The 57671-nt window shown below is 55.6% G+C and carries 48 protein-coding genes, 1 pseudogene and 1 riboswitch (2 of these 50 running past the window's edge); of the genes and pseudogenes, 28 read left to right on the top strand and 21 right to left on the bottom strand.

The genetic code is table 11. The features are described 5' to 3' along the window. Window positions 1-371: the 5' portion of a phage antirepressor KilAC domain-containing protein gene (locus AC6I8A_RS23180; protein WP_479490966.1), read on the bottom strand. It extends 337 nt beyond the left edge of the window; the window shows 371 of its 708 coding nt (coding positions 1-371); its start codon is at window positions 369-371; its stop codon lies off the left edge, out of view. Window positions 372-705: 334 nt separating this feature from the next. On the opposite strand from AC6I8A_RS23180, the gene AC6I8A_RS23175 reads away from it, so the two are divergent. Beyond that, on the top strand, window positions 706-1689 hold the full coding sequence (locus tag AC6I8A_RS23175) for a glycosyltransferase family 32 protein (protein WP_256698481.1): 984 nt from the start codon (window positions 706-708) through the stop codon (window positions 1687-1689). Window positions 1690-1693: 4 nt separating this feature from the next. On the opposite strand, the gene AC6I8A_RS23170 is transcribed toward AC6I8A_RS23175, so the two are convergent. Further along, the gene (locus AC6I8A_RS23170; RefSeq protein ID WP_256698482.1) at window positions 1694-2548 is read right to left on the bottom strand and encodes a helix-turn-helix transcriptional regulator; all 855 of its coding nucleotides are present in this window, start codon (window positions 2546-2548) and stop codon (window positions 1694-1696) included. 115 nt (window positions 2549-2663) lie between these two features. Between AC6I8A_RS23170 and AC6I8A_RS23165 the strand changes: the two genes are divergently transcribed. Beyond that, a complete protein-coding gene (locus AC6I8A_RS23165; protein WP_436331801.1) occupies window positions 2664-4073 on the top strand; it encodes an MFS transporter in 1410 nt (469 codons plus the stop codon). 215 nt (window positions 4074-4288) lie between these two features. After that, the gene (gene bamA, locus AC6I8A_RS23160) at window positions 4289-6721 is read left to right on the top strand and encodes an outer membrane protein assembly factor BamA (RefSeq protein ID WP_497819307.1); all 2433 of its coding nucleotides are present in this window, start codon (window positions 4289-4291) and stop codon (window positions 6719-6721) included. Between the two features lie 370 nt (window positions 6722-7091). Here the strand turns inward: bamA and AC6I8A_RS23155 are convergent, their stop codons facing one another. The 9 genes from AC6I8A_RS23155 to upp form a co-directional block, all read right to left on the bottom strand. After that, window positions 7092-8177 carry an ABC transporter ATP-binding protein gene (locus AC6I8A_RS23155; RefSeq protein ID WP_497819306.1) on the bottom strand — a complete coding sequence of 362 codons (1086 nt, stop codon included), beginning with the start codon at window positions 8175-8177 and terminating at the stop codon, window positions 7092-7094. Window positions 8178-8180: 3 nt separating this feature from the next. Then, complete coding sequence (locus AC6I8A_RS23150; RefSeq protein ID WP_265302204.1) at window positions 8181-9125, bottom strand: carbohydrate kinase family protein; 945 nt, start codon at window positions 9123-9125, stop codon at window positions 8181-8183. After that, a complete protein-coding gene (locus AC6I8A_RS23145; protein WP_008108069.1) occupies window positions 9125-9964 on the bottom strand; it encodes a carbohydrate ABC transporter permease in 840 nt (279 codons plus the stop codon). The genes AC6I8A_RS23150 and AC6I8A_RS23145 overlap by 1 nt, the downstream gene beginning before the upstream one ends. Then, the gene (locus AC6I8A_RS23140) at window positions 9954-10862 is read right to left on the bottom strand and encodes a carbohydrate ABC transporter permease (protein WP_008108071.1); all 909 of its coding nucleotides are present in this window, start codon (window positions 10860-10862) and stop codon (window positions 9954-9956) included. The genes AC6I8A_RS23145 and AC6I8A_RS23140 overlap by 11 nt, the downstream gene beginning before the upstream one ends. 9 nt (window positions 10863-10871) lie before the next feature. After that, a complete protein-coding gene (locus AC6I8A_RS23135; RefSeq protein WP_497819305.1) occupies window positions 10872-12119 on the bottom strand; it encodes an extracellular solute-binding protein in 1248 nt (415 codons plus the stop codon). A gap of 376 nt (window positions 12120-12495) precedes the next feature. Then, window positions 12496-12756: a hypothetical protein gene (locus AC6I8A_RS23130; RefSeq protein ID WP_479483791.1), complete on the bottom strand. Its 261-nt coding sequence runs from the start codon at window positions 12754-12756 to the stop codon at window positions 12496-12498. A gap of 27 nt (window positions 12757-12783) precedes the next feature. Continuing rightward, a complete protein-coding gene (locus AC6I8A_RS23125) occupies window positions 12784-13485 on the bottom strand; it encodes an HAD family hydrolase (RefSeq protein WP_293792515.1) in 702 nt (233 codons plus the stop codon). A gap of 34 nt (window positions 13486-13519) precedes the next feature. Continuing rightward, window positions 13520-14425 carry an EamA family transporter gene (locus AC6I8A_RS23120; protein WP_497819304.1) on the bottom strand — a complete coding sequence of 302 codons (906 nt, stop codon included), beginning with the start codon at window positions 14423-14425 and terminating at the stop codon, window positions 13520-13522. Then, on the bottom strand, window positions 14418-15083 hold the full coding sequence (gene upp, locus AC6I8A_RS23115; RefSeq protein ID WP_293792517.1) for a uracil phosphoribosyltransferase: 666 nt from the start codon (window positions 15081-15083) through the stop codon (window positions 14418-14420). Before upp ends, AC6I8A_RS23120 begins: the two co-directional genes overlap by 8 nt. Window positions 15084-15234: 151 nt before the next feature. Here upp and AC6I8A_RS23110 point away from each other — a divergent pair, with 151 nt between their 5' ends. From AC6I8A_RS23110 to AC6I8A_RS23085, 6 genes are all read left to right on the top strand, one after another. Further along, on the top strand, window positions 15235-15720 hold the full coding sequence (locus AC6I8A_RS23110; protein WP_497819303.1) for a MarR family winged helix-turn-helix transcriptional regulator: 486 nt from the start codon (window positions 15235-15237) through the stop codon (window positions 15718-15720). Window positions 15721-15880: 160 nt separating this feature from the next. After that, window positions 15881-16504: an AMP-binding protein gene (locus AC6I8A_RS23105; RefSeq protein ID WP_497819302.1), complete on the top strand. Its 624-nt coding sequence runs from the start codon at window positions 15881-15883 to the stop codon at window positions 16502-16504. Between the two features lie 16 nt (window positions 16505-16520). Then, window positions 16521-19775 (top strand): AMP-binding protein, encoded by a 3255-nt coding sequence (locus tag AC6I8A_RS23100; protein ID WP_497819301.1) that lies wholly within the window; start codon window positions 16521-16523, stop codon window positions 19773-19775. Next, window positions 19768-20700: a pseudouridine-5'-phosphate glycosidase gene (locus AC6I8A_RS23095; protein ID WP_497819300.1), complete on the top strand. Its 933-nt coding sequence runs from the start codon at window positions 19768-19770 to the stop codon at window positions 20698-20700. The genes AC6I8A_RS23100 and AC6I8A_RS23095 overlap by 8 nt, the downstream gene beginning before the upstream one ends. Window positions 20701-20720: 20 nt before the next feature. After that, window positions 20721-20945: a tautomerase family protein gene (locus AC6I8A_RS23090; protein ID WP_256698492.1), complete on the top strand. Its 225-nt coding sequence runs from the start codon at window positions 20721-20723 to the stop codon at window positions 20943-20945. Window positions 20946-21095: 150 nt separating this feature from the next. Next, a complete protein-coding gene (locus AC6I8A_RS23085) occupies window positions 21096-22265 on the top strand; it encodes an ROK family transcriptional regulator (RefSeq protein ID WP_497819299.1) in 1170 nt (389 codons plus the stop codon). A gap of 8 nt (window positions 22266-22273) precedes the next feature. On the opposite strand, the gene AC6I8A_RS23080 is transcribed toward AC6I8A_RS23085, so the two are convergent. Further along, window positions 22274-23701 carry an amino acid permease gene (locus tag AC6I8A_RS23080; RefSeq protein ID WP_497819298.1) on the bottom strand — a complete coding sequence of 476 codons (1428 nt, stop codon included), beginning with the start codon at window positions 23699-23701 and terminating at the stop codon, window positions 22274-22276. 493 nt (window positions 23702-24194) lie between these two features. Here AC6I8A_RS23080 and AC6I8A_RS23075 point away from each other — a divergent pair, with 493 nt between their 5' ends. Further along, window positions 24195-25469: a Glu/Leu/Phe/Val family dehydrogenase gene (locus tag AC6I8A_RS23075; protein ID WP_008108085.1), complete on the top strand. Its 1275-nt coding sequence runs from the start codon at window positions 24195-24197 to the stop codon at window positions 25467-25469. Between the two features lie 75 nt (window positions 25470-25544). Here the strand turns inward: AC6I8A_RS23075 and AC6I8A_RS23070 are convergent, their stop codons facing one another. Further along, window positions 25545-25835: a hypothetical protein gene (locus AC6I8A_RS23070; RefSeq protein WP_256698495.1), complete on the bottom strand. Its 291-nt coding sequence runs from the start codon at window positions 25833-25835 to the stop codon at window positions 25545-25547. A gap of 367 nt (window positions 25836-26202) precedes the next feature. Here AC6I8A_RS23070 and AC6I8A_RS23065 point away from each other — a divergent pair, with 367 nt between their 5' ends. Beyond that, the gene (locus AC6I8A_RS23065; protein ID WP_256698496.1) at window positions 26203-26415 is read left to right on the top strand and encodes a hypothetical protein; all 213 of its coding nucleotides are present in this window, start codon (window positions 26203-26205) and stop codon (window positions 26413-26415) included. Window positions 26416-26524: 109 nt separating this feature from the next. On the opposite strand, the gene AC6I8A_RS23060 is transcribed toward AC6I8A_RS23065, so the two are convergent. Continuing rightward, window positions 26525-27424 (bottom strand): LysR substrate-binding domain-containing protein, encoded by a 900-nt coding sequence (locus AC6I8A_RS23060; protein ID WP_497819297.1) that lies wholly within the window; start codon window positions 27422-27424, stop codon window positions 26525-26527. A gap of 99 nt (window positions 27425-27523) precedes the next feature. On the opposite strand from AC6I8A_RS23060, the gene AC6I8A_RS23055 reads away from it, so the two are divergent. Both AC6I8A_RS23055 and AC6I8A_RS23050 read left to right on the top strand, forming a co-directional pair. Then, on the top strand, window positions 27524-27832 hold the full coding sequence (locus AC6I8A_RS23055; RefSeq protein ID WP_256698498.1) for a carboxymuconolactone decarboxylase family protein: 309 nt from the start codon (window positions 27524-27526) through the stop codon (window positions 27830-27832). Further along, entirely contained in the window at window positions 27832-28212 is a 381-nt protein-coding gene (locus tag AC6I8A_RS23050; protein ID WP_497819296.1) for a tautomerase family protein, read from the top strand. The genes AC6I8A_RS23055 and AC6I8A_RS23050 overlap by 1 nt, the downstream gene beginning before the upstream one ends. Before the next feature lie 68 nt (window positions 28213-28280). On the opposite strand, the gene AC6I8A_RS23045 is transcribed toward AC6I8A_RS23050, so the two are convergent. Genes AC6I8A_RS23045 through AC6I8A_RS23035 form a run of 3 tightly spaced genes read right to left on the bottom strand, consistent with a single transcriptional unit; the run spans window position 28281 to window position 32667 of the window. After that, window positions 28281-30083: an ABC transporter ATP-binding protein gene (locus AC6I8A_RS23045; RefSeq protein ID WP_497819295.1), complete on the bottom strand. Its 1803-nt coding sequence runs from the start codon at window positions 30081-30083 to the stop codon at window positions 28281-28283. Then, on the bottom strand, window positions 30080-31522 hold the full coding sequence (locus AC6I8A_RS23040; protein ID WP_497819294.1) for a M81 family metallopeptidase: 1443 nt from the start codon (window positions 31520-31522) through the stop codon (window positions 30080-30082). Before AC6I8A_RS23040 ends, AC6I8A_RS23045 begins: the two co-directional genes overlap by 4 nt. An 11-nt stretch (window positions 31523-31533) precedes the next feature. Beyond that, window positions 31534-32667, bottom strand: a complete 1134-nt coding sequence (locus tag AC6I8A_RS23035) for an ROK family protein (protein WP_497819293.1) — start codon at window positions 32665-32667, stop codon at window positions 31534-31536. A gap of 201 nt (window positions 32668-32868) precedes the next feature. On the opposite strand from AC6I8A_RS23035, the gene AC6I8A_RS23030 reads away from it, so the two are divergent. The 5 genes from AC6I8A_RS23030 (at window position 32869) to AC6I8A_RS23010 (ending at window position 38567) form a co-directional block, all read left to right on the top strand. Further along, window positions 32869-34404, top strand: a complete 1536-nt coding sequence (locus AC6I8A_RS23030; RefSeq protein WP_497819292.1) for an ABC transporter substrate-binding protein — start codon at window positions 32869-32871, stop codon at window positions 34402-34404. Window positions 34405-34422: 18 nt separating this feature from the next. Further along, window positions 34423-35343: an ABC transporter permease gene (locus tag AC6I8A_RS23025; protein WP_497819291.1), complete on the top strand. Its 921-nt coding sequence runs from the start codon at window positions 34423-34425 to the stop codon at window positions 35341-35343. Continuing rightward, window positions 35343-36209 (top strand): ABC transporter permease, encoded by an 867-nt coding sequence (locus AC6I8A_RS23020; protein ID WP_497819290.1) that lies wholly within the window; start codon window positions 35343-35345, stop codon window positions 36207-36209. Before AC6I8A_RS23025 ends, AC6I8A_RS23020 begins: the two co-directional genes overlap by 1 nt. Continuing rightward, the gene (locus tag AC6I8A_RS23015) at window positions 36206-37150 is read left to right on the top strand and encodes an ROK family protein (RefSeq protein ID WP_497819289.1); all 945 of its coding nucleotides are present in this window, start codon (window positions 36206-36208) and stop codon (window positions 37148-37150) included. The genes AC6I8A_RS23020 and AC6I8A_RS23015 overlap by 4 nt, the downstream gene beginning before the upstream one ends. A gap of 184 nt (window positions 37151-37334) precedes the next feature. After that, window positions 37335-38567: an MFS transporter gene (locus AC6I8A_RS23010; protein WP_497819288.1), complete on the top strand. Its 1233-nt coding sequence runs from the start codon at window positions 37335-37337 to the stop codon at window positions 38565-38567. A gap of 376 nt (window positions 38568-38943) precedes the next feature. Here AC6I8A_RS23010 and AC6I8A_RS23005 read toward each other — a convergent pair whose 3' ends face one another. After that, window positions 38944-39819 carry a LysR family transcriptional regulator gene (locus AC6I8A_RS23005; RefSeq protein WP_479485615.1) on the bottom strand — a complete coding sequence of 292 codons (876 nt, stop codon included), beginning with the start codon at window positions 39817-39819 and terminating at the stop codon, window positions 38944-38946. 123 nt (window positions 39820-39942) lie between these two features. Between AC6I8A_RS23005 and AC6I8A_RS23000 the strand changes: the two genes are divergently transcribed. Next, window positions 39943-40668, top strand: coding sequence for a pirin family protein (locus tag AC6I8A_RS23000; RefSeq protein ID WP_497819287.1), 726 nt, complete (start codon window positions 39943-39945; stop codon window positions 40666-40668). Between the two features lie 187 nt (window positions 40669-40855). After that, window positions 40856-42169, top strand: a pseudogene (locus tag AC6I8A_RS22995) (MFS transporter). Between the two features lie 94 nt (window positions 42170-42263). Here the strand turns inward: AC6I8A_RS22995 and AC6I8A_RS22990 are convergent. Further along, entirely contained in the window at window positions 42264-42701 is a 438-nt protein-coding gene (locus AC6I8A_RS22990) for a 6,7-dimethyl-8-ribityllumazine synthase (protein ID WP_061719087.1), read from the bottom strand. Between the two features lie 175 nt (window positions 42702-42876). After that, window positions 42877-42996, top strand: a riboswitch (TPP riboswitch). A gap of 129 nt (window positions 42997-43125) precedes the next feature. Between AC6I8A_RS22990 and AC6I8A_RS22985 the strand changes: the two genes are divergently transcribed. From AC6I8A_RS22985 to fepB, 8 genes are all read left to right on the top strand, one after another. Continuing rightward, complete coding sequence (locus tag AC6I8A_RS22985) at window positions 43126-44070, top strand: FAD-dependent oxidoreductase (protein WP_497819286.1); 945 nt, start codon at window positions 43126-43128, stop codon at window positions 44068-44070. Next, window positions 44054-44251, top strand: coding sequence for a sulfur carrier protein ThiS (thiS, locus tag AC6I8A_RS22980; protein WP_256698512.1), 198 nt, complete (start codon window positions 44054-44056; stop codon window positions 44249-44251). The genes AC6I8A_RS22985 and thiS overlap by 17 nt, the downstream gene beginning before the upstream one ends. A gap of 3 nt (window positions 44252-44254) precedes the next feature. After that, the gene (locus AC6I8A_RS22975) at window positions 44255-45013 is read left to right on the top strand and encodes a thiazole synthase (RefSeq protein ID WP_008110718.1); all 759 of its coding nucleotides are present in this window, start codon (window positions 44255-44257) and stop codon (window positions 45011-45013) included. An 11-nt stretch (window positions 45014-45024) separates the two neighbouring features. Then, on the top strand, window positions 45025-45990 hold the full coding sequence (locus tag AC6I8A_RS22970; protein WP_497819285.1) for a HesA/MoeB/ThiF family protein: 966 nt from the start codon (window positions 45025-45027) through the stop codon (window positions 45988-45990). Further along, window positions 45987-46703 (top strand): ABC transporter ATP-binding protein, encoded by a 717-nt coding sequence (locus AC6I8A_RS22965; protein WP_497819284.1) that lies wholly within the window; start codon window positions 45987-45989, stop codon window positions 46701-46703. The genes AC6I8A_RS22970 and AC6I8A_RS22965 overlap by 4 nt, the downstream gene beginning before the upstream one ends. Then, window positions 46687-47421 carry an ABC transporter permease gene (locus AC6I8A_RS22960; protein ID WP_497819283.1) on the top strand — a complete coding sequence of 245 codons (735 nt, stop codon included), beginning with the start codon at window positions 46687-46689 and terminating at the stop codon, window positions 47419-47421. The genes AC6I8A_RS22965 and AC6I8A_RS22960 overlap by 17 nt, the downstream gene beginning before the upstream one ends. A 9-nt stretch (window positions 47422-47430) precedes the next feature. Then, window positions 47431-48360 carry an ABC transporter substrate-binding protein gene (locus AC6I8A_RS22955; protein WP_293792535.1) on the top strand — a complete coding sequence of 310 codons (930 nt, stop codon included), beginning with the start codon at window positions 47431-47433 and terminating at the stop codon, window positions 48358-48360. A 191-nt stretch (window positions 48361-48551) separates the two neighbouring features. Beyond that, window positions 48552-49502, top strand: coding sequence for a Fe2+-enterobactin ABC transporter substrate-binding protein (gene fepB / locus AC6I8A_RS22950; RefSeq protein ID WP_497819282.1), 951 nt, complete (start codon window positions 48552-48554; stop codon window positions 49500-49502). Here fepB and entS read toward each other — a convergent pair. Both entS and AC6I8A_RS22940 read right to left on the bottom strand, forming a co-directional pair. Continuing rightward, window positions 49499-50761: an enterobactin transporter EntS gene (gene entS / locus AC6I8A_RS22945; RefSeq protein ID WP_497819281.1), complete on the bottom strand. Its 1263-nt coding sequence runs from the start codon at window positions 50759-50761 to the stop codon at window positions 49499-49501. The genes fepB and entS overlap by 4 nt on opposite strands. A 104-nt stretch (window positions 50762-50865) precedes the next feature. Continuing rightward, on the bottom strand, window positions 50866-57671 hold the 3' portion of the coding sequence (locus AC6I8A_RS22940) for an amino acid adenylation domain-containing protein (RefSeq protein ID WP_497819280.1). 1597 nt of this gene lie beyond the right edge of the window; 6806 of the gene's 8403 nt are visible here — the last part of the coding sequence; the start codon falls outside the window, past its right edge; the stop codon is at window positions 50866-50868.

Raw genomic sequence — 57671 nt, 5'->3', positions numbered from 1 at the left:
TCAGCCGCCCGGCGCTGCTCAAACTGCTCCGCCCAGGCGCGGGCCGCTTCCGCCGGATTGGTGAAATCAGGCAGATGAGTAAATTGTTCGCGCTGCTGCCAAAGATCGAGTAATTCCGCAGTGAAGCCAGGCGAAAGCCGGGCAACGGCAAGTAATGAATCGCGTTTGTTGAGATGAAACTCCTGACGCACTTCACCCTGATGCTCATACAGACTCACCGTCAAAGGGTGGGAAAGCCGCTGTGCGGTTTCCAGGCTTTTCACCAGGCGCTTCACTTCACCGTGTGTAATGCCCGTGACACGGGCAATTTCGCGGCTGCTCATCATCATCGATGCATTCAAAGCAGACAGACTTTCCGTTGAGATCATCATCATTATCACCTCTTGCAGACTTACTCAGCCTTGTAACTGTTGAATAAGTATACGTAACACTGTTTATATATCCAGTGTTATTTTTGACCGTTCACGTAAGATGTTCAGCTTTGCGTAACGTTTCACAAAGCCAGCTCAGTTTCACGCAATCCCTGCGTATTCTCTTAAAGTGAGGTTTTCACGGTTTATTAAATTGTCGCGATGAGGGCTGTTTGATAGTTTTGAGCCAATTTTCCGGGCTTTTATCGGCTTTCTGCAGCATTACGTGCAGGTTGATGTGTGCCTTTTTAACAGCAATAAGTAGTTAACTGGCGGCTATGCTGCTGGAGAAACGATGAAAAAGAATAAATTTAAAACCCATCTGGTCTCATTAGGTTTACTGGCGGAAAAAAAGCTGACCAAACGCCAAACGCTGCCCGATTACAATCCCGCCGCAGAGCAGGATATTAATTTGGTTGCACGCCAGACCGCACCTGCGGCCATTCCGCGTCAGATTTGGATGTATTGGGAAAGCGAAACGCTGCCGCAAGAAGTGCAGATTTTTGTCGACAAGATCGTGCGTGAAAATCCCGGTTATCTGGTAACGGTCATCAATAACCTGAACATCCAGCACTATCTGCCCGATCTGCACTTCGTACATCAGGATATGCGTCCTTCGCATAAAAGTGACGTCATCCGGCTGGAGTTGCTGCATCGCTATGGCGGAATCTGGATGGATGCCACCATCATTCTCAACCGCACAATGGACGAATTGCTGGCGGTGAATGTGGACGATCGTTATGACCTGATCGCCTTTTATCGCGACAGTTCGACGCTGGACAAAGCCTATCCGGTGATTGAGTCCTGGTTCCTGGCCGCGCCGAAAAATAACGCCTTTATTGCGCGCTGGCTGCACTTTTTCCGCCCGATTGTCGAAGTGGGCGCCGACGAATTTTTCCGTCGTTTGCTCGCGCTGCCTGATTACGAAACCATTGTTCAAGGCATCACGCCACCGGATTATCTGGTGGTGTATATCGCGCAGCAGCAAGCGTTGCGTGAGAACAATCAGTACAATTTCTACCTGCGTAAATGTGAGGCCAGCGCGTTGCTGTATCAAAGTCTGGTGGAGTGGCGTCCGGTGAAGCTGAGCCGCATGCTAATGGTAGATCGTCTGCCAGCAGTGTTGCCGCCGCTGACCAAACTGACGGGATTTGATCGCAAATATCTCGACACCAATCTGAAATATGGCGTGGTGAACAAAGACAGCTTGTTGGGTCAGATTCTGTTGACTAGTGCCCGCCCGCAGACGCCGCTTCCGGCGCTGACCAGCAAGGCATAACGCATTAAGGATTGATCAGCTGTTGCAGTGCTGCGGCGCTGGTTTCATCGTCCGGCACATACACCAGCAGGCGATCGCCGTTACGGGACGCTGACCACCAGTTATTTTGCCGCAGCGTCAGTTCACCCACTTCGTCGCGGTAAAAGCGTTTCACGCGATTCTCCACCTGGCCCAATTCATAGCGCTGCCAGGTGTGCGCAAACTCATCTGAACTGTTCATCAGGCGGGCAAGAAAGCTTTCCCAGTGCGGATCGCCAAGGTGCTCGCCCATCTGCCCGCGAAACATCGCTACCATCTGCGGCATCACTTCATCCCAGTCACTGATGGCTTTGCGCCATGCGGGATGATTGAAGGCCAGCCAGATGCAGTTGCGATCTTCCAGTGCGATCTCGGCTAAATCCACGCCCATCAGGGCACACCACGCAGCGTTGTAACCGAGGATATCAAAGCGCGGCGTCTCGATAATCGCCGGTAACTGGATAGCGTCAAGCATCTGCTGATTGTGCGCGGCAATTTTGCAGCAGGCTGCCACTACGCGCACCGAAGGCAACGCATGTCCGGCAAGCGAAAACAGGTGCTGCGTTTCCACATCGTTGCACTGCAACGCGCTGGCAATCGCCGTCAGGGTTTTCGGCGAGGCTTTGATATCACGCCCCTGTTCCAGCCACGTATACCAGGTGACGCCAACATCCGCTAACTGCGCGACTTCTTCACGGCGTAAACCTGGCGTGCGGCGATGGCGCATGCGCGGCAAACCGAGCCGATTAGGATCGAGGTTTTCGCGGCGCGTGCGCAGAAAAGTGCCAAGTAATTTGCGGTTGTTTTGTTCGGTGGTTACAGGCGCGGATGCCAAGCTCATAAGCAGATCCTTCGACAAGACGGGTAGTATTTATACCATGATAAACAAGAACTGGTACCCGTTTAACGGTTAGGTGATGCTATGCCGTACTGACAGCAAAAACAAGGTAAAACCGATGCAGACATCGCAACTTCAACGCACAGGATTGATGGTCCTGCTTGCCGGGCAACTGCTGCCCATGATTGATTTTTCTATCGTTAACGTAGCGTTAGACGCGATGGCCCACACGCTGCAGGCCACGGCGATCGAGCTGGCGCTGATCGTCGCGGTCTACGGCATCGCCTTTGCCATCTGCCTGGCGATGGGCGGGCGGCTCGGTGACAATTATGGCCGCCGCCGCGTATTCCTCGCTGGAGTAGGGATCTTCGGTATTGCATCTTTATTATGCGGCATCGCCAACAGCGTTGGCCTGTTGATGTTTGCCCGCGCGCTGCAAGGCGTGGGCGCGGCCTTTATCGTGCCGCAAATTCTCGCCACGCTGCACATTACGTTGAAGGGCAGAGCGCATGCACGCGCCATCGGTTTGTACGGCGGCATTGGCGGGCTGGCGTTTATCATCGGTCAGGTACTGGGCGGTTTTCTTATCAAAGCGGATATCGGCGGCTACGGCTGGCGCAGCGTATTCCTGATCAACCTGCCGATTTGCCTGTTTGTGCTGATCACCGCGCGCCGCTATGTGCCGGAAACGCAGAACACCCAACGCGTGCCGGTGGATGTCAGCGGCACCTTGCTGCTGGCAGGCGCGATTGGCTGCCTGATGCTGGCACTGGCGCTCGGTCCGCTGCTGCATTGGTCGTGGCCGTGCATCTTGCTGCTGGTGCTGTTTCCGCTGTTTCTGCATCGTCTGCGCCAGAGTTCGCTGCGTCTGGAAGCGGCCAACGGCGCGCCGCTGCTGCCGCCTTCACTGCTGCGTCTGCCAAGCGTGCGATTTGGCCTGACGCTGGCGGTGCTGTTCTTCTCCTGCTGGAGCGGCTTTATGTTCTCGGTCGCGCTAACGCTGCAAGCCGGTTTGGGGCTGACGGCGTTCCAGTCCGGCAATGCGTTTATCGCGCTGGGCGTGGCCTATTTTATCGGGGCGATGCAATCGACGCGCATCGTCGAGCGTTTAGGTAAGCGCGGTGCCTTGCTGATGGGCTGCGGCATTCAGATGGTGGGTTTGCTGGCGCTGATCGCCACGCTGCAACTCGCCTGGCCGCAGGTCGGCATCTTTACGCTGATCCCCGCGACGGTACTGATTGGTTTTGGTCAGTCGTTTATTGTCAGCACCTTCTACCGCATTGGCATGAGCGGCGTGCCGCATCATCAGGCGGGCGCGGGCAGCGCGGTGCTTTCAACGGTGCAGCAATCGGCGCTGGGATTAGGCCCGATGCTGCTGGGCGGCGTATTCACACAGATCTACACGCACGGTAATCATCTGGCGGCGATCACCGGTACGCTTGGCGTTGAGTTGGTGATGATGGCATTACTGGTGATTTTCACCAGCCTCAATCGCCGTACGTTTCAGCCGGTAACGGCGGAAGGGTAATTCTTGTGAGCAGATTTCAGCAGGAGCGTTCCACCTTATTGTAAAACAACCGAAAATCCGTGAGTCGCGCTGAATTTACCTTTGGCTCAGCGGTCTTTTTTCCGGAACATATCGCCGCAGTTAACGGGCTGAACCGCGTGTTCAGCCCGTTTTTTATGTGGTGCGGAAGCAGGGCGCTTGAATCAGGCACAGGAAAAACGGCAGGCTCACAACAGATGAAGAAGATGTTAACCGGGTTACTTTTTATGGTAACCACCACCGCCTTTGGTGCAGATGATTTCACCCTAAAGGATATTCACTTTGCTGGGCTCCAGCGCGTTGCACCCGGCGCGGCGCTGCTGCATATGCCGCTGCGTATTGGCGATCGCGTCAATGATGATGATATTCGCAACACCATCCGTGCGCTGTTCGCCACCGGCAATTTTGACGATGTGCAGGTGCTGCGAGATGGCGATGCGCTGCTGATTAAAGTCAAAGAGCGCCCGGCGATTGCCAGCATCTCGTTCTCCGGCAACAAAGCGATTAAAGAGGATCAGCTCAAGCAGAATCTCGATGCCTCGGGCGTGCGCGTGGGAGAAGCGCTGGATCGCACCACGCTATCGGAAATGGAAAAAGGGCTGGAAGATTTCTACTACAGCGCCGGAAAATACACTGCCAGCGTCAAGGCAGTCGTCACGCCGTTGCCGCGCAATCGCGTCGATCTGAAGTTCATTTTCACTGAAGGCGTGTCAGCAAAAATTCAGCAGATCAATATTGTAGGCAACCAGGCTTTTTCATCGGATGAACTGATTTCGCATTTCCAGCTGCGCGACGATGTGCCGTGGTGGAATATCATCGCCGACCAGAAATATCAGAAGCAGAAACTCTCGGGCGATTTAGAGACGCTGCGCAGTTATTATCTTGATCGTGGTTACGCGCGATTCAATCTTGATTCCACACAAGTCAGTTTAACGCCGGATAAAAAACATATTTACGTTACGATAAATATTCATGAAGGCGATGTTTACCATGTTAGCGGCGTAACACTGACGGGAAATATGGCTGGCTATTCCGCCGAGATTGAAAAACTGGTGCAGTTGCCAGCGGGCACCTTATACAGCGGGGCAAAAATCACTGAAAACGAAGAGGCGATTAAAAGCCTGCTCGGTCGTTACGGCTATGCGTTCCCGCAGGTGAATACCCAATCGGAAATTAACGATAGCGATAAAACCGTACAGTTACACGTGAATGTCGATGCTGGGCGACGCTTCTCGGTGCGGCAGGTGCGTTTTTCAGGCAACGACACTTCGAAAGATGCGGTGCTGCGTCGTGAAATGCGCCAGATGGAAGGCGCATGGCTGGCGAGTAATCAGGTGGAGCAGGGTAAGGCAAGGCTTAATCGTACCGGCTATTTTGAAAGCGTAGATGTGGATACACAGCGCGTGCCGGGCAGCCCGGATCAGGTGGACGTGGTGTATAAAGTGAAGGAGCGCAATACCGGCACCTTTAATGTCGGATTGGGCTACGGCACCGACAGCGGCATCAGCTATCAGCTTGGCGTCAGCCAGGATAACTGGATGGGCACCGGCAATACCGTAAGTTTTAGCGGCACCAAAAACAGCTATCAAACCTATGTCGAAATCGCCGCCACCGATCCCTATTTCACCGTGGATGGCGTCAGTCTGGGCGGCAAGCTGTTCTATAACGATTACAGTGCCGAAGATAACGATCTTTCTGAATACACGCTGAAAAGCTTCGGCGCGGGCAGCACCTTGAGCCTTCCGATCGGGGAAAACAGCAGCGTGAACAGCGGGCTGGATTACGTCTACAACCGCGTCAGCAATATGGCGCCGCAGGTGGCAATGTGGCGCTATCTGGGCTCGCAAGGCATTCATCCAAAAGTCATCACCAGTGATGACGACGATGACGATGCCACCGTTGCCGACAAATTTACCGCCAACGATTTCTTCTGGAATATTGGCTGGAGCTACAACTCACTGGATCGCGGCTTTTTCCCCACCTCGGGCGTGAGCGCCGGTTTCAATACCAAAGTGACGATTCCAGGTTCCAGTAACAGCTATTACAAAAGCACGCTGACCGCCAACGGCTATTTGCCGCTGAGCAGCGATCATCGCTGGGTGTTAATGGGTCGCAGTAAAGCCGGTTACGCCGACGGCTTAGGCGGCAAAGAAGTGCCGTTCTACGATAACTTTTATGCGGGCGGCTCTAGCTCAGTACGCGGATTCTCCTCCAACACCATCGGGCCAAAAGCCGCCTATTACCGCTGCAGCGGTAGCGAAAGCAGTTACGGGACTTGCCCGGTAGAGAAATCAGATGATGCGGTGGGCGGTAATGCGATGGCGGTGGTGAGCGCAGAGCTGATTGTGCCAACGCCGTTTATCAGCGAGCGCTATGCCGATTCGTTGCGCACCTCATTCTTCGTCGATGCCGGCACCGTGTGGGATACCAGCTGGCAGAACACCGCGGCCACCAAAGCGGCGGGGATTCCTGATTATGGCGATCCCAGCCAGATTCGCGTGTCGAGTGGCGTGGCTTTGCAATGGCAATCACCGTTGGGTCCGCTGGTGTTTTCTTATGCCTTGCCGATAAAGAAATATGAGGGCGATAAGTCGGAGCAGTTCCAGTTTAATATCGGTAAAACCTGGTAGCTGTATTTAAAGCGTTAAATGATGAGATGAGTTTTACATTATCTTTAAACGGTAAAGACAAAATAAAATAGCCAGCAGGGTAAAATAGTAGTCGTGAAATGCTTAAGGAATGAGTGTTCGCAAATATCGTTGTTATGCATATGATGAATTTTATTTCGCCACCCAATGTTGGGTGGTTTTTTTTATTTGTAAGAGAGGTCGCCATAAATGGCGACCCTACGGAATGTGCAAATACGTGCGATCGCAGCGATGAGGTCAGGAAAGGCCAGCCCGAAGAGCAAAGGGTCCGAGCCATGGATGGCGAGGCCGATCTGCATGGATGCAGGGTTTCTTTGCGATCGGGCGGGCCTTTTCTGGCCTAAGCACCAACTTAAAGCGACTCAACCAATCTTAATCCCGTTTCAGCATCAAACAGATGAATCTTCTCAGCGTTGAAGCCAAGCATAATGCTGTCGCCGCTCACCGCCGCGTGACGGCCAGAAATCTGCATATGCAGCGGCTGACCGTGCCATTCGAGATGCAGCAAAGTTGATTCGCCGGTGATCTCCACCACTTTCACCAACGCTGTGGCATTGCTGTTGGTCTCCAGCAGATCGTGCGGGCGTACGCCGAGCGTCACGGCTGCGCCTGCACGCTCGCGCGCTGCCGCTTGCCAGCGCGCGGGCAGCGGCTGCCACAGATCCTGACACTGCACGCCGGGTACGCCATCGCGGGCGATCAAGTGTGCCGGTAACAGATTCATTGGCGGTGAGCCGATAAAACGCGCGACAAAGGTATCCGCCGGACGATCGTAAATCGCCAGCGGCGCGCCTTGCTGCACGATGCGGCCATCTTTCATCACCACAATTTGATCGGCCAACGTCATCGCCTCAACCTGATCGTGCGTCACATAAACCATGGTGGTTTTGAAACGCTGATGCAGCGATTTGATCTCGGCACGCAACTCCATGCGCAACTGCGCATCAAGGTTCGACAGCGGCTCATCGAACAGAAACACTTTGGGATTTCGCACCATCGCGCGGCCCATCGCCACACGTTGACGCTGTCCGCCCGACAACGCGCGCGGATAGCGTTGCAGCAGCTTATCGATGCCGAGAATCCCGGCGATGCGCGCAATTTTAGTTTGCTGCTCCTCGCGCTTCACCTTTTTCACCTGCATGTGAAACGCCAGATTCTCCGCCACCGTTAAGTGCGGATAGAGCGCATAGCTCTGAAAGACCATGGCGATATCGCGGTCGGCGGGATCGCGATCGTTGATCTGTACTTTATCCATCAGGATCGCGCCATCCGACAGGCTCTCCAGCCCGGCCAGCAAACGCAGCAACGTCGACTTCCCGCAGCCGGATGGGCCCACCAGCACGGTAAAACTGCCGTCAGGAATGGTGAGATCGAGCGGATGCAGCACCGACTGTTTTGCGTAGCGTTTGGCCACTTTTACGAGTTCAACACTGGCCATAATTTAAAACTCCTGGGAAAGTTGCAGTTGATGCCAGTCAGGATAACGACGCGGCAAGGTGCTGATAGCCAGTGACGCCACCGAAATACCCCATTGCAAAGCTGTGGTGAGATCTTGCTGATGCAGCAGGGCGGTGAGGAATCCAGCGTTAAAACTGTCGCCCGCGCCGATGGTATCCACCACCGTGACCGGACGCGCTGGCTGACTCACTGCATGCTCGGCCTGCCAGCAACGCGCGCCCTTGGGGCCGCATTTCACCACGCAGCCGCCGCGTCCGCTCAGCTGTTGCGCCAGCATGTGCGCGCTGGCAGGCAACTCGTCTTTCGCCGCCAATCCCAGCGTTTCCACTTCATTGAGCAGCAGCCAGTCGCACAGCGGCAGCCATTGCGTGACTTGCTGGCGCACCTCGTCCGTCCAGCCCTGCGGCGGCCAGCCGGTATCGACGGCGGTGATAAAGCCGCGCTGCTGTAACTCTGAAAGCAGCGCCGGATATTCGTCATACAGATGCAGACACAAAAAGGTGCCGCACAGCAGCACGATATCGCCGTTAGCCGCTTGAGCAGGCAGCTGATCCAGCACATCCTGCGCGGTGAGTTGCACGATGTGGCCGAGATTACTCAGGAAGGATCGCTCGTGATCCGAATGCGTCACGCCAACCGTAAGTGAGGTTTCGCAGCTGTAGCGCGTCCAGTGCGCGGCGCTGTGCGGAAAATGACTCGCCAGCCAGGCACTCAGGCCATCGTTGCCCTGATTAGCCACCGCGCGATGGCGCACCTGCATCGCTTCCAGCGCCAGCGCGCAGTTGCCTGCCGATCCGCCCGGACGCAGTTCGCTGTGATTCAGCATCACTTCGGTACCGCGCTGCGGCCAGTTATCTAACGTGCCCATGATCAAATCGACATTAATATTGCCCACCACATACAGCGTGGCGGTGAGTTTATGTTCCATCATCCTTTACTCCCGCCACTGGCAAGGCCGCTGACCAGCGTCTTTTGCAGCCAGATGGCAATAAACAGCGGTGGCACCGACGCCAGAATGCCGACGGCAGCGATCAAGCCATCATCGGTGGCGCGCCCGGCGGTGAATCCGGCAATGGTGACCGGCAAGGTTTGTGCGGCGATGTTGCTGGTAAACAGCAGCGCATAGAAAAACTCGTCCCACGCCAGCAGCCAGCCAAACAGCGCGGCGGCCCCCAACACCGGCTTCGCCAGCGGCAGCGTAATGCGCAGCAGCACTTGCCAGACACGCAGCCCATCAAGGCGCGCCGCCTGTTCAATATCCTGCGGCAGCGTATCGAACTGGTTTTTCAGCATCCAGGTAAGGAACGGCAAAATCAGCGAGCAGTAGACGATGATCAATCCGGGCCGCGTGTTGAGCAGATCGAACTGCTGCAACAGGAAGTAGAGCGGCAGCACGAACGCCACCGGCGGCACCATATAGATAGCGAGTGAGGCGAATAGCCAGCCGTCGCGACCGCGATAGCGCGAGAAGCTGAACGCCGCCGGAATCGCCAGCAGCAAGCAGATGATTGTCGCGCCTGTGGCGACTAACAAACTGTTGCCGAGCGCATGCAGGAACAGCACGCCCGGCTGGCCTGGCTCCAGCGACAACAGCTTGCCGTAGCGGGTGAAATCCCACTGGCGCGGCAGCCATTCGAGCGGCACGCGGGTGAGATCGCTGGCGGCGCTGACGCTCATCAAAAACAGCCAGCCCATCGGCGCTAGCACCGAGAACGCCACCAGCAGCGCGGCGGCGTATTTGCCAACATGGCGCATTTTAACCTTCATGAGCGCTTCCTTTGCGGCGCTGCCGCCACAGTAACAACATGTATAGCGTGATCAGCACCGCGCACAGCAAGGTCATCAACATGGCGTAAGCCGCGCCGCTGCCGGCCCGCAAGTAGCTAAACGACTCCTGATAAACGTAGAAACTCAGGGTTTTGGTGCTATCGACCGGCCCGCCGCGTGTCATCACGTAGATGATGTCGAAGATTTTGAAGGCGTCGATGGTGCGCAGAACCAGCGCCACGCTGAGTGGGCCAACAATCGCCGGGAAAGTGATGGCACGAAAACGCCGCCACGCCGACGCGCCATCCAGCCGTGCGGCTTCAAACAGATCGTCGGGAATCGATTGCAGTGCCGCCAGCACCAGCAAGGTCACCAGCGGATAGTTTTTCCAGATATCGGCAAACATCACCGCGTTGAGCGCCGAATCCGGCGAACCCAGCCAGCTGCGATAGCCATCAATGATGCCTAACTGCGTGAGCAGGGCGTTGATGCTGCCGTAATCCGGGTTGAAATTGAGACGCCACATCATGGCGTTAACGATGGTTGGCAGCGCCCATGGCAGAATCACCAGCACGCGCAGCAGGTTGCGACCGGCGAATTTCTGGTTTAGCAATAGCGCCACCAACACGCCAATCACACCCTCAATCGCCACCGAAACCACGGTGAAATAGAGCGTGCGCCACAGTGAGCTGCGGAAATCCGCATCGGTGATCGCAAACAGGTAGTTTTCAAAGCCAATCCAGCCCGGCGCTTCACCGCTGCCAATCAGGGCGGCATCGGTGAAACTCAGCCAGATAGTGCGTAACAGCGGCCATGCGGTGAGCAACAGCATCACCAACAACATGGGTGCCAGCAGCACCCATGCCTGCCGTTGTTCGCGTTGACGCAAACTCAGCATTGTTGCCCCTTAGCGCAGACGCGCCGCACTCTTATCTACCGCTTGCAGCGCGGCATCTGGCGTTGCGCTGCCAACCAGCACCTGCTGCAACTGCTGCTGCAGCGTGTTGGAGAGACGCGAATAGTCGGCGGTTTCCGGACGCGACAGCATCACGTTGAGCGACTTATCCGCCGCCGCGATCAGGCTTTCTTGGTTTTTCAGCACCGCCGGATCCTGGTACGAGCTTTTCCAGATCGGCAGACTCAGCGTGGCGTATTTGTTCTGCACCGGCTGCGAGGTCATGTAGCTGATGTATTGCCATGCCTGATCCGCGTGCGTGCTGCCTTTGGTAATGCCAAGGCCCATCGAACCGTTTACGGCACCGAATTTGCCCTGCGCATCGCCTGGCGCAGGAACAATGCCCACCTGACCGGCGACCTTACTTTGCTTCGGATCGTTGGCCATGTTGTACATGTAGGTCCAGTTGAGCGCGAATGCCGCATCGCCGTTGGAGAAGGCTTTACGCACATCTTCTTCCAAATATTCGCGTGAAGCCGGATTGCTCAAGCCTTCATCCAATGAGCTTTTCATCAGCTTCACCGCTTGCAGAGAGGCCGGTGAGGAGAAATCGAGTTTGTCATTGTTATAGAATTTGCCGCCGAAACCCGACACCAGCGTGGTGTAATCGCACACCAGCGCTTCGGCCTGCGACCAACTCCATACCAGTGGATATTTCACGATGTTCTTCTGCTTGATGATGCGCGCGTCATCCATCACCTGCTGCCAGGTTTGCGGCGGGGTGGTGATACCGGCTTTCTCCAGCATCGCTTTGTTGTAATAGAGATATTTGGTGTCGAGGATCCACGGCATGCCGAGGGTTTTGCCTTTGAACTCAACGGTGTTCATTGCGCCCGGGAAAATCTGCCCCTTTTCGTCGGCGCTGATGCGGCTGCTGACGTCCTGCAACAGATCGAACTTGGTGAATTCTGCCGGCCAGATGGCATCGAACAGCACCACATCGTAGCCGTTGCCGCCCGCGCCACGCGCCGCAACAATTTTGTCGTGCAGCGCTTCGTACGATACAAACTCAAGATTAACCTGCACGTCCGGGTGCGCTTTCTGAAACTCCTGCGTCATGGCGCGGATATCATTTTCGCTATACGCCGCCTGCGTCATAAACAGCGCATTCAACGTGGTTGCTGCCGCTGCGTTGCCCACGCTGGCTAACAGAACCGCTGCAAAACATCCTTTTATGACTGGGTTGAATCGGATTTTCATGGTGTTTTCCGCCTTGATGCAAAAAGAGGGTGTTTTATTAAATCAATTTGATGGATTTAATAACGCGCACAGGTTGTCAGATTGCTGCGGCTGACATCGGTTAGCTTATGCAATTGATGTGCCAGGGCATAAATCTCATTTGCCACTGGACACTACTTTGCACGGATTTTTACCGCTGTCATGTAAACAGGTTGTAAATTGTGTGGCTGATCATAGAAGTTGCTGTGACGTCGAATTTGCATAGCAGCCAGAGATTGGGGGGCCATTTCTTTTTTAGTTGCATTATTCTGGTGCAAAACAGCGCAGCACTGCGACTTTAGCGTGCACTGCGCTGGGATTCGGTCTCTTATGGTGGCCTGCGCGGCCATCATCTTTGCTATTTGCTGAGACTGTGAGATCGATCAGAAAGTGATTTGCGATGCAGCATGCCAATTTCTCGTAACAGGAAGAGATAGAGGGCAGGCATGATTAATATCATCGCTATCACATAGCCAAATTTATATTTCGCGGAAAGGCGTCCTTTTACACCATAAAAAATATGTTTCCCAGTAATAAAAAAAAGGATAACCACATAGGCCGTGACGATATATCCCACCAGAAAATAGGCTGAAAGAAAATTTGAGATCAATGTCTGCATAATAACCTCGGTGTTGTCTATTGGTAGTCACACAAGACTGACGAGAGCATTTTGCTGTTGATGGTATTGTTGGCAAAGTTGCACCACTTGAGTAAAGTCATGTGCTAATGAATTTGGCGAAGCAGTAAGCAAGGTTTTTTCATCGTGAATACCATAGGTCACTGCAATTGATTTACATCCCAAATGGTTCGCCATGAGAATGTCATGTGTGGTATCACCCACCATAATGGCTTGTGCATTGCTGGCGTTGAAAAAATCGAGGATTTTTTCCCCGGATTCTGGATGCGGTTTTTTTTGCTGCACTTCATCCGCACAGACAACAATATCAAACAGTGAGGCAATGTGCGCCGCAGATAGTAAGGTATTGGCACTGTGAGAAAATTTATTGGTTGTCACCGATAAGCGCATTCCCAGGCGCTTAAGTGTCTCCAGTCCGTTAATCACACCGGGGAAGAGTAAAGATTGGGCAGCGGGAATAATGATGAGTTTAAATTGACGCTGATACTCTTCAACAGCTAATTCAACCAGATAATTGTTCACGGGCAGTTGCATTAGTTGGGCAAAGGCTTGTTCCAATGGTAAGCCTATCGTCTGTCTGATTAACGCTTGCGGTAATTCTTTTAAATCCAATGCGCGAAAAGCTGCATTAAATGTTAAAGGGATGGCCTGAGCGGTATCAAAAAGTGTTCCGTCGAGGTCAAACATAATAATAGTTTGAGGCGTATTCATTGATTGTCTCTCAATACAAAAAGCTAATTGAAAATTAATGGCCCAGCTTTCTTTGTGGTAAAGCGACAGGTGATTGGGATTTATCATGACGCGGACGAGCCAGATAAATAGCCGTAACAATCGCTACACATCCCACCAGCTGTAAATGGGTGAAGGTTTGGCCGAGGATCAAATAGCCCAGCACACAAGCAGATAAAGAGCTCATAAAACCCAGGAAAGAAGTGGTAACCGGCGGTAGTTTTTCAATGCCACGGAACCAGACAAAGTAGCCAAACACGCCGCCCGCCAGACTTAACCAGCCGTAGCCAATAATATTGGTTAGCGTAAGTCGAGAAGGAAACGTTTCCAGCCAAAGCGCCGCAGGCAATAACATTAAACCGCCTAGCGTCAATTGCCAGCCGGTAAATGCCAGTAAAGACATATTGGCAGGTCGTCCCCAATGCTTGGTGAGCAAAATGCCCATCGCCATGCTGGTGGTGCCAACCAATCCCACCATAATTCCCTGCGTATTAAGCTGAACGGCGCTGTTTAACACCAGTAGCCCAATGCCAGCCACACCAACCAGCGCGGAAAACACATGCATAATGCTGAGCTTATGCCGGAACACCAATGCGCCAATAACCATAACAATGATTGGCTGGCAGGACATCACCAGTGATGCCAGACCACCAGGCAAAAAATAAGCGGCGGCAAACAGGCAGTAAAAAAATAGGCCAATATTAAGAAATCCTAACGCCGCCATTTTTAGCCACCAAACGCCGTAAGGTCGCACGCGGCAAAACAGCAATAAAATAATGCCAGCTAATAACGCCCTGATGACCGAGGCCAGTAAGGGCATATTGGCCGGTAAGGTCTGCGTAGTCACAATATAGGTACTGCCCCAAATGACCGGCGCCAGCGCAGTGATCATAATGTTTATTAGCGTGGCAAACTTATTCATGATGCACGCCCGGATAAGTGCCAAAGTAGCGATCGCCAAAATCACCAATACCAGGCCGCATAAAGGCAGAATCCGTCATCCCTTTTTCAATCGATGATGTGATGATGGTCAAATCGGGCCAGGTTTCTACCAGGCGCTGAATACCCGCAGGGGAAGCAAGCACGTTGACTACGATCATATTCTCAATGGCAACGCCACTCTCTTTGAGAATATCAATCGCTTTCAGCAGCGAACCGCCGGTAGCCAGCATCGGCTCGAAAAGCATGACGCTCATGCCAGCAATACCTGCAGGTAAATGTGAATAAAGATAGTGCGGAAGTTTCGACTCTTTATCGCGCTGAATAAGGATCTTACCGATAGGTTGATGCGGAAACATGGCGCGGAACTCACTCTCCATACTTTCACCCGCTCTAATCACGGATACCCCACAGACATCACGGACAAGTGCCTTACCCGTAAAAGGATCACCTATTGGCGTGGTCACTGTCTCATCAGAGTAGGGCAAGTGCTGTGCGGCGCTTTGCAGCAGCAAACGTATCACCTGATTTGCATGGTGTGTGAAGGTGTTCAGGTTGGCCGAACGATTACGCATCCTGAGATGTAAATGGGATAGCCAGGCAGAATCGGGTAACACGTGAACGTTGGGCAGTGTTGACATAGGTCAGTCCTATTGATCCTTGAGAAACAGTAATAGAGTGATAAGATGAATATATCTTTCACGATAGTATCTTTTCAAAAAGATACTCATTAAAAAGATAAACACAACTATAATTCATTTTCAAGTCTCTTTTTCTTTTATGAGGAACACCATGCAGTATGACCATGTAGACAGATTACTCGTCCAGTGGCTGCAACAACGCCCCGATTTGGACTGTTCACCCATGGGCGTGCTTGGCCGCATCAGCCGCATGAGCAGAATTGTTGATAAAAAGCTCGATAAAACATTTAAAAACAACGATCTGAGCGCTATCGAGTTTGATATTCTGGCGGCGCTCAGGCGGTTCAATTCGCTGACGACACCTACAGAACTCTACCAAACATTGATGTTGTCCTCTGGGGCGATGAGTACAAGGGTTGAGCAGTTGGTTCAGCGTGATTTAATTGAAAGGATTTACAGCGAAGAAGATCGCCGGAGCTGTAACTTGAGCCTGACAAAAAAAGGAAAGTCATTGATAGATAAAGCTATATCAGAACATGTCGTCAATGAAGATGAGATTCTGAATCCGTTAAGTCAAGAGCAGCGAGAACAATTGGCATCGCTGTTACGTAGCTGGTTATTAGCTAACGAAAAGTAGTTCCGATACCGGCCTGACTCCAGGCCGGTTAATCCCTTCATTGACCTTTTTCCCGGCATAATTCCTCTTTAAGAAATATCTTTCCAAAAAGATACTTGACTTTGCTAACTGCAAAAGTATCTTTTGTGTGAACTATAACTGCTGGGAATATTACATTATCATGACGGTCAAAGCCCCAATATCGCCTGCTGTTTCAGAATCCTTTTCAGAACGTAGTCATAGCAGTCACTCAGTAAGTTTATTCGCCATGCTTGAAACCCATGCGCGCCATTTCCCTGAGCAAATTGCGGTCAAGGATGCGCAAAACTCATTGAGTTATCGTCATTTTTTTCAGCAGATTTGGAGCAATGGAAAGAAACTCAACGCGTTGATTGATACCGAATTGCAGTACATCGGACTTTATTGTGAACCTTCGGTTGAGATGATTTGCGGCGCATGGAGCATTCTCGCGGCTGAGCGCGCCTACCTGCCGCTGGCACCGGATTATCCTGCCGATCGTCTGCGCTATATGATCGAGGATTCGGGCATCAAGATGGTACTTACCCAGCCGCATCTTAAGGCGCAACTCGCTACGATGGTGACAGAAGAGATTACTATCATCACGCTGGATGACCTTCAGGCCAGTGCCGCAGCCACTGTTCCTCGCCACCCGTGCCACCACCGGGAGCGGCTAGCCTATATGATCTATACATCGGGTAGCACCGGTAAACCAAAAGGCGTGATGGTGAGCTATGCGAATATTTCTCACCAGATGGCCTGGCTAAAAAGGTCAGTTTGGTTTTGACCACAATGACCGCATTTTGCAGAAAACCCCGGCCAGTTTTGATGCCGCACAGTGGGAAATTCTGGCACCGGCCTTTGGTAGCCAGGTGATTATGGGTCCAAAGGATTGCTATCGGGATCCGGATGCATTGATCAACACCCTCATTAGCGAGCAGGTGACAGTGTTGCAATCTGTACCCACGTTGTTGCAGGCACTGGTCGAACACCCCCTTTTCCAGGACTGCTGTGCGTTAAAGCACGTATTTAGTGGCGGTGAGATTCTGACTCGCAATCTGGCGCAGGCGTTTTTCCAGCGTTTACCGCACGCTGCATTGACCAATTTGTATGGTCCAACCGAATGCACCATCAACGCGTCGAGTTTTACGCTGGATCCTGAGTTGATCGCTGCTTATCCCGATGCCATCGCCATTGGTAAACCTGCGGCCAATACGCTTTATCATGTGCTTAATCCCGCGGGTGAACCTGTCGTGCCGGGTGAAACGGGTGAACTCTATATTTCTGGTTTGCAGGTCGCTAAAGGCTACTATCAGCGACCTGAACTCACCGATGAAAAATTCCTGCCGAATCCCAGAAAAATAATGGCAGGTCACGATCGCTTATACAAAACTGGCGATTTAGTTCGTCAGGATCCGAATGGTAATACCCACTTTGTGGCGCGCGTGGATAATCAGATCAAGCTACGCGGTTATCGGGTAGAACTGGATGAGATTCGCCTGGCAATTGAAAATCATCACTGGGTAAAAACAGCGGCGGTTGTGGTTCAACAAGATCCGCGCTCGGGTTATCAGACGTTGGTCGCCTGTGTTGAGCTGGACAAACGCCAGGCGGCGCTGATGGATCAAGGCAATCACGATCGTCACCATCTCTCTAAATCGAGTAAGTTGCAGGTGAAAGCGCAGTTGTCCAATGCGGGTTGCCGAATGTTATCAACGGCCCAATTATCCAGTAGCATCACGCTGCCTTATATCGCTTCAGACCATCAACAGCGCACGACGGCGTTTGGTCGTAAAACCTATCGTTTTTTTGACGGCGAACCGTCGCTGACGCGCCAGGATTTAATCGATCTTTTACAACGTCAGCCCATAGAGAGCTGCACAGATGAAAATCTCGCGACGCTCACGCTGGATAAACTGGGCAAGCTGTTACGCAATTTTGGGCAATTTGTCAGTGATGAACGGTTATTACCCAAATACGCCTATGCATCGCCGGGCGCACTCTACGCCACACAACTCTACCTGGAATTAAAGGGTTGTGCCGGATTACTCCCCGCGATCTATTACTACCATCCTGTTCATCACTGCTTGCTGCCTATTGCCTCATTGCAACCGACAAAGGATCCCGTTTTCCGGCTGCATTTTGTCGGTAATCGACAGGCGATTGAGCCGGTTTATAAAAATAATCTGCGTGAAGTACTGGAGATGGAAACTGGTCACATGCTCGGTCTTTTTGACGAGTTGCTGCCCGAATTGGGGCTTCATGTACATCAGGCCGCACTGTTACGCGGCGCATTACCTGAGTGGTATCAAGGCAGCCACGATGACGATTATCTGGGTTGCTACGTCGTTGATCATCAACCGGTTGCAGCGAGCCGCGTGCAACCTGAACTCTATTTACAAATGCAGCAGCCGCTCCCGGACTTAGATGCCGGACTTTATCAGTACCAGGCAGGTGAATTGCATTTCCTTTCGACCAGCATGTTGCAGAAAAGGGATGTCATCGCGATTAATCAAAGGGTGTTTGACCGTGCGCAGTTCGGAATTAGTGTGGTGTGTAATGGCGGCGATCGTGAAGAACATTACATCCTTGCGGGTCGTGAAATGCATCGTTTACAAGCGAATACACAACGGTTGGGCCTGATGTCATCCGGTTACAGCTCGAAAAGTAATAACGACTTGCCTGCCGCGATAAGCATGCGTGCAATTTTGGCGGAACAGCAACTGCCTATGGAGAGCCTCTATTTTTGCGTGGGAGGGCCAATCAGCCAGGCGCAGTTTCTGCATCGGGGAATGAATGAGGATCGCATTCATATGCAGGGTCCAGTTGAACTACTCAAGGAAGACCTGGCGGCACAGCTGCCAAAATATATGATCCCGAATAAAGTGATCATCCTGGATAATCTCCCGCAGACGGCCAATGGCAAAGTTGACCATCAGGCACTGAAAGCGCTTCCAGAATTAACGCATACAGACGATGGGCAAGAGAGGGTGCCGCTTAAATCCGCGACCGAAAAGAAAATTGCCGAAATTTGGTGCGCGGTAATGAAATGGGAAGCGGTATTTGCCACGGACGATTTCTTTACCGGTGGCGGCAACTCGTTAACTGCGGTTGGGCTGGTTAATCGCATCAATAAAACCTTCAATATTAAACTTCCGCTGCAGGTGATATTTCATACGCCTCATATCGCAGGTTTAGCGACTGCGGTAGAAAATTGTATTCAATCCGACGTTGAATATTCCCGTCTGATCAAACTGAATGATTTTGCGGAAAAACCGATTTTCTGCTGGCCAGGTTTGGGAGGATATCCGTTAAATCTCAAATTACTGGCGCAGCATATTCCTGATCAGCGTGCATTTTATGGCATTCAGGCGAGAGGTATAAATGAAGGTGAAATACCACTTCCAACCATTCAGCAAATGGCACTGGAAGATATTCGCCAGATAAAAGCGATACAGCCAACCGGTCCTTACACACTTTGGGGATACTCTTTTGGCGCGCGCGTGGCTTTTGAAACCGCAGCGCAACTCGAAGCGCAAGGTGATGTTGTTGAGTCACTGTCTCTATTAGCGCCGGGCGCGCCCATCACGCAAATGGAGCGAGAACAACGATACGAGCATAAAGCCGCTTTTGATAATCCGGTATTTCTGGCCATTCTGTTCTCGGTATTTGCCCATCAGGTTGAGGGGCCGTTACTGGATCGCTGCCTGAGTAGTTGCAAAACTAAAGCAGAGTTTATTGGCTTTATTTGCCAGCGGTTTCCGTTGTTACAACGTGAAATGGTTGAGCGCATTATTTACATCGTCGAAACCACTTATGCGTTTAGTTATCAATTCACGGAGTTGCAAAATCGCCAACTCAACGCGTCTGTTACCATTGTAAAAGCGCAAGGCGACCATTACTCATTTTTAGAGCATGCGCCAGCATTTAGTCGACAACCGCCAACCATTATTGAGTTATCAGTCGATCACTATGCGGTGCTTAAACAGCACGGCATCCATGAATTAATTCACACCTTATTTACTACTCAACCGTGTAAGGAACAGGCGCATGCGTAACAGCGAATTTAAACTCGACTTTCAACCCGAAGTGAAGCAAGCACTTGAATCAGGACATCCCGTTGTTGCGCTGGAATCCAATGTGATTACCCACGGGCTTAATTATCCCGATAATATTGAAACGGCATTAAAGGTCGAGGCGGCTGTGCGGATAAGCGGCGCGATTCCTGCCACTATTGGTATCGATAACGGTAAAATTTTGGTGGGTATGGATTACCAACAAATTGAACGATTCGCCACTCAAAAAAATATAGCTAAAGTCTCCAGTCGCGAGTTGCCGTTTATTCTGGCGACCGGTGCGATGGGAGCCACCAGCGTAGCGTCGTCGTTGGTGATTGCTGAATTAGCGGGCATTCCTTTCTTCTCCTCTGCCGGATTGGGGGGTGTTCATCGTGGTGCGGAAACATCAATGGATATTTCCGCCGATCTCATCCAGTTAACGCGTTCAAAAGTGACGGTAATCTGTGCCGGCGTTAAAAACATCCTTGATGTGGGTCTCACGTTGGAGTATCTCGAAACCCATTGTGTACCGCTTGTCAGCTGGCAAACCGATGAGTTTCCGGCGTTCTATTGCCGTAACAGCGGCTTTAAAAGTCCAGTGCGCCTGGATTCAGCACCGCAACTTGCGCGTGCGATTGAAATCAACCGGGCGCTGCCAGGGGCCGCCGGAATGGTGATTGCTACCCCAACCCGTGAAGAGGATGCCATCAACAGCGAGGAGGTTCAGCAAGCCATTGACAACGCTATCTCCCAGGCGAAGCTGCAGGGTATTAACGGTAATGGTGTAACGAAATTCATTATGAAAGCCGTGGAAGAGATGACGGCGGGGCGTTCAGCAGAAGCCAACAAAGCGGTACTAATCAATACGGCACGCGTGGCTGGAGAGATTGCCATGGCGCATTACACCTATTGCCGTAATCACTGACTTTAAGGAGAACCCAAACGATGCCGCATCTCAATGTGAGCTTTCATCAAGGTCCAGAAGAGAGTCTCGATCTCGACGCGCTATCTCAGGCGCTGACTGAAATTATCACCGAAAAATTGGGTGTGAAAAGTCAGTATGTTTCGATGACGATTCAACCAGTCGCCAAACAACATTGGTCAGAACAGGTGTTGGAAAAATATATTAACCAACCCGGCTATCAGGTGATTAAGCCGGTGAGCTATTAAGCTGATTTAGCGCTCGCGCGAGCCTGGCGCAGTGATTCATGCGCCAGGCCAATCCTCTTTCCCTTCCCGAAAGGGTTGTAAAATGTGTGGCCGATCATAGATATTGATGCGGCTATCCGCAGCGCGTGGAATTAAAGGGAAGGGAGCAAGGTGAAAACGTCGGGAACCAATCTTGAACATGCACGGGCGCACAATCGCCGCGTGATCATCGAAGCCATTCGCCTGCATGGTGAACTGACCCGCGCCGAGCTGGCTCGTCTCACCGCGCTGACGCCGCAAACCGTGTCGAATATTGTGGCGGAGTTGGAGCAGGCCGAACTGCTCACCAGCCGTGCGCCGCGAAAGCAAGGACGCGGGCAACCGGCGATTCCGGTGACGCTTAATCCCGCCAGCGCCTTTTCGATCGGCATCCATCTTGATCACCAAACGCTGCTGATTGTGCTGGTGGATCTTACCGGTGAAATTCACTTCCGCCGCCTTATTCTGGTACAAAAGCCGCAACCGGATGCCACGTTAGCGCGCATCGCCGAGGTGCTCAGCGAGATCAAAACGCAGCTGGGCGATCGCTGGCAGAAAGTGCTGGGCATTGGTGTGGTGATGCCTGGCCCATTCGGTGTTGAGGGCATCTCGTCGATGGGGCCAACCACGCTGCACGGCTGGGAACAGGTGAATATCGAAGCCAAACTTGCTGCGATGAGCGGCGTGCCAGTAACGCTGGAAAACGATGCCACGGTGGCGGCAATTGGCGAACGTTTTCATGGCGTGGCGCGTCAGCTCAACTCGTTTGTCTATCTCTACATCGGCACCGGTTTGGGCGCGGGCATTATCATGGATGGCCATGTGTATAGCGGGCATGCGCATAACGCCGGTGAAGTGGGTCATGTGGTGGTGGAGCCGGGCGGACGCGAATGTTACTGCGGTAATCAGGGTTGTTTAGAACGCTATGTTTCATTGCAGGCGGCGTACGAGTTTTGCGGGCTCGATCCGATGACCGCTTTGCCGGAAGATTTGCTGGAAGTCGATCCGGCGCTGTTTGATAAATGGATCGATACCGTGTTAACGCCACTGCGTCAGGCGATTAACCTGCTGGAGTGCATCTTCGATGCTGAAAGCGTGATCATCGGCGGCATGATGCCGGCGGTGCTGCTGGATAAAATCATTCGTCGCCTGCCGCCGCTCTATCAATCGGTGCGCGGCCGCTACCTCACCGGAACACGCGTTAAAGTAGGTATGACCGGCAGCGATACTGCCGCGTTAGGTGCCGCCGCGCTGCCGATTTTCGACGAGTTTAATCCGCAGTTTCAGGTGCTGATGAAGTAACGGCCCGATCAGGCCGCTACCTTCACTGCCGTTTTCCGCTTCTCCTTCATCTTCCAACACAGCCACAGCGCAATAAACCACGCCGGTGAAGCAGCTAATGCAGCGAGCGTGTCGGGATCAAATATCATGATCACCACCGAGAACAGGAAGAACATCAGCGTTCCCCAGGCCGTCACTCTGCCGCCGGGCATCTTGAATTTGGATTTCTGATGCAGATCCGGACGTTGTCTGCGGTATACAAGATATGAGACCAGAATCATGCCCCAACAATAGATCACCAGAATCGCGGCCAGCGTTGAAACGATGGTGAACAGCGTTGTCACATTCGGCACCAGGAACAGCAGCAAGGTGCCGCTTAGCATGCAGAAGCAGGAGAACAGCAGGCTGCGCAGCGGAATACGTGTGGTGCGCGACAAAATACGGAACTGCCAGTGCGCATGCTTCTCGACGGACAAGCCATATAACATGCGGGTGCTGGAGTAGACGCCGCTGTTGGCGGAAGACATTGCCGAGGTGAGCGCCACGAAGTTGATGATCGCCGCCGCCGCGGGCAATCCGGCTTTGGCAAACAGCGTCACGAATGGGCTGGTATCCGGCGACACGCCTTGCCATGACGTCACCGCGATGATCACCATCATCGAGAGCATGTAGAAAATCACAATCCGCAGCGGCAGAGAGTTAATTGCACGCGGCAGAATTTTCTCGGGATCGCGGGTTTCTGCCGTCATGGTGCCGAGCAGCTCAATGCCGGTGTAAGAGAAAATCGCGATTTGGAAACCAGCAAGAAAACCGGTGATGCCATGCGGCATAAACACGGCGGGATCGGTGAGGTTATGCACTGAAGCTTTAACGCCATCCGGCGAGGTCCAGCCGCTAAACACCATCCATCCGCCGGTGATAATCAGCGCGATGATGGTAATCACTTTGATCAGCGCAAACCAGAATTCAGCTTCACCAAAAGCCTTCACCGACAACATGTTAAACAGACACAGAATGCCGAGGGTGAACAACGCGGGTATCCACGCTGACATTTCCGGGAACCAATATTGCATATACGCGCCACACACCACCACATCTGCAATACAGGTCACCACCCAACTTAGCCAGTACGACCATCCCAGAAAGAAGCTGGCTTTCGGCCCAAGATAATCACCAACAAAATCGGCAAATGAGCGATAGTCGAGCCGGCTAAGCAGCACTTCGCCCATCGCCCGCATCACCATATAGCTGAAGAAGCCGACCAGAATATAGATGATTAATATCGAGGTTCCGGCCACCGCAATATTACGTCCCGCGCCCATAAACAGCCCGGTACCGATCGATCCGCCCAGCGCGATCATCTGAATATGACGTTCGCTCAGTCCTCGCTGCAGTTTTTGCGAGGCGTCGTGAGTCCGAGCAGGCTGAATCTGCTCTTGTGTAGGTTTGTTAGACACACTGATTCCTTCAGTCTGGCAAAAAGACAAATGACGATGCCTGCCCGCAAGCATCAATGGCAAATAAGGAGTTGAACCTTAAAGAGACACGCTTAAATAGATGAAAGAAAAACGAAATTAATGAAACGCTAATTCATGATGGAGGTTTCCGGCTAGGTTTTACTCATCGTGGTGGCGTGAGTTAACAAAGTCAATGCGGAAAAATAACAGTTTATTCACTTTTTGATAGCCATCAAAGAACTGAAAAATAGGAATAAAATCCAATTTTATGCAATTTAGTGAATAGTATTCGCATAAATATGCGTCATATGAGGGGCTTTTTTAATGCTTAGTTATTCACTCTTTCACGAATTTTTGTATCTAAAAAGTTAAATCCTCCTTATTCAACGCAACCCGCTTTTCTTAAAAGGTGTTAAATTACTTTCCGTCTAGTGCAATGCATCACCTTTCCACGTCTTTTCAATATAAATAACTCTGAACCTACAGGCTTCTCATGGAAAAGTTATCTTACGCTTCTGAAAGCAGTACATCTCCCTGGACTACCTACCTGAGCCAAATTGACCGCGTTGCGCCTCATCTTGGTGAATTGTCTCGCTGGATCGAAACCCTGCGTCATCCCAAAAGAGCGCTGATTGTCGACATCCCGGTGCAGATGGATGACGGCTCGATTCGCCACTTTGAGGGCTATCGCGTACAGCACAATCTCTCGCGCGGACCGGGCAAAGGGGGCGTACGTTACCATCCTGCAGTTGACCTGAATGAAGTGATGGCGCTGTCAGCCTGGATGACCATCAAATGTGCGGCGGTTAACCTGCCTTATGGCGGCGCAAAAGGCGGTATTCGCGTCGATCCGCACTCGCTGTCTGAAGGTGAACTGGAGCGCTTAACCCGCCGCTACACCAGTGAAATCGGCTTGATTATTGGTCCGCAGAAAGATATTCCCGCACCCGACGTCGGCACCAATGGCAAAGTCATGGCCTGGATGATGGATACCTACTCGATGAACCACGGCACCACCATTACCGGCGTTGTCACCGGTAAACCGATTCATCTTGGCGGCTCGTTAGGCCGTGAGAAAGCCACGGGCCGTGGCGTATTTATAACCGGTCGTGAAGTGGCAAAACGCTCCAACATTACCATTGAAGGCGCACGCGTGGCGTTGCAAGGCTTTGGTAATGTAGGTAGCGAAGCAGCGCGGCTGTTCGCCGAAGCCGGTGCGCGCGTGGTCGTGATTCAGGATCACACCGCAACCTTACTCAACGAAGGCGGCATCGATTTAGCCGCGCTGACTGCGTGGCAAATCGAACATAAACAGATTGCCGGTTTCCCAGGTGCGCGTGAGATCGACAGAGAGCAGTTCTGGACCACCGCCATGGATATCCTGATCCCGGCTGCGCTGGAAGGGCAAATTACCCGCGAGCGCGCCGAAATCATCAGTGCCAAACTGGTGCTGGAAGGGGCTAACGGTCCAACGTATCCGGATGCGGATGACATGCTGGCGAGTCGCGGTGTACAGGTGGTGCCAGACGTAATCTGCAACGCAGGCGGGGTAACGGTAAGTTACTTCGAATGGGTTCAGGATATGGCGAGCTTCTTTTGGAGTGAAGATGAGATTAACCAGCGTATGGATCGCATCATGACGGAAGCGATGGTGCACGTTTGGGATAAGGCCGCTGAAAAGCGCTGCTCATTGCGTACTGCTGCTTATATTGTTGCCTGCGAGCGCATTCTGCTGGCACGTAAAGATCGCGGTATTTATCCGGGCTAATTAATTAAATTTTAAGTTTGTTTAAATCGTTTGATAAACGCCGTCTTTGCCATGAGAGGGCGTTTATCTTATCTTTCATGCGAGGTTTACGCCACGCAGCCCTGACCAGCACCTCGCGGCTGATTGGGTAATCATCACCGAAGGATTTTCGCTAAATTCACTCACCAAAGTGACAATTCTGTCAGTTAAACTCCTTATATTCTCGCTACCTACATAAACGTATTCATTGGTGGGTAACACATACGCATAACCTTTCTCACAGACTAAACTGCGCGCAAAACCATTCTCAAGCATCGCATACAGCAGTTCTATTTGCGTGCCAGCGGTGGGGTCTTTTAATTCGACACGGATAGTGTAACTGAACATAGTATTATCTCCGGTGTTTAAATTTAAGTTTACTTAAGTTTAAATGATCGAAAATGGAGATCTTTTTTTTAAGATAAATCTTAGTTAATATTTATAAATAATCATCGCCATTAACAGTAAATGTTGGCCCTGTTAAGCGTAACGACAAAGGGGGAATTGAAATATAATTATTTAAATTTCAATTTTATTGCGCTCTGGTTAAATAATCTCTTTTTATTTTATTAAAGACAGCTGGTTTCTCGCAGGCTATAATTAATTTCAGCTCACTGTGAGCTGGTTGCTAAAAAGTTAAAAATTAGTATCCGCAACGGGCGATTTTAAAGATTTTTATTCATTAATATTTATCTCTGCCCACGAGGTGTCGCGGATGAAATTACCTACAACGGATTTTTACGTCTTTGCTCAGGCAGATAGCGAGGGTTGCTGCGACTTGCACCGTGAAAGCTGTCGTATGGCGCCGGCCTACGATAATCGTGTTTTTATGGGATCTTTTTATTCACCGGAACACGCCTGGCAATATTTCCACACTCATCATCCTAATAGCCGAGCGGTATTTTGTCTGTTGTGTATGAAAGAATAATGCGGGAAACATTTTACCTGTAAAATAGCAGCGGAAGGTTTGATTTAACTGAAGCGTGCCGGGCGGAAACTAGCAGGAATGGGCCGCACCTCTCCGCTTTATTCCAGTTTCACGTTAATGTCGGTTTGATAAGCGGAAGATATCCCGCCACCCCATGTCGCGTAAGCTGCGCCAGCATTTGCTGGGCGGCATCGTTAGCATTATGTTGCCACAGTGCGATACCCATACTTCCCACGGCGGGCAGTTGAGCGTTCAGGGCATGCAATCCAGCAGGTAAACCGATCTGGCTGCGCAAGGTGATCCCTAATCCAGCCCGCACCGCTGCCCAGACGCCGCTCAAACTGTGGCTGGTAAACACAACACGCCAGTCGAGCCCAGCCTGTTCCAGCACGTTCAGCGCACGTGTACGCATCAAGCATGGCGCTTCAAACATCACCAGCGGTATAGCTTCACCACGCGCGAGCAAGCAGCGAATATCGAACTCTTGCGCTCCGATCCACGCCAGCGGCGTCTGGCCCAGCAACTCACTTTGCGCGGGTAAATTATCACCTTGCCACAGTAGCGCCATATCGAGACTTTGCTCGGCCATCGCCTGCAACAGCGGTTGGTTGCGATCGACGCGCGCGCTGATACGCACACTCGGATGCTGGCGGCTAAACGGGCCAAGAATGCCAGGCATCAGCGACTCACCGAAATCTTCCTGCATGCCGATACGCACATCACCTTGCAACAACTCGCCGCGCACCGCGCGCCAGGCTTCATCATTCAGGCTGAGCAGACGGCGCGCATAGCTCAGCAAGATTTCGCCGCCGGGCGTGAGCGCCAGATGACGACCGCGTTTGGTCACCAGCGCCATACCGCATTGCTGTTCCAACTTTTTTAACTGGGCGCTAACCGCTGACGTCGAGCGGCACAGCTGCTGCGCCGCCAGCGCGAAGCTGCCGCACTCGATTCCCAACACAAAACTGCGCAGCGCATCGCTATCAAGCGAGACCGGAATCTTCTCCATAACCATTCTTCAAAGCGGGACTATGTGTCCTGAATAATATGATTTTCAGGATTGTAGCAGCGCGCCACAATCGCTGCCTATTCAATGCCGGAGAAAATCATGAGTAAGCCACTGGATCGCGATTCGTTACAGCAGGTCGCACCGAAGTTAGCCGAGTTAACCCAGCAGGTGTTGTTTGGTGATATCTGGCAGCGCCCGGTGCTGTCGCCGCGTGAGCGCAGTTTGATCACGCTCGCCACGCTCAGCGCCCTGGGCCGCGAGCAGCAACTGCCGTGGCATCTTGAATTTGCGCAGCAGAATGGACTGAGTCGTGAAGAGCTGGTGGAGTTATTTACTCATCAGGCGTTCTACGCCGGATGGCCCGTTGCGGTCACCGCACTGGCTTTGCTGCAACAGGAGAACAACTGATGCCATTGACCCGAATCACCGTGCGCGACGGTTGGAGCGATGCCGATCTGCAAATCTTATCGGACACGTTGCATGAGGTGCTGGTCTCCGAGTTCAACGTACCGCCCGACGATCGTTTCCAGGTAATTGAATCGCTGGCGGCGCCGCGTTTTATTTATGATCGCCACTATCTCAGCGGCGGTCGCAGCGATCGCTATGTGTTGATGAATATCGTGGCAGGTAAACCGCGCAGCGCGGAACAGAAGCGGGCAACCTATAGGATGTTGAGTGAACGGCTGCAGCAGCGGCTTAATCTTGATCCCCATGATTTGATGATCATTATTCAGCAAACCCAGCTCGGAGACTGGAGTTTTAGCGGCGGGAAAATGTTTGAGTTGTAAGCGCGTAGGGTCGCCATTCATGGCGACCTTCTACCAGGTGCGCATGAATGCGCACCCTACAAAAGCGCTTATTCCATAACCCAATGCCCGTCACTCACTTCGCGATAACGCCGCGCTTCAGGCACAAATCCCAACGCACGCACCGGGCTTTTCAGTTCGCTGATGTCAATCTGGCGCTTCACATGGCGGCGCGCCGGATCGGGCACCGGCACCGACGACAACAGTTTGCGCGTGTAATCATGCTGCGGATTTTCAAAAATTGCCGCGCGCGGGCCGATCTCGACGATCTCACCGAGCAGCATCACCGCCACGCGATGGCTGATGCGCTCGACCACCGCCATATCGTGTGAAATAAACAGATATGACAAGCCGAGGCTCTGCTGCAGGTCGAGCAGCAGATTGATGATTTGCGCTTTTACCGTGACATCCAGCGCCGACACCGATTCATCGGCGATGATCATTTTCGGATCGAGCATCAACGCACGGGCGATGCAGATACGCTGGCGCTGTCCGCCGGAAAACTCATGCGGATAGCGTTTCATCATGCTGGCGGATAATCCGACGCGCTCCATCAGTGAAGCGGCTTTCGCACGCGCCTCGGCTTTGCTGCCTAAACGGTGTTGCAGAAAAGGTTCGGTGAGCGCTTCAAGCACCGACATGCGCGGATTAAGGCTGGCAAACGGATCCTGAAAAATCATCTGCATGGCGCGGCGCAAGGTGCGCAGCTCGTGAGCTGAGAGATTCAGCACGTCGTAACCATCAAAAGTCACTTCGCCCGCGTCGGGCGTTACCAGACGCGTCAGCGAACGTCCGGTGGTGGATTTTCCGCAGCCGGATTCACCGACCAGCGACAAGGTTTCGCCCGGCATCAAATCAAATGAGATGTTTTCCACCGCATGTACCGCGCCGGTTTTACGGCTGAACACGCCTTCGTGGATGCTGAAGCGGGTGCTGAGATTTTTCACCGACAGCAGCGGCTGCTGCGATATGGATACGCGGCTAGCATCAGGCGCGTCGTGCTCATCAAAGGAAAACTTACGCGGCCCAGCAATGCCGCGCATTGCGCCAAGCTGCGGCACGGTGGCAATCAGCGTGCGGGTGTAATCGGCGGCGGGCGCGGAGAAGATTGCGGCAGTGGTGCCGGTTTCCATCACATCACCTTGATACATCACCAGCGTGCGATCTGACACTTCCGCTACCACGCCCATATCGTGGGTAATAAACAGCACTGCCGTGCCTTCCTCTTTCTGCAAGGTCTTAATCAGGTCAAGAATTTGCCCCTGAATGGTGACGTCCAGTGCGGTGGTCGGTTCATCGGCAATCAGCAGTTTGGGACGCAGCGCCAGCGCCATCGCTATCATCACGCGCTGGCGCATGCCGCCGGAAAAATGGTGCGGATAATCATTAAAGCGTTTCGCCGCATTGGGAATGCGCACTTTCTCCAGCAGTCGAATGGTCTCTTCACGCGCGGCGCGTTTGCTGATTTTGCGGTGATTGATCAACGCCTCAGCAATTTGATTGCCGATGGTGAACGACGGATTCAGGCTAGTCATCGGTTCCTGAAAAATCATCGCCACCGCATTGCCGCGAATATCACGCATGGCGGATTCGCTCAGCGTCAGCAGATCAACGCCGTTCAGCAACACTTTGCCGCTGACGCGCGCGTGGCGCATGTTGAGTAAGCGCATGATCGCCATTGAGGTAACGCTTTTCCCCGAACCGGATTCACCCACAATCGCCAGCGTTTCACCGGCGTTAACGGTTAAGGACAGGTTTTTCACCACTTCGCGCCATTGATCGTCGACGCGGAAGGCGACGGTCAGATTTTCGATGCGCAGCACCGGTGCGACTGCTGAGGCTGACATATTCATTTTGCTTTCACAAAGCGTGCAGACAAACTGCTCACCGGCAGGAAGCTGAAATCCGTATCAAACGGATAGGCGGGCTGCAATTTGCGTTTGCGGGTTAGGCGTTCCACATATTGATCGACCACGCCTTCCGACAGCGCCATCAGGTTTGGATTCGCCAGCGGAGCCAGTTCCGGCGACAGATAACCCGACTTCACCACCACAATTTTAGCGGTGGCAGGATCGAGGCCGAGCAGGGCGAAATCCGCCAGGTTGTGATATGGACGGCGACGATCGGCGACCACCAACGTAATGCCGCCGGTTTGCAGCAGCGCCTGTTTCGCCAGCGAACGCGGATCATCGCTAAGATGCTTCACCACAAATTCGGCCTGCACTTTGCCACCGGCCGGATCGAGCGACGCGCCAACGGTCAGCGTTAAGGTTGCGCCTTCACCGGCAGCAAATGCTGCATCAGTGGCCGGTTTATCGGTAATACCAGCGACGATAACCTCCTGCGCATCCCGGCGAATCAGCTCCGCCAACACATCCGCGCGATCGCCAACGCCGCCGCCGGTCGGATTATCACCGGAATCGGCCAGAATCACCGGCGCGGTTTCGCTGGCGATAGCCATGCTGACGCACTCTTCAATGCTGCCGGTGACGCAGCCAAAGCTGAATTCATCGCGCGCCTGCCAGTAAGCCAGCGCCAGTTTTGCCGCCTGTTCCGCCAGCACATCGGCATCGGTGCCGGTCATGATCGCAGCGGCGGTGGCGCGCGGTTCATCGGCCCAGACGTAGCCGACCATCAGCGAGGCATCCCAGATATGCTCCAGCTGGTTTATCGCGGGCAAACGGGCGTACAAACTTTTAGCCGGTTCATCTTCGGTACTGGTGCGCTCGCCAGGTAATACCACCGGAATCGGTGCCCACACCACGCCGGGTTTGATGCCGGTTTGCAGGCTTTTGACCAGCATCGATACCGAGCGGCGCATGGTTTCTTCGACATCAATGTGTGGCGCGGTGCGGTAAGTCGAGAACATATCGATGGCATCAATGATGCGCTGCGTGACATTGCCGTGCAGATCGTAGCTGACGGTGATCGGGCAATCCGCGCCAACCAACTCGCGCGTGGCGCTGATCCAGTCGCCTTCGGCATCTTCCATGCCTTCAACATAGACCGCGCCGTGCATGGCGAGATAGACGCCATCCACCGGCAAATGTGCTGCGAGGCGCGTCAGGAATTCCTGCTTAAAATCGTCGTAGGTGATGCGCGCTACCGGACCCCCGGCGATGGCGCGCGCGTGGAAGGTCGGCAGAAACTGGGCATCATAATCCTGCAGAAAGGCGAAGTAAGGGTTGGTGGTGAGTTCATCCCCGCGCACGATGCGGAAGTCGTCGGCATAATTCAGCACCGGATTATAAGTACTGCACTCAGTATGAATTCCACCAAAAGCAATGCGCATAGCAGCCTCCGCTAGTCGGGTAAGTGAATGATAAAACGATACGCCGCCACACTGGCTGCGGCTCTGGCCCAGCTCTCTTCGTTGATTACCATGCTGGCGATCGGCGTTTTGCCGATGATCGACGGCAGCACATGGCTGTCGATTGCCTGCATCACCACGGTTTTCAGCAAGCCATCAAACGAATCGGGCTGATGTGCAATGACAATTAATTCGGGGTCGTTCATCTGGATGATATTGGCGATCGACAAGCCCAGCGCATGACCGGCCTGATGCAAGATGGCAATCGCCGCACTGTTGCCTTTTACCGCCAGCGCTTCCAGCTCGGCGATCGATTCACTCTCCAGCGCTTTGTCACGCACGCTTTCGCGGATGGCGGTTAACGAGGCCAGCGTATCGAGGCAGCCGCGTTTGCCACAGCGGCACGGACGTCCGCCGGGTTCGATGGTGCAGTGGGCGATTTCACCGGCAGCGCCGTGTGCGCCTCGGTGCAACTGGCCCTGAAAGAAGTGTGCCGATCCAATGCCGTCACCGTGGGAAATCAGGGTGAAGTTGCGCGCCTTTTTCGCCACGCCGAAAATCTTCTCGCTCACCGCTAACGCCTTGGCATCGTTTTCTAACGACACTTCCAGCCCGGTTTGCTGTTTCAACAGTTCCGCCAGCGGCACGTTTTTCCAGCCCAGCAGCGCCGACTGCACGCAAATGGCCTGATTTTCATCGACAAATCCGGACAGCGTCACGCCCAACCCGATCAGCTGATCTTGCGAAATCGATTTCTGAGCAATCAGATCGGGAATCGCCGCCGCAATCATTTTTGCCAGCTGCTGCGGGTCGAGATTCAACGACATTTGCGTGGCGGCCAGCGTGCGGCCGTGCATATCAATCAGCACTAACACCACACGCTCGCCAAGCAGCGAGGCACCAAGAAAATAGGCGCTATCGGCACGCATTTTTAATAACACCGATGGACGACCCTGACCGCTGGATTCCGGAACGCTCTCTTCCAGCAATCCAGCCTGCAGCATCTCTTTCACCAGCGGGCTAATTGCGGCTTTGCTTAATTTCATTTTTTCCGCAAGCGCGGTGCGGCTCATGCCATGCGACGCAATAAGTAAGCGCAGAATTTGTTGCTGGTGGGCATTGAGCATTGAGGTTCTCACGGCGTTAGCACTATGCGCTGACAATAATAAGGACAGAAAACAAATACAACGATATTTAGTTAAATTTCTGAATGCAGATCTGATTATAAGTAAATTATATGAACCAACCTATTGGCTTTTGTTTAGCGAGTGTGGCTTATATAGCGTGGATATTTCACTGATCGTTTCAATGATTCATTGAGGGTCTTCATGGAAAGCAAACACAAGCATTTCAAGGTACTGACGCTGGCCGGTTGTTTAATTGCGTCGATGGCAAGCGCCTCCGTATTTGCCAGCCAACTGGTGATCATGCAAAACGAACCACCGCGCAGCATGGACCCCGGCAACCAAACCGCGACCTTCACCGGCACGGTGCTGGACCCGATGTACGAAGGCCTGACGCGTCTCGGTGATGACGGCAAAATCATTCCGGCGCTGGCATTATCCTGGACATCCGATGACAGCGGACTTAACTGGACCTTTACCCTGCGGCCAAATGTGAAATTCCACGACGGCACGCCATTTAATGCCGATGCGGTGATAGAAAACTTCCAGCGTCATTTAAATTCGCAGCGCGGTTTAGCCGGTAGCGGGAAAATTCGTACCTTTATTCAGGACGTGAAGAAAAAAGACGATCTCACTGTCACGTTTCAGCTAAAAAAAATTAACCCGGCCTTTTTAACTGTTTTAGCCTCCGGTCCGGGATTAATGGTGAGTCCAACGGCGGATAAAGCGGGCAGTATTAACAATAAAGCCGACGGCACCGGTCCTTATAAACTGGTGCAGTACAAATCCGGCGAATATGTGCTTGAACAAAAGAATCCCGACTATTGGGGGAAATCTTCCGGTCCGGATGAAATTAAATGGACGTGGAGCAGCGAGCCTTCAGTGATGAATATGGCGTTGCAATCGGGGCAGGTTGATATTATTAACCCGGTGCCGCCGCAGTTTGCCGGCATGTTGAAAAACAACCCCAACGTTAATCTCAAACAGTCGCCGGGTGCGGCGGTGTTCTGGGTCGATCTCAACACCCAAAGCAAAGCGCTGAGTGATGTGCGCGTACGTCAGGCGCTGAATCTCGCCACCGACCAGCAGGCGCTGGTGAAAGCCATCATGTTTGGTTATGCACAACCGGCGAACTCCGCGCTAGCACCGGTCGATCCGAACTACGACAAAGCGCTGCATGACTATCCGTATGATCTGCAAAAAGCCAAAGATCTGCTGAAAGCAGCGGGCTACGCCGACGGTTTCCCAATGTCGATCGCGGTGCAGGCTCCAGATGCGCGTACCGCACAAGTGCTGCAGGGCATGTGGAGCAAAATCGGCGTGAAACTCAACGTGCGCCAGATGGAGAGCGGCGTGTGGACCAAAGCGGCGTTTGCCGATGGCAAAGAGAAAGCTGCGCAGAGCACCGATGCGGTGCTGGCGTCCTGGTCTTCTGGTTTGTATGGTTCGGATCTGCAGCTGCGTCCGCTCTATCACACCAGTAGCTTTGCGCCGGGCGGGGCCAATCTCGGCTTCTTTAGCGACAAGCAAACCGATGATCTGATCGACACCGCTGCATCGACGCTCGACGATGCCAAACGCAAAGATCTCTATTTCCAGGCGCAAAAACAGATCAGCGGATTAGCGCCGCAGGTGCTGCTGTTCTATCAGGACGATCTCTATGCCGCACGTAAAAATATCAGCGGCGTGGTGATGCAGCCAGGCGGACAAATCGTCGTACGCGACGCGGTGAAGCAATAACCCAATGGTTGATGTGATATGAAAGCGTACGTCGCAAAAAAGGTGCTTTCGCTGCCGTTAATCATTTTCGGCGTGTCGATTATCGTGTTTATCGCCATCCGCGCGCTGCCGGGCGATCCGGCGCGGCTGATGGCGGGACCAGAAGCGCCGCAGGAAGCGGTGGACCATATGCGCGTGCGGCTGGGGCTGGATCGGCCGCTGCCGCTGCAATATGTCAAATTCGCGGCGGAAGCGCTGCACGGCAACCTTGGCTTGTCGTTGCAGTCGCAGCGTCCGGTGATGACCGAGATCAGAGAGCGGTTGCCGTACACCTTATCGCTGGCGGCGCTGGCGTATCTGTTGGCGATTGCGATTGGTGTGCCGGCGGGCATGACCGGCGCCATCTATCGCCAGCGCATTCCCGATCAAATTGTGATGGTGTTGACCATTGCCGGTGCGTCGATTGCCAACTTCTGGCTGGCGCTGCTGGCGATGAATTACTTCGCCGTCGAGCTGGGCTGGTTACCGCTGTTAGGTGCTGATTCGTGGAAAAACTACATCATGCCGACTGTCACGCTGGCGATTTTGCCGATGGCGATGATTGCGCGCATGACGCGTTCCAGCATGCTGGATGTGCTGAGCCAGGATTACATCCGCACCGCCAAAGCCAAGGGATTATCCTCTGCCAGCATTAACTGGAAGCACGCGCTGCGTAATGCGCTGATCCCGATTGTGACCATCGTGGCGCTCAACTTCGGCAGCCTGATTGGCGGCGCGGTGGTGACCGAATCGGTGTTCAACTGGCCTGGCATTGGCCGCTTGTTGGTGGATTCGGTGCGCTACCGCGATTATCCGGTGATTCAGGGCGTGACGCTGGTGGCGGTTACCGGCGTGGTGCTGATGAATCTGGTCGGCGAAATCCTGATTGGCCTGCTCAATCCAAAAATAAGGTTCGACTGATGAACAGCATTGAAACTTCTGTGCTGCCGCCGCGTTCGCGCAGCCGACACCTGCTCAGCATCCTGATAGCCAATCCATCCATTGCCATCGGCGGTGCGTTAGTGCTGCTGGTGGTGCTCGCCGCCGCGCTGGCTCCGCTGATTACGCATTGGGATCCGGTGGAGCAGGATCTGCTCAACACTTTGCAAGCGCCATCGGCCACGCACTGGTTTGGTACCGACGATTATGGCCGCGACATTTTTTCGCGCGTGATTTACGGCGCGCGTATCACACTGTTTGAAGTGAGCCTCAGCGTCGCCATCTCAATGGTGATCGGTATTCCGCTCGGCATCATTTCCGGTTTAGCCGGACGCAAAATTGATGCGCTGATCATGTGGATGATGGATATCATCTTCGCCTTTCCCGGCATCGTGCTGGCGATTTTGATTGTTAGCGTGCTCGGCGAAGGACTGACCAATATGCTAATCGCCATCTCGCTGTTCTCGATTCCTGTCTATGCGCGTTTGAGCCGTAACCTGACGCTGGGCCTGAAGAACATGGAGTACATCGAAGCGGCGCACATGCTCGGCGTGCGCTATCCGCGCATCATTACCCACTACATTCTGCGTAATTCAATTGGTCCGCTGATTGTGCAATCGACGCTGACGGCGGGCGCGGTGGTGTTGTCTGCCGCCAGCCTGTCATTCCTCGGTTTAGGCGTGCAGCCACCGATGCCGGAGTGGGGCACCATGATGAGCGATGGGCGCAACTTCCTCGGCCTGAATATTTATGTGTCACTCTTCCCCGGATTGGCGATTTTGATTACCGTGCTGGGCTTCAATGTGCTGGGCGACGGTTTGCGCGATGTGATGGATAAACGTTTATGAGTAAACAATCTGCGGTGATTTGCCTCGATCTGGGTGGTTCTTTCATTAAGTTAGGCGTGATGAACGCGCAGGGTGAATTAACCCTGCTCGATCAGCAAAAAATCCCGGCGGCAAGCTGGGACGAGTTCACCGCGCTGGTGGGCCGAATGATTGCCCAACATCACCTGCATTTTACTACCAGCAGTCCGGTGGCGATCTCTACCGCCGGCATTGTGGCACCCGATTCCGGCGAGATGTTTGCCAGCAATATTCCCGCGTTTCATCAGCGCAGTTTGACAAAAGAGCTTGGCGCGAACCTGCAACGCGAGGTGATTGTGCATAACGATGCCGACTGTTTCACGCTGGCGGAAGCGCTGGCGGGCGCGGGCAAAGGACACAAAGTGGTATTTGGCGCGATTCTCGGTTCGGGCGTTGGCGGCGGATTGGTGGCGGATGGCCGCATCATCACCGGGCAGAACGGTTTGACCGGCGAATGGGGACATGGGCCGATTACGCTAACCGAAGTGGAGATCGATGGCGTCACGCGGCGACTGCCGCGCAAGGCCTGTCCGTGCGGCCAAAAAGGCTGTCTCGACAGCTACGGTGGCGCACGCGGGCTGGAAAATCTGCATCAAACGCTGCATGACCGCACGGCAAGCAGCGTAGAAATCATTGAACGCTGGCAGCGGCAGGAGGCGCAGGCGCAGCAAACCATTCAGGCATGGCTGCAAATTGTCGGGCAGCCGCTGGCTTACAGCATCAACATCACCGGCGCGTCAGTCGTGGCGGTTGGCGGCGGATTGGCATCGGTGGCTCCGTTGATCGCGGCATTAGATGAGGTGGTGCAGGGCTACGTGCTGCGCCGCACCGCGCATCGCTTAGTGGTGCCAGGCGAGTTCGCGCATCACGGCGGCATGATGGGCGCGGCCCTGTTGGCGCGTGATTTAACCAGGCGCGCATAAACGCGCCAATCCTTGTAGGGTCGCCATTCATGGCGACCTCTGCCAAAGCGCTGCCGCACCGTAACGCCAACCCTTCACCCATATTTGCGCTATCATATGCCGCTCACTCTTCTCAGTCCTGACGATGATTGTTTCAGGCAATCACGATCCTGACTGAGTTCTTCACTTGCGGTTCGGAAAACTCATGTCATCAGTACAACCCCAACTTACTCAGCTGCCGGATGAGGCATCGCTGCCGCGTCAGAGCGTGCTAAAAGCCTTGTTCGCGCTCGGCACCGGCGGCTTTGCCATTGGTACCGGCGAATTCGTCATCATGGGCCTGCTGCCCGATGCAGCCAAAGGCCTCAACGTTTCGATCCCCTCAGCCGGGCATCTCATCAGTATCTATGCGCTTGGCGTGGTGATTGGTGCGCCGCTGCTGGCAGTGCTGGGCGCACGCGCCTCACGCCGTAATTTCCTGATGACGCTGATGGGCCTGTTTGCTGCGGGCAACCTGCTGAGCGCCATTGCGCCGGGTTACTACTCAATGCTGCTGGCGCGTTTCCTCGCCGGTTTCCCGCACGGCACTTTCTTTGGCGTGGCGGCTTTAGTCGCAGCGGGTTTGGTGGAACGGCGCAAACGCGCGCAAGCGGTATCGATGGTGCTGTTTGGCCTGACCATCGCCAACTTACTCGGCGTGCCCGCCGTGACGGCGATCGGCCAATGGTTTGGCTGGCGCGATGCCTTCGCCATTGTCGGCGGTCTGGCGTTGGTGACCTTACTGCTGATTTGGTTGTGGGTGCCAAACGTGGCGGGCGACAAAAATGCCAGCCCGCTGCGCGAATTGTCGGCGCTGACGCGCAAACAGGTATTGCTGACGCTGGCGATTGGCGCGGTAGGCAGCGGCGGTTTGTTCTCGGTGTTTAGCTACGTGAAACCGACCATGACCGAACTGGCGCAGATGCCGGTAAGCTGGATTCCGGCGGTGCTGGCGCTGTTTGGTTTGGGTATGGTCATCGGCAACATCGCCGGTGGTCGTCTGGCCGATCGCGGCATTGAAAAGACCATTCGCATTTTGCTGATTTGGTCATTTCTGGTGCTCAGCGCCTTCGTGTTTGCCGCGCACTATGCGCTGGCAGGCGCCATCAACGTGATGCTGGTGGGCACCATGGTGGCGCTGGCAGCGGTGCTGCAGATCCGTTTGATGGATGTCGCCGGTGATGCGCAAACCATGGCGGCGGCGATGAACCATTCGGCGTTTAACCTCGCCAACGCACTGGGTGCGTGGCTGGGCGGCGTGACCATTTCAGCGGGTTTAGGATGGCAATCCACCGGTTGGGTAGGCGCGATTCTGGCGGTGTTGGGTCTGCTGATTCATGCGGTGGCGATGCGCGATGCACGCCGTAAATCGATTACCTTTGCGCACGAAAGCCATTAACACGTCTCGGTCGCCATTAATGGCGTAATACCGATCAGCGCAGAGCGACTTTCGTTCGCCATGTAATGAGGCAGTTGCAGTACCTCCATGCGGCGACCGAGCAGAGGGCGTCTGGCCACGCCCTCTGCACTCCCGGGCCTTGCGCCAGCCCAACCCGCCGCTACGCGGTACCTTCACTCGTTCACGATTCCTGACGGACCGGTGTCGATTCGCTCCTGCTCAGCGCCACCTCTCGCCGCATCCATGCGGCTCGCCCTGGAATCCTTCATTCGCTCAGCGGGTTAGGATGTCGCCTCAACACCCGCGCTGCAGCGACAATGCATCAACCTGACTCACAATCGCTTAAAATCCCGTAGGGTTGCCATTTATGGCGACCTCAAGCCAACTTCTGCTGCAAAAACGCCATAAACACCCGATTGATCTCACTGCGTTGGCGATGCTGCGGATAGAGCGCATTGAGATGCAGCGAGGTCGGTTGCCACTCTTCTAACACCGTCACCAGCTCACCGCTTGCCAGCGCCGGTGCCACGATAAACTCCGGCAACAGAATCAGCCCCAATCCGGCCACCGCCGCGTCACGTAACATTTCCCCGTTATTACTCACCATCGGCCCATGCACGCTAATCACTTTGCGCTGGTCGCCGTTAAACAGTTCCCAGCCGGTTTGGCTTTCGCGTCCGTAGCGTAAACACAAATGCTCGCTCAGCGCCTCCGGCGTACGCGGCGCGCCTGCGCCTTGCAGGTATGATGGGCTGCCGCAGATCACGCGGCGAAACTCGCCCAGCCGCTTAGCGATCAGGCTCGAATCGGGCAGCGTACCGATGCGGATCGCCATATCAAATCCTTCGCCGACCATATCGACATGCCGATCCGCCAGCTCAACCTGAAACTGCAAGCCCGGATGCAGGCTAAGAAACTCGGCGATAAACGGCGACAGATGGCTGATACCAAACGACATCGGCACGCTCAGGCGAAAGCTGCCTTGTAGTACCTGACGACGGCCCGAAACCGCCAGCTCGGCTTCCTGCACATCATCCAGAATGCGCTGCGCGTGCTGCGCAAACAGCTGACCGTTATCGGTCACCGACAATTTACGCGTGTTGCGATTCAGCAGCCGCGCGCCGAGCGACTCCTCCAGCGCGGCGATGCGGCGACTGACATACTGCTTCGACAGCATCAGCTGTTCAGCGGCGGCGGTGAAGTTACCGGCTTTGATCACGGCTACATAAATGCGAAGATCTTCAATCTGCATATTGTCCACTTATCGGTGACAGTCATTGTCATTATGACGCATTGTTAGGCAAATCAGTTTACGTATACTTATCTGCAACGGGAAGGGCAATCGCCCCCCAACAGCAAATTTGAGGAGCAGACCATGATTGAACAACGCCTGTCAGAACAACGCGGAGTGGGTGACCACGGTTGGTTGAATTCGCATCATACGTTCTCTTTCGCCAATTATTGGGATCCAAAACAAACCGGCTTCTCAGACTTGCTGGTGATCAATGATGACCGCGTTGCACCGGGTCGCGGCTTTGGTGCGCATCCGCACAACAACATGGAGATCATCTCCTATGTGCTGGAAGGCGCGCTGGAGCATAAAGATTCCATGGGCACCGGTTCGGTGATTGTGCCGGGTGATGTGCAGCTGATGAGCGCCGGTAGCGGCGTTACGCACAGCGAGTTTAACCACTCGAAAACCGACAATGTGCACTTCCTGCAGATCTGGATCGTGCCTGGCGAACGCAATTCGCCTCCGGGTTATCAGCAGATTTCGGTGGCGGAAAGTGACAAACGCGGTCAGCTGCGTCTGATTATTTCGCCGGAAGGGGAAAACGGATCGCTTAGCGTGCGTCAGGATATCCGCATTTATGCCGGACTGTTCGACGGTGTTGAGCAGCAAACCCTCGCGCTGGATGCCGATCGTTACGCCTATATTCACGTGGCACGCGGCAGCATCGAAGTGAACGGCGTGAAGTTTAAAGAGGGCGACGGCGCACGTGTACGCAACGAAAGCGCGCTGGAGTTTGCTAACGGCGAAGATGCGGAAGTGCTGGTGTTTGATTTGCGTCCGCTGGAAGTGAATCATCCGCAGCGTTAATGATTAAAAAGCGGTCAAAGAGCAGTGCGAGCCATCGCGCTGCTTTTTTTTATGCGCGATCACAGCGGTTGTAACACTTTTTCTTAACATTAATTGCAGTGATTAAGATCGCAATAATTATTTCCATACTCTCTTTAATAGTTAGCCAATGAACCTAAGCATCACGGCTTAACATGAAGAGGGCAGCATGCAAGAAAAAATCCCCGGAACGCGCTGGTATCGCGTCATCGCCCCGATTCTCATCACCTGCATTGTCTCATTCATGGATCGCGTCAATATCAGCTTTGCGCTGCCTGGCGGTATGGATCAGGATTTGGCGATCACCAGCCAAATGGCTGGCGTAGTAAGCGGTATCTTCTTTATTGGTTATCTGTTTTTACAGGTGCCGGGCGGACGTATCGCGGTGAATGGCAGCGGCAAACGCTTTATCGCCTGGTCGTTGGTAGCGTGGATGGTGGTGTCGATCGCCACCGGTTTTGTCACCAATCACTATCAGCTGCTGGCGCTGCGTTTTGTGCTGGGGATTTCCGAAGGCGGCATGCTGCCGGTGGTGTTAACCATGGTCAGCAACTGGTTCCCGGAAAAAGAGCTGGGTCGCGCCAACGCCTTTGTCATGATGTTCGCGCCGTTAGGTGGCATGTTTACTGCGCCGATATCGGGTTACATCATCAATGTGCTGGACTGGCGCTGGCTGTTCATAATCGAAGGCCTGCTTTCAGCGGTGGTGCTGCTGGTGTGGTGGCTGGTGATCGCCGATCGTCCTGAAGAGGCGCGCTGGTTACCGGCGCGAGAAAAGGAGTATTTGCTGCGCGAACTGGCGCGCGAAAAGGCTCAGCATCTGCAAAAGGAACCGGTCAGCAAAGCGCCGTTGAAAGCGGTGTTTCGCAACTCGGGCCTGATGAAGTTAGTGGCGCTCAACTTCTTCTATTAAACCGGCGATTACGGTTACACGCTGTGGCTGCCGAGTATCCTGAAAAATCTCACCGGTACCAACATGGCGGGCGTTGGTCTGCTGGCGGCGATTCCTTTTGTCGCGACGGTACTCGGCATCTACGCTATTTCGTGGTTAAGCGATCGCACCGGCAAGCGCCGTTTGTGGGTGATGGTGTCGCTGTTCTGTTTTGCCGCTGCCTTGCTGGCATCGGTGGTGCTGCATAATAACGTCGTCGCCGCCTATATCGCGCTGGTGGTGTGCGGCTTCTTCCTCAAAGCGGCAACCAGCCCGTTCTGGTCGATTCCCGGACGTATCGCTGCGCCGGAAGTGGCGGGTAGCGCGCGTGGCGTGATCAATGGCTTGGGTAATCTGGGTGGATTCTGCGGACCGTACTTAGTAGGGATCATGACACTGCTGTATAGCCAAAACGTGGCGATCTGCTGGCTGGCGGGTTCACTGGTGATTGCGGGAATCTTTACGCTGTTACTGCCGAAAGCGTGCGATATCAATCCATCTGAAACGCGCCGACATATGAAAAGTAATCATTTGATGAGTGTGAAACATTAAGTGAAGCGAGGCTGGCACTATTCTGAATATTAATAGTAGAAAGTCAGATTAAATAAAAAGGGAGCGCCTGATGAGGTGCTCCCTTTTTAATGCATTAATCAATCGACAGATTGTGAATAGCCAGCGCAGCGCGCGCGGCTTCTTTACCTTTCTTAATGAAATGCTCGGTATAGAAGTTTTCGATAACATCAACCGGCTGGAAATTATGCGGCGTTAATGACACGGAGAACACCGGCACGTTGGTAGTCAGCTGCACATTCATCAGGCCGTCTACGACCGCAGCGGCAACGAAATCATGGCGATAGATACCGCCGTCAACCACCAGCGCCGCGCAGACAATCGCATCGTATTTACCAGTTTCGGCCAGACGCTTAGCCAGCAGCGGCATTTCAAATGCGCCAGGCACTTCCAGCACTTTTAATTCTGCTTCTACGGATTGATCGGCTAATTCTTTTTCAAATCCCACCAGGGCATTGTGGACAATTTCTTTGTGCCAGCCGGCTTTAATAAATGCAATTTTAATATTCTTCATGGATATTCCGACATCACCTGTAATTGGTTCTTGCGCATAAAATAATGTGTTTGTATACCATATGTTACGTTTGTGATCCACAAAGCCCAGGTAGCGATAAATGCCTTGCTGCTTATTCCCATGTAAACAGTCTGGTTATTCCGCGCTTGACGGCGACCATCGCCTGCAATACAAATAGACGCGTCGGGGGAGTCTCGCCAAAGAGACTGAGAGGCTAATAGCGCACTGCGCGGTTTAGCGACCCTTTGAACCTGACCCAGTTGATACTGGCGTAGGAAGACTGACAGTCTTTATCATTGGGCTGTCTGGCGCTCAAACCAGCTCGATGGATGCGCCATTTCCCTTCTCCTGTATCTGCGGGTCTCAGCTAACACTGAGAGGCCGATGTGAATTCCCCCTGTTTGAACATCCTGGATCCGGCGCTGTGAGCCGCTGGAGCGTGCTTGGCTGCGGCGTGGCGGGCCTATGCGTAGCCACTTTGCTGGCGGAACGCGGTGAAGACGTTGAGGTGATTGGCGATGACGCGCGCCGCCCGGCATCGTGGTTTGCTGGCGGCATGCTGGCGCCCTGGTGTGAAGCCGAAAGCGCGCCGCGCGATGTTATCACTCTTGGGCAACACGCCGCCGCGTGGTGGCAACAGCGCGTCAGCAGCGTCGAGCATCAAGGCACGTTGGTGGTTGCGCCGCCGCGCGATAGCCAGGAACTCAACCGTTTCGCCCGTATGACCGAGCAGCACCAATGGGTCGATCCCGCCGACATCGAACCGGCGCTGGAAGGGCGCTTTGCACGCGGTCTGTTTTTCGCCGGGGAAGCGCATCTCGATCCGCGTCTGGCGTTGCAGGAGATGCGAGTCACGCTGATCGCACGCGGCGTACCATTCAACAATCGTGCGCCGAGCGGCCAGATTATCGATTGTCGCGGCATTCACGCCGCGCCGGAACTGCCGCGCCTGCGTGCGGTGCGCGGCGAAATGCTGATTCTGCACAGCGAAGACGTGCAGTTTTCCCGCCCGATTCGTCTGCTGCATCCGCGTTTTCCCTGCTATTTGGTGCCGCGACGCGGCGGCCACTTTATGCTCGGCGCCACCATGATCGAGAGCGACGACGCCAGCGCCATCAGCGCGCGCGCCATGATGGAGTTGCTCAGCGCCGCCTACGCCATTCATCCGGCTTTAGCCGAAGCGCGCGTCATTGAGAGCGGCAGCGGGCTGCGTCCGGCTTATCCGGCGAATCTGCCGGAAATCCACTATCACAACCACACCTTTTATCTCAACGGCATGTATCGCCACGGTTTTCTGCTGGCACCGATGCTGGCAGAGCAGCTGATGCAGCGTCTTTCTGGGGAACTTAAAAATGAACATTCAGCTTAACGGCCGCCTCATCAGCACGCAGGCAAACAGCCTGAGCGAATTGCTGATCGAGCAGCAAATTGACGCGGCCTGCGTCGCCACCGCCTACAACGGTGCGTTTGTGCCAAAAAGCCAGTACTACACGCAGCTGCTGGATGAAGGTTGCCAGCTTGAAGTGCTGTCACCGATGCAGGGAGGTTAAGCGATGTTTTACGATTTTGACCCGCAATCGCGCTTCCTGCTCGGCACCGCCGGTTATCCTTCGCCCGCCATTTTGCAGCAGGCGATTGCCGCCTCCGGCACCGACATCATCACCGTCAGTTTACGGCGCGAAGGCGCGGCGGGCGCGGCTTTCCGTGAACTGCTGACCGGCCTCAACATCCGCGTGTTACCCAATACCGCCGGTTGTCACACGGTGAAAGAAGCCGTCACCACCGCGCACATGGCGCGCGAACTGTTCAACACCGCGTGGATCAAGCTGGAAGTGATTGGTCACGCCGACACGCTGCAGCCCGATCCTTTCGCGCTGGTGGAAGCCGCGCGCATCCTCAGCGCAGAGGGTTTTCAGGTGTTTCCTTACACCACTGAAGATCTGATCGTCGGCGAAAAACTGCTGGCGGCGGGCTGCGAACTGTTGATGCCGTGGGGCGCGCCGATTGGTTCCGGTCAGGGCTTGCGCAACATCGACGGGCTGCGCGCCATGCGTGCTTGGTTCAGCGACATTCCGCTGATCATTGATGCTGGCATTGGCGCGCCGTCGCAGGCGGCGCAGGCGATGGAGATGGGCTTCGATGGCATTCTGCTCAACACCGCCGTTGCCAAAGCGGGCGATCCGATTGGTATGGCCAACGCCTTCCGACTGGCGATTGAAGCCGGACAGGCCGCACGCGCTGCGGGACTGATGGAGAAGCGCGACATGGCAGCCGCGTCCACGCCGATCTTTGGCCTGGCAAATCTGAGTTGAGGCAGGCAAACATGCAACGTTATCAACGCCAGATGATGCTGCCGGAAATCGGCGAGGCAGGGCAGCAGAAGCTGCTTAAGGCGCGTGTGCTGGTGGCGGGCGCGGGTGGATTGGGCGCTACGCTACTGCCGCAGCTGGTGGGCGCGGGCATCGGCCATATTCGGCTGTATGACGACGATGTAGTTGCGCTGCATAACCTGCATCGGCAAACGCTGTTTACTGAGCAGGATATCGACCAGCCCAAAGTGCTGCGCGCGCAGCAGGCGTTGCAGCAGCGCAATCCGCAGGTGCAAATCGAGGCGCTGCAACAATCGCTGAGCGCCAGCAATGTGCAGCAGGCGCTAGCGGGTTGCGATCTGGTGATCGACGCCGCCGATAACTTTGCCGTCACCTACCAACTTTCCGATGCTTGCATGAAGGCGGGCATTCCGCTGATCAGCGCCTCGGTGCTGGGACGGCAAGGTTACGTCGGCGGATTCTGTGGTGGCGCGCCGAGTTATCGCGCCGTGTTCCCGCGCTTGCCTTCGTCGGCAGCGAACTGCAACACCGCCGGCGTGATGGGCCCGGCGGTGGCAACGCTCGGCGCGATGCAGGCGCAGATGGCGCTCAGCGTGCTGCTGGAATTGCAGCCATCACCGCTCGGTTGTCTGGTGAACTGCGACTTCGTGAACTGGCATTTTCGCCCGTTCCGCTTTGATGATGCGGAAGAGCCGGAACATGCGGTGCCGTTTATTGACCCGCAACAGCTCGCCGCCGATGACTGCATTGTTGAACTGCGCAGCTGTGAAGAAGCGCCGGTCAGCGTGGCGGATGGCGTTGAGCGCATCTTGCCGCAGGCGATTGCGGCATGGCAGCCGCCCGCCCAGCAGCGCATCGTGCTGGTGTGCGCCAGCGGCATCCGCGCCGCGCAGGCCGCTAGCGCGCTGGCGCAGCGTGGATTTCATCAGCTGGCGATTCTGGCGGCCAATCGCCCATGAATCAGGACATTTTCTTCAACGATGTGAGTTTTAGCTGGGGCGATAAACCGCTGTGTCAGAGGCTGAATTTGCAACTGCGCGGCGGCAAAACCACGGTAATGCTGGGACGCAGCGGCATCGGCAAAAGTACGCTGCTGCGGCTGGTGGCCGGATTACTCAAGCCGCAGCAGGGCGCGGTGCAGGGCTTAAGCGGCAACGTAGCGTGGATGGGCCAGCAGGATCTGCTTTATCCATGGCTGACGGTGCTCGACAACGTGATGCTGTCGGCGCGGCTCAGCGGCGAAAAGCCGGATCGTCCGCGCGCGCTGGCGCTGCTGGAGCAGGTGAAACTCAGTGACGTAGCGCATGCGCCGTCGCAGCAACTTTCGGGCGGCATGCGGCAACGCGTGGCGCTGGCACGCACGCTCTATGCGCAGCGCGACGTGGTGCTGATGGATGAACCTTTCGCCACGCTGGATGTGATGACCAAACTCAGCCTGCAAACGCTGACTGCCGAATTACTGCAAGGCAAAACCGTGCTGCTGGTGACGCACGATCCGCTGGAAGCGTGCCGCATGGCCGATGACATTCTGCTGCTGCAAGGCCAGCCGCTGGCCATCGAAAGCTGGCCGGTTCCCGGCGGTGACGCGCCGCGTGCGTTTGATCATCCCGACGTGCTGCAGGCGCAGGCTCAACTCTTTACCCGACTGAATACCCATGAAAACATTGTTTAGCGCGATCTACCTGATCGTGGTGCTGCTGTGCGGCTGGCTGCTGGCGGGTCACAGCGGCGTGCCAACCTTCCTGCTGCCCACGCCGCAGGCGGTGTTTGAAGCGCTGTGGTTGCATCGTCAACTGCTGTGGCATCACGCGCTCTATACGCTGGCGGAAATTGTGCTGGCGCTGCTGCTGGGCGTTGGCGCGGGCGTGACGTTGGCGGTGCTGATGGCGGCCAGTCCGCTGCTGCGTCGTGTGCTGTTTCCGCTGGTCACCGCCAGCCAGGCGATTCCGGTGTTTGCCCTTGCGCCGCTGCTGGTGCTGTGGCTCGGTTTTGGTATCGCCTCGAAAGTGGTGGTAGCGGCTTTAATCCTGTTTTTCCCGCTGTGCTTATCGCTGTTCGATGGGCTGTGCCGCACGCCCAGCGGCTGGCTGGAACTGGCGCAAACCAGCACGTCATCGTGCTTCAGCATCTTCTGGCGCGTGCGCTGGCCCGCCGCGTTACCGCAATTTTTCTCCGGCCTGCAGATGGCCGTGGTGCTGGCGCCGATTGGCGTGGTGATTGGTGAATGGGTCGGCGCCAGCGAAGGGCTTGGCTATCTGATGATGCAATCCAACGCGCGACTGGAAACCGCCACCAGCTTCGCGGCACTGCTGCTGTTACTGATTCTGGCGCTGCTGCTTTCGGGCAGCGTAGCGCTAATGCGCAAGAAACTCCTCTGGCAATCTACATAAGGAAGTACCGTGAATACCCTACGAATCGCATTGACCGCGTTGCTGCTGCTGGCGACCGCTAACGTCCAGGCGGCGGAGAAAGTTCGTCTGCTGCTCGACTGGTTTATTAACCCCAACCACGCGGCGATTTTTGCTGCCCAGCACAGCGGCGCGTTTAAGAAAGAGGGGCTGGATGTGGAGATGATCGCGCCGGCCGATTCTGCTTCGGTGCCGTTGCTGCTGGCGGCGGGTAAAGTCGATCTCGCCATCAGCTACCAGCCGCAGCTCTACACGCTGGTGGATAAAGAGGTGCCGGTGATCCGCGTCGGCACGTTGATTAATCAGCCGCTGAATACGCTGACCACGGTGTCGAGTGATATCCACTCGCTGAAAGATTTCGCGGGCAAAACCATCGGTTATGCGGTGCCGGGCACCGAAGATGTGGCGATTCGCAATATGCTGAAATCACAGGGCGTTGATGCTGACTCGGTGAAGCTTATCAACCTGAATATGGATGGCACCTCCGCGCTGCTGACGCACAAGATTGATGGCGCGATGACCATCTTCCGCAACTACGAGCTGCTGGACCTGAAAGACAAAGGTGCCAAGCCAACGGTGTTTAAACCGGAAGATTATGGCGTGCCTGCTTATGATGAGCTGATCATTGTGGCAAACCAGAAAACTGCCGCGCAGGATAGACGCATTCCGGCGTTTTTAAGTGGTCTGGATGCCGGTGTGGCGTGGCTGCGTGCACATCCGCAGGAAGCGTGGCAGGCGTTTATTAAGCAATATCCCGAGCTGAATACCCCGCTCAATCACGAAGCGTGGCAGGCGACGCTGCCGTATTTCGCCGCGCACAGTGCGGAGTTTGATCAGGCGCGCTATCAGGCGTTTGGTGAATATATGAAGGCCAATGGCGTGATTAAAGTTGTGGCACCTATGGCGCGATATTCGTTGTAGGTTGGTGCGTTGTCCCTCACCCCAACCCTCTCCCGCGCGCGGGAGAGGGAGCTGACCGCGCCCACCTCCACATTCCCTCTCCCGCCTGCGGGAGAGGGCCAGGGTGAGGGAAACCACGCACAATTCCCTTGCACCCGCACTTATTTTTGATAATGATATTTATTCTCAACTATCAAGTGATGGACAACCTGATGCGTTTCCCCGCTCTTTCTCTGCTACTTAGCCTGTTTTTCATTTGCACCCATGTATATGCCGACGCCGCCTGGCCGCGCACTCTCGCCACACCGAAAGGCCCGTTCACTCTCCAACAGCCGCCGCAGCGTATTGTCTCTACCAGCGTGACGTTGAGTGGCACTTTGCTGGCGATTAACGCGCCGCTGGTGGGATCCGGGGCTACCAGTCGCAGCAGCAGCGTGTCGGATGCGCAGGGTTTTTTCACGCAATGGAGCGCAGTGGCAAAAGCGCGACAGGTTAAGCCGCTCTATATCTCGCAGCCGAATGCCGAAGCGATTGCCGCCGAAGCGCCAGATTTGATCGTGATGGCTGCCACCGGCGGCGATTCGGCGCTGCGCCTTTACGATCAACTGCAAACCATCGCCCCGGTGTTAGTGATCGATTACGGCGACAAGAGCTGGCAGGCATTGACCTTGCAGCTGGGCGAGATTACCGGCCATGAAGCCGATGCTAAAAAGGTGATTGCAGCGTTCGACCAACGGGTAGACGCGGTGCGTCACAAGATCACGCTGCCGCCGCAGCCGACCTCTGCGCTGGTCTATTACGAAGATGGACGCGGAATGAACTTGTGGACGCCAGCATCGGCGCAGGGCGCGCTGTTGCAGGATTTGGGCTTCACGCTGGCCGCGCCGCCCGCCAGTTTTCAGGGCAGCACCAGCATGGGCAAGCGCAATGACATTATTCAGCTGAACGGCGAAAACATGGCCGATGGTATTACCGGCAACACGCTGTTACTGTTCGCCGCCGATGAAAAAACCGTGCCGCAGGTGGCGAAGAATCCGTTCCTCGCCCATCTTCCGGCAGTACGGCAGCACGACATCTTTGCCGTAGGTAACGACACCTTCCGCCTCGATTACTATAGCGCCAGCAATATGCTCAGCAGCATCGAGCGGCAGTTTAGCCGTTAAGCATCGGCGGTGGCGGGTTGTGGCGCGTCCGGTTGTTCACCGAGGCGCGCCGAGCGCAGACCGCGCGCCGCCAGCGACAGCAGCACCAGCAATCCCGCCGCCAATCCGCCAAACCACAGTACGCTGCTCAGCGGTGCCAGTGCGCGAGCCAGTACACCCAATCCCAATGCCCCAACGGAATCGCCGGTGACATCCTGCGCGGTGCCAAGGCTGTTGACGCGTCCCAGCAGCGCATCCGGCGTGTGATGCTGCGTCAGCATAAACTGCAATAGCGAGGCGATGGCGTTGCTGTAGCCGTAACACACCAGCGCCAGCAGCGCGGGCAGAAGATGGCTATAAAGGCCGAGCGAGGCGATGCAGGCAAACGCCAGCAGCGCACAGCCAATCAGCACCAATCCCGGACGCGCCAACTGCCGCACCCAGCCGCTGGTAAAAGCACCGATCATCGCACCCAGCGGTACCGCCGAGTACATCAATCCTAATGCGGATGCATCGGCGTGATAGGTCAGCGCCAGCGCCGGGAACAGAATACGCACCGCGCCAACCATGCTGAGCAGCAAGCCAACCAGCACTACCGCGCCAACCACTTTATGCTGGCAGACAAACTGCATGCCGCTTGCCAGCGCACGCAGCGGATGCTCCGGTTCCTGCTGTTCGGGCTTCATCGACGGTAAACGCACCAGCGGAATCAGCGTCGCCAGCGTACCGATCGCGGCGACCGCAAAGGCCCAGCCGACACCTGCCGCGACGATGATCATACCGCCGAGCGCGGGCGACAAAATCGCGCCGAGGCGCACCGTTAGCATGCTGAGCGCACCGGCTTCTGCCAGATGTTCACGTCCAACGATTAATGGGATCACCGCCATCAGCGCAGTCATGCCGAGCGCGCCAAAGAAGCCATCCCAGAAGGCGAGGAAGTAGAGCGCCAGCAACGACGGCGCTGGGCTGAAGGCGTTGAGGCTGAGCAGCACAAAGCCGATGCCGCAGGTGCCGCGTGCGAACAGAATTAGCTTGCGGCGATCGTAGCGATCGGCCAGCACGCCGCCGAGCAGCAGGCCGATAAACATGCCGATGCCGTCGAGCATGACCGCCACGCCGACCTGCAGCGTGGAGCCGGTCATCGCCTGAATTTGCACCGGCACGCCAACCGCCAGCATGCCAAGGGCGAATACCGAGAGCATGCGCGCGCAGAATATCGCGCGGAACGATGCGTTGTTTTTGAGCAAACTGAAATCTAAGAATATCGAGGGCTTAGCCATGATTCTCCAGTGTATGTGAACGAGGTCGCCATTAATGGCGACCCTACGATGCGCGGTTGTTGCCGGTCGCCATAAATGACGACCCTACAAAAAGGTATCTAACCTCAACCCGCCAACAAACGATTAATCAACGGTCCCAACACCTTCAACGAATCCGCCGAAAGAATATCGGCGTGCTCGCAATCCAGCGGGAAGATGGTTAATTCATCAACGAACGGTGCCCAACTGGCGCGCACATCCATATCCGGCGGCAGGGTTTTCTCAGCCATAAACAGCGTGGCGTTGCCGGCGTAACGCGGGGTGCGCGCTTCGGTGAGGCGCGCGACCGCGTCTTTGTAGTTGGCGACGATGGTGTTAAACATTGCCGCCTTCTCCTCACGCAGCAGCGGATCGCGCTCATCCTCGGTCGCAGCCATAAACTCGGCCTGCTCGCGCGCCACTTCCTGTTCCGCTTCGTCGGCGTCCGGCGTGCGCCAGTCCTGACCTTCTGCCGGATAGGTATCCAGCAGGCCAAGGAATGCCACCGTTTCACCCTGCGCCTGCAAACGTGCCGCGATGCCTTGCGCCAGCGTGCCGCCGAGTGAATAGCCGAGCAGGAAATACGGACCGCTCGGCTGCTGCTGGCGAATCGCCTGCAGATGGTGATCGCACATCGCCTCCACGCTGTGACACGCAGCAATCACGCCATGTGGACGCGGCGATTGCAGGCCGACAATCGGGAAGTCGCCGTCGAGATAGTGCAGCAGGGCGCTGTATTGCCAGGCGAAGCCGGATGCCGGATGGATGCAGAATAGCGTCGGGCCTTGACCAGCACGCAGCGGCAGCAGTTCGCCGTTGCCACCGCTTTCACTGTTGGCATCGCCGTCGAGCAGCGCCGCCAGTTTCTCCACGCTGCGCGCGGCGATGATCTGCCCGACGCTGAGCGGCGGCACCTCGCGACGACGCAGTTCCGCCGCCAGACGCATTGCCAGCAGCGAATGACCACCGAGCGCGAAGAAATCATCGTCGGCAAATACGCTGTCGCAACCGAGCAGCTGCTGGAACAGATCCGCCAGCAGACGCTCGTTGGCGCTGTGCGGCAGGCGACCGCTGCGCGCGCTGAGCTGCGGCATCGGCAGCGCTTTACGATCCAGCTTGCCGTTGGCGCTGAGTGGCAGATGGTCGAGCAGCAGATAGCTGACCGGCTGCATATGCGCCGGCAGACGTTCACCCAGCTGCTGCTTCACCGTTTCGATATCCAGCGCTGCGCCCGCTTCGGCCACCAGCCAGCCGAGCAGCTGACGGTTATCGACGCCCGGCGTGGCGTGCTGCGTCAGCGTACGCGCCGCGACCACCGCCTGCGCCACGCCCGGCAGCGCCACTAACGCCTGTTCGATTTCACCTGGCTCGATACGCTGTCCGCGCATCTTCAGCTGGTCGTCGCTGCGGCCGAGATATTCCACCGCACCGTCAGCGCGCCAGCTGGCGATATCGCCGGTGCGATACATGCGCTCGCCTTCGGCAAACGGCGCGGCGACAAAGCGCTGTGACGTGAGGTCGGCGCGATGCAAATAGCCATCGGCCAGCTGCACGCCGCTGAGATAGAGATCGCCCGGCACGCCAACCGGCACCGGACGCAGCAGGCTATCGAGAATATGCAGCTGCGTGTTCCACACTGGACGGCCAATCGGCACGCCCGGCCCGTTGAGGCCGTCCAGCGCGCTGCCGCTGGCGGGTTGCCAGGTGACATCAACGGCGGCTTCGGTTGGGCCATACAGATTGTGCAGCGGCGCGGCGATCACTTCCTGATAGCTGCGCGCCAAATCGCACGCCAGCGCTTCACCGCTGCAGAATACGCGGCGCAGCGTCGGGCAAGCCCGATCGGTTTGCGCGGCGAGATGGCCGACAAAGGCCGCCAGCATCGAGGGAACGAAGTGCAGGGTGGTCACGCGATAATCGTCAATCAGCTGCCACAGCGCCTGCGGATCGCGATGCGCTTCCGGCGGAGCCATCATCAGCTGCGCACCGGTCATCAGCGGCCAGAAGAATTCCCACACCGAAACATCAAAGCTGCACGGTGTCTTCTGCAATACCACGTCATCGGCGCGCAGCGGATAGCTGGCCTGCATCCAGCGCAGGCGGTTGACGATGGCGCGCTGATTCACCACCACGCCTTTCGGTTTGCCGGTTGAGCCGGAGGTATAAAGCACGTAAGCCGGGCGACTGGCATCCGCCTGCGGCAAAGAGTGGCGCGGCTGAATGTGTTCAGCGGCTAAGCCATCAAACATCATCAGCGTGCCAAACGCAGCGAAGCGGGTTTCCAGCGCGGATTCGGTGATCAACACCCAAGGCCGCGCATCTTCTACCATGTAAGCCAGACGTTCATCGGGATAACCGATATCCAGCGGTAAATAGGCCGCACCTGCCTGCAGGATGGCAGTAAGCGCAATGCTGAGGCGCACCGAACGTGGCAGCGCCACGGCAACGATATCGCCCGGCATCACGCCCGCTTCAATCAGGCGATCCGCCAGCAGCATGGCCTGACGCTGCATTTCGCCGTAGCTCAGACGATGCTCCATATCCATTAGCGCCAGCGCGTCCGGCGTGCGCGCCGCCTGCTGGGCAATCGCCTGTTGCAGGGTTTCATTTTCCAGCTGTACGCCGGTGTTGTTGACCCAGGCGAGCAGCGATTGCTCGGCCAGCGTTTGCAACTTCCACTGCGTCAGCGGCAGATCCGGCGTGCTGACCAGCTGTTGCAGCAGCAATTGCAGCCGCTCGGCCAGACGTTCCGGCTCGCTGACGCAGTCGCGATACTCCATCAGCAACGTCAGCTGTTCGCCCGGCAGCACCAGCAGCGTCAGCGGATAGTGCGTGTAACCACGATTGTGAATCGCTTCACAGCGCACGGCGGCGTTGGCATCCAGCAGCGTTTGGTTGTCCGGATAGTTCTCCACCACCAGCAAGGTATCGAACAGCGTTCCGGCACCGACCAGCTGCTGGATCTCGGCGAGACCGAGGCAATCCTGCTCAATCAGCTGGATTTGCTGCGCCTGATGATCGGCGAGCTGCGCCAGTAATGGACGCTGATGATCGAAGCGCATGCGCACCGGCAGCGTGTTGCTGAACAGGCCAACGTGCTGATCGATGCCGTCAATCTGGCCAAAACGGCCAGAAACCGGCGCACCAAACACCACGTCTTGCTGGCCGCTGGCGACCGACAGCATCAAGCCCCACAATCCCTGCATCACGGTGTTCAGGGTTAAGCCGCGCGCCCGGCACAGCGCATAGAGTTCCCGCTCCAGCGTGGCATCCAGCGTAATGCGCTTTTCATTGACCGCGCTGTCGGCAGCCTGCGGATAGAGCAGCGTCGGACGCACCTCTTGCAGGCATTCCTGCCACTGCTGACGCGCTTCGTGGCTGTCGCGCTGGCTGAGCTGACGCACAATGTCGGCGTAGCTGCTGCTGTGCGCGGGCAAGGTGTGCTGGCGCAGCGCGCTGAGCAGATCGTTGAGGATCACCGGCGTTGACCAGCCATCCACCACCAGATGATGCGCGTTGAGCAGCAGCGTCCAGCGCATGCCATCGCGATGGGAGATCAACGTGGCTTGCAGCATGATCGGCTGGCTAAACAGATCCTGCGCCAGCGCCTGATGTTCCAGCGCTACAAGGTCATCTTCGTCGGCTAGCTGATGCAGCGTCAGCGGCCAGTGCAATTCCGTTTCAGGTATCAGCTGCAGCGGTTGCAGGCTGAGTTCAGCATCGAAGCGCGCCGCCAGCTGCGGATGGCGTTGTAACACCGCGTCGAGCGCGGTTTGTACCGCTGCGGGGCTGATATCGCCGCTGATTGTCAGGCGGGTTAACGAGTTATAGCTGCCTTGCTGCGCGGTGGTTTGTGCGTGGAACAGCAGACCTTTTTGCAGCGGCAGCAGCGGCAGCGCATGGCTGAACGCGCCGTGACGCGCATACAACTGTTGCAGCACAGCATCATCAACGCCTTCCAGCGCCACCTCGGCGGCAACCAGCGTATTGGCGGCGTGCTGCGGCTGCTGTTGTGCCAACGTGATCAGCGCCTGTGCGGTAGCGGCCATTGCCTGATGTAATTTGGCAATCGCCTCGGCGTTGAGCACGCCTTCCGCCCAGCTCCAGTTCAGCGCCAGCTGCGCCGCATGCGGCTGCTCTTCAACGAAGACGTTGAGTTCCAGCGCGTGCTGCAGCGGCAGCGCCTCATCCTGCAGTACCGCAAAGGTGTCGCGGAACTGCTGCGCGGTGCGCTGTGGTGACCAGTCACCGCTGCGCTGCGTGAAACGTCCAAGGTAGTTGAACAGCACCTGCGGCGCGTGTTGTGCCGCCAGTTTTTCCAGCGTCACGCCGCGATGGGCATCAAGCCAGCGCAGCTGCCCGTAGCCAATACCGCGATCCGGCACCGCACGCAGCACCGCTTTCACCGCGCGTACGCACTCATTGAGCGGTGCGTGTGGATTTTCGGGTAACGGCAGCAGCAGCGGGAATTCCGCCGTCAGCCAGCCGACAGTGCGCGCCAGATCCTGCTGTGCATGCAGTTCGGCACGACCATGCGACTCCAGCGTGACGCGCTGCTGTGCGCTGCCGTTGAGTTGGCGCAATGCCATCGTCAGCAGCGTCAGCAGCAGCTCTTCGCTGGTGGCGCGATAGTGCTGCGGCAGCGTGTTGAGCAGCGCGTGCGTGGTGGATGCATCGAGCAGCGTGCGTTGATGCTGTTGGCGATCGCGGAGCTGAATTGCTCGTTCACCGATAAGCGGCAGCGGTTCGGCCAGCATCTGTTGCCAGAACGGTAACTCGCTGGCGCGCGCCGACAGGTTCGCCAGCAGCGCGGCTGACCAGTCATGCAGCGAGGTTTCCTCTGCGGGGATCACCAGCGGCGCGTTATTGATCAGCGCGTCACCGGCCTGTTGCAGCTCATCCAGCAATACGCGCCAGGAGACGCCATCAACAATCAGGTGATGCAGCGTCAGCACCAAACCACAGCTGATACCGTCTTGCTGTAGCAGCGTGGCGCGAAGCAGCGCGCCGTTTGCCGGATCGAGCGCCTCCGCATCTTCGCTAAACGCCTGTTCCGCTGCGCGGTCGCGATCCTGCACCTCAAGCACACGCACGCGGGCAGGGCGCGACGCCAGCGCTTCGCCAACAAACAGCTGATCGCCGCGCGTGAAGGCGTTGAGCGCCGGATGTGCCTGCGCCAGCTGATCGATTAACTGTTCCAGCTGTGCGAGCTGCAACTGCGGCGGCACCGACAGCAGCACGCCGTGCGCAAAGCGCGCATTGATTCCCGCCTGGGCGTTGAACCAGTGCAGAATCGGCAAGCCGCCAATCGCGCCCTGTTGCGCTACGCGCGCGCCAGTGTGGTGCTGCGCCAGCGGATGCAACCCCCGCGCCATGCGTGCAGCGGTGCGTTCGGCAAATATTTCGCGTGGACGCAGCAAATAACCGGCGCGACGTGCGGCGGTGCTGAGCCCCATTGCAGAGATACTGTCGCCGCCGAGCGCGAAGAAATCATCTTCCGCTCCAACGCTCTCCAGCCCCAGCAGGCTGGCGATCGCGTGGCAAATCAGCTGCTCCTGCGGCGTGCTGGCGGCGCGACTTTGACTTTGGTGCGCCTGTTGTGGCTTCGGCAGCGCCTGGCGATCAATCTTGCCGTTAACGTTGAGTGGCAATTCGTCCATCACCATCAATACCGCAGGCACCATGTAATCTGGCAGCTGCGTGGCCAGTTGCGCCAGCAAACGGGCGCTGAGATCGGCATCGGCGCGCAACGCGTCATCCTGCACCGAGCAGTAACCAATCAGGCGATGCGTGGCACCTATCACTTCGGCGATCACCACGGCGGTGCTGACTTCCGGCAGCGCCACCAGCGCGTTTTCCACTTCACCAAGTTCAACGCGGAAGCCGCGCACTTTAATCTGGTGATCGGTACGCCCAATAAACGCCAGCTGACCATCCTGCCGCCAGCGCATCAGGTCGCCGCTGCGGTACATCACATCGCCGTCGCGGAAAGGGTTAGCGACAAAGCGTCCGCTGGTGAGATCGGGACGGCGCAGATAACCGCGCGCGATGCCGGTTCCGGCGATATACAGCTCGCCAGCGCAGCCAATCGGCACCTGACGCAGCTGGTTATCCAGCAGATAGACTTCGCTGTTGCCCACCGGACGACCAATTACCGGCTGCGGCGAAGCCATGACGCTGGCGCCCAGCGTATCGATGGTGTATTCCGACGGGCCGTAATAGTTGTGAATCTCCATCTGCTGCTGTTGCTGCATCAGCTTCCACAGCGTTGGCGTGGCCGCTTCACCGCCAATCATCACGAAGGAGGGGCGATGGTTATCGGTTTCCAGCAGGCCGCTGTCGATCATCTGTGAGAAGAACGACGGGGTGATATCCAGCAAATCGACCGGCACCGCGTTCATCTGCTGAATCAAGCCCCACGCGTCGCGGCGCAGCTCTTCGTCGAAGATATTCAGCTCACAGCCCATCAGCATGCAGAACAGCGGTTCCCATGAAGAATCGAACGAGAAGGAGGCGGTGTGACCGGCGCGCATGCGGCGCGGGCTGTTGGCAGTGAAGCGCGCAATCGCCGGGCCGAACAAATGCTCGCGGTGCGACAGGAACAGATTGAGCAAACCTTGATGGGTGCTCATCACGCCTTTCGGGCGGCCGGTCGAACCTGAGGTGTAGATCATGTAGGCCAGATCGTCGCCGCACAGTTGGGTGTCAGGTCGTGCGGTGGAATAATCGCTCAATACAAGCTGGTCAATGCGCAGATGCGGCAACTCAGGCATTTGCGCCAGCGTGCTGGAGTGCGTCAGCAGCAGCTTAGGCTGCGCGTCATCACACATCAGCGCCAGGCGTTCGCGTGGATAATCGAGATCGAGCGGCATATAGGCCGCGCCGCTCGCCA

The sequence above is a fragment of the Pantoea sp. X-Soil-ISGK-275 genome (assembly GCF_059730795.1).
Note: the sequence above shows the minus strand (reverse complement) of the source record. Positions and strands in the feature narration are given on the sequence as shown.

Bases quoted from the DNA above. Each gene is read 5' to 3' on its own strand.
- AC6I8A_RS23175 (WP_256698481.1), top strand. From the start codon at position 706: ATGAAAAAGAATAAATTTAAAACCCATCTGGTCTCATTAGGTTTACTG.
- AC6I8A_RS23170 (WP_256698482.1), bottom strand. From the start codon at position 2,548: ATGAGCTTGGCATCCGCGCCTGTAACCACCGAACAAAACAACCGCAAA.
- AC6I8A_RS23165 (WP_436331801.1), top strand. From the start codon at position 2,664: ATGCAGACATCGCAACTTCAACGCACAGGATTGATGGTCCTGCTTGCC.
- bamA (WP_497819307.1), top strand. From the start codon at position 4,289: ATGAAGAAGATGTTAACCGGGTTACTTTTTATGGTAACCACCACCGCC.
- AC6I8A_RS23155 (WP_497819306.1), bottom strand. From the start codon at position 8,177: ATGGCCAGTGTTGAACTCGTAAAAGTGGCCAAACGCTACGCAAAACAG.
- AC6I8A_RS23150 (WP_265302204.1), bottom strand. From the start codon at position 9,125: ATGGAACATAAACTCACCGCCACGCTGTATGTGGTGGGCAATATTAAT.
- AC6I8A_RS23145 (WP_008108069.1), bottom strand. From the start codon at position 9,964: ATGAAGGTTAAAATGCGCCATGTTGGCAAATACGCCGCCGCGCTGCTG.
- AC6I8A_RS23140 (WP_008108071.1), bottom strand. From the start codon at position 10,862: ATGCTGAGTTTGCGTCAACGCGAACAACGGCAGGCATGGGTGCTGCTG.
- AC6I8A_RS23135 (WP_497819305.1), bottom strand. From the start codon at position 12,119: ATGAAAATCCGATTCAACCCAGTCATAAAAGGATGTTTTGCAGCGGTT.
- AC6I8A_RS23130 (WP_479483791.1), bottom strand. From the start codon at position 12,756: ATGCAGACATTGATCTCAAATTTTCTTTCAGCCTATTTTCTGGTGGGA.
- AC6I8A_RS23125 (WP_293792515.1), bottom strand. From the start codon at position 13,485: ATGAATACGCCTCAAACTATTATTATGTTTGACCTCGACGGAACACTT.
- AC6I8A_RS23120 (WP_497819304.1), bottom strand. From the start codon at position 14,425: ATGAATAAGTTTGCCACGCTAATAAACATTATGATCACTGCGCTGGCG.
- upp (WP_293792517.1), bottom strand. From the start codon at position 15,083: ATGTCAACACTGCCCAACGTTCACGTGTTACCCGATTCTGCCTGGCTA.
- AC6I8A_RS23110 (WP_497819303.1), top strand. From the start codon at position 15,235: ATGCAGTATGACCATGTAGACAGATTACTCGTCCAGTGGCTGCAACAA.
- AC6I8A_RS23105 (WP_497819302.1), top strand. From the start codon at position 15,881: ATGACGGTCAAAGCCCCAATATCGCCTGCTGTTTCAGAATCCTTTTCA.
- AC6I8A_RS23095 (WP_497819300.1), top strand. From the start codon at position 19,768: ATGCGTAACAGCGAATTTAAACTCGACTTTCAACCCGAAGTGAAGCAA.
- AC6I8A_RS23090 (WP_256698492.1), top strand. From the start codon at position 20,721: ATGCCGCATCTCAATGTGAGCTTTCATCAAGGTCCAGAAGAGAGTCTC.
- AC6I8A_RS23075 (WP_008108085.1), top strand. From the start codon at position 24,195: ATGGAAAAGTTATCTTACGCTTCTGAAAGCAGTACATCTCCCTGGACT.
- AC6I8A_RS23070 (WP_256698495.1), bottom strand. From the start codon at position 25,835: ATGTTCAGTTACACTATCCGTGTCGAATTAAAAGACCCCACCGCTGGC.
- AC6I8A_RS23065 (WP_256698496.1), top strand. From the start codon at position 26,203: ATGAAATTACCTACAACGGATTTTTACGTCTTTGCTCAGGCAGATAGC.
- AC6I8A_RS23060 (WP_497819297.1), bottom strand. From the start codon at position 27,424: ATGGAGAAGATTCCGGTCTCGCTTGATAGCGATGCGCTGCGCAGTTTT.
- AC6I8A_RS23055 (WP_256698498.1), top strand. From the start codon at position 27,524: ATGAGTAAGCCACTGGATCGCGATTCGTTACAGCAGGTCGCACCGAAG.
- AC6I8A_RS23050 (WP_497819296.1), top strand. From the start codon at position 27,832: ATGCCATTGACCCGAATCACCGTGCGCGACGGTTGGAGCGATGCCGAT.
- AC6I8A_RS23045 (WP_497819295.1), bottom strand. From the start codon at position 30,083: ATGAATATGTCAGCCTCAGCAGTCGCACCGGTGCTGCGCATCGAAAAT.
- AC6I8A_RS23040 (WP_497819294.1), bottom strand. From the start codon at position 31,522: ATGCGCATTGCTTTTGGTGGAATTCATACTGAGTGCAGTACTTATAAT.
- AC6I8A_RS23035 (WP_497819293.1), bottom strand. From the start codon at position 32,667: ATGCTCAATGCCCACCAGCAACAAATTCTGCGCTTACTTATTGCGTCG.
- AC6I8A_RS23030 (WP_497819292.1), top strand. From the start codon at position 32,869: ATGGAAAGCAAACACAAGCATTTCAAGGTACTGACGCTGGCCGGTTGT.
- AC6I8A_RS23025 (WP_497819291.1), top strand. From the start codon at position 34,423: ATGAAAGCGTACGTCGCAAAAAAGGTGCTTTCGCTGCCGTTAATCATT.
- AC6I8A_RS23020 (WP_497819290.1), top strand. From the start codon at position 35,343: ATGAACAGCATTGAAACTTCTGTGCTGCCGCCGCGTTCGCGCAGCCGA.
- AC6I8A_RS23015 (WP_497819289.1), top strand. From the start codon at position 36,206: ATGAGTAAACAATCTGCGGTGATTTGCCTCGATCTGGGTGGTTCTTTC.
- AC6I8A_RS23010 (WP_497819288.1), top strand. From the start codon at position 37,335: ATGTCATCAGTACAACCCCAACTTACTCAGCTGCCGGATGAGGCATCG.
- AC6I8A_RS23005 (WP_479485615.1), bottom strand. From the start codon at position 39,819: ATGCAGATTGAAGATCTTCGCATTTATGTAGCCGTGATCAAAGCCGGT.
- AC6I8A_RS23000 (WP_497819287.1), top strand. From the start codon at position 39,943: ATGATTGAACAACGCCTGTCAGAACAACGCGGAGTGGGTGACCACGGT.
- AC6I8A_RS22990 (WP_061719087.1), bottom strand. From the start codon at position 42,701: ATGAAGAATATTAAAATTGCATTTATTAAAGCCGGCTGGCACAAAGAA.
- thiS (WP_256698512.1), top strand. From the start codon at position 44,054: ATGAACATTCAGCTTAACGGCCGCCTCATCAGCACGCAGGCAAACAGC.
- AC6I8A_RS22975 (WP_008110718.1), top strand. From the start codon at position 44,255: ATGTTTTACGATTTTGACCCGCAATCGCGCTTCCTGCTCGGCACCGCC.
- AC6I8A_RS22970 (WP_497819285.1), top strand. From the start codon at position 45,025: ATGCAACGTTATCAACGCCAGATGATGCTGCCGGAAATCGGCGAGGCA.
- AC6I8A_RS22965 (WP_497819284.1), top strand. From the start codon at position 45,987: ATGAATCAGGACATTTTCTTCAACGATGTGAGTTTTAGCTGGGGCGAT.
- AC6I8A_RS22960 (WP_497819283.1), top strand. From the start codon at position 46,687: ATGAAAACATTGTTTAGCGCGATCTACCTGATCGTGGTGCTGCTGTGC.
- fepB (WP_497819282.1), top strand. From the start codon at position 48,552: ATGCGTTTCCCCGCTCTTTCTCTGCTACTTAGCCTGTTTTTCATTTGC.
- entS (WP_497819281.1), bottom strand. From the start codon at position 50,761: ATGGCTAAGCCCTCGATATTCTTAGATTTCAGTTTGCTCAAAAACAAC.